The 55,003-nt window shown below is 71.0% G+C and carries 53 protein-coding genes and 4 pseudogenes (1 of these 57 cut by a window edge); 29 read left to right on the forward strand and 28 right to left on the reverse strand.

The features are described 5' to 3' along the window. From ACZ4TV_RS20725 to ACZ4TV_RS20735, 3 genes are all read left to right on the forward strand, one after another. Positions 1-516, forward strand: a 516-nt coding sequence (locus ACZ4TV_RS20725; RefSeq protein WP_468136155.1) for an Hsp70 family protein, incomplete at its 5' end; no start/stop codon positions are given. Further along, positions 513-1,154, forward strand: coding sequence for a nucleotide exchange factor GrpE (gene grpE / locus ACZ4TV_RS20730; RefSeq protein ID WP_468136156.1), 642 nt, complete (start codon positions 513-515; stop codon positions 1,152-1,154). The genes ACZ4TV_RS20725 and grpE, both read left to right, overlap by 4 nt. Positions 1,155-1,380: 226 nt before the next feature. Next, positions 1,381-1,791: a DUF5133 domain-containing protein gene (locus tag ACZ4TV_RS20735; RefSeq protein WP_468136157.1), complete on the forward strand. Its 411-nt coding sequence runs from the start codon at positions 1,381-1,383 to the stop codon at positions 1,789-1,791. 192 nt (positions 1,792-1,983) lie between these two features. On the opposite strand, the gene ACZ4TV_RS20740 is transcribed toward ACZ4TV_RS20735, so the two are convergent. Then, a complete protein-coding gene (locus ACZ4TV_RS20740) occupies positions 1,984-2,259 on the reverse strand; it encodes an isoamylase early set domain-containing protein (RefSeq protein WP_468136158.1) in 276 nt (91 codons plus the stop codon). A 253-nt stretch (positions 2,260-2,512) separates the two neighbouring features. On the opposite strand from ACZ4TV_RS20740, the gene ACZ4TV_RS20745 reads away from it, so the two are divergent. After that, positions 2,513-2,935: a DUF2267 domain-containing protein gene (locus ACZ4TV_RS20745; protein ID WP_468136159.1), complete on the forward strand. Its 423-nt coding sequence runs from the start codon at positions 2,513-2,515 to the stop codon at positions 2,933-2,935. Positions 2,936-3,058: 123 nt separating this feature from the next. Then, on the forward strand, positions 3,059-3,538 hold the full coding sequence (locus ACZ4TV_RS20750; RefSeq protein WP_468136160.1) for an Hsp20/alpha crystallin family protein: 480 nt from the start codon (positions 3,059-3,061) through the stop codon (positions 3,536-3,538). Positions 3,539-3,635: 97 nt separating this feature from the next. Here ACZ4TV_RS20750 and ACZ4TV_RS20755 read toward each other — a convergent pair whose 3' ends face one another. Beyond that, positions 3,636-4,040, reverse strand: a complete 405-nt coding sequence (locus ACZ4TV_RS20755; protein WP_468136161.1) for a DnaJ domain-containing protein — start codon at positions 4,038-4,040, stop codon at positions 3,636-3,638. 136 nt (positions 4,041-4,176) lie between these two features. On the opposite strand from ACZ4TV_RS20755, the gene ACZ4TV_RS20760 reads away from it, so the two are divergent. The 7 genes from ACZ4TV_RS20760 (at position 4,177) to ACZ4TV_RS20790 (ending at position 8,424) form a co-directional block, all read left to right on the forward strand. Further along, positions 4,177-4,527 (forward strand): hypothetical protein, encoded by a 351-nt coding sequence (locus tag ACZ4TV_RS20760; RefSeq protein WP_468136162.1) that lies wholly within the window; start codon positions 4,177-4,179, stop codon positions 4,525-4,527. A gap of 87 nt (positions 4,528-4,614) precedes the next feature. Next, the gene (locus tag ACZ4TV_RS20765; RefSeq protein WP_468136163.1) at positions 4,615-5,604 is read left to right on the forward strand and encodes an SDR family oxidoreductase; all 990 of its coding nucleotides are present in this window, start codon (positions 4,615-4,617) and stop codon (positions 5,602-5,604) included. After that, complete coding sequence (locus ACZ4TV_RS20770; protein WP_468136164.1) at positions 5,583-6,041, forward strand: SRPBCC family protein; 459 nt, start codon at positions 5,583-5,585, stop codon at positions 6,039-6,041. Before ACZ4TV_RS20765 ends, ACZ4TV_RS20770 begins: the two co-directional genes overlap by 22 nt. Positions 6,042-6,088: 47 nt before the next feature. Beyond that, positions 6,089-6,574, forward strand: a complete 486-nt coding sequence (locus tag ACZ4TV_RS20775; RefSeq protein WP_468136165.1) for a DUF6098 family protein — start codon at positions 6,089-6,091, stop codon at positions 6,572-6,574. A 143-nt stretch (positions 6,575-6,717) separates the two neighbouring features. Next, positions 6,718-7,194, forward strand: a complete 477-nt coding sequence (locus tag ACZ4TV_RS20780; RefSeq protein ID WP_468136166.1) for a hemerythrin domain-containing protein — start codon at positions 6,718-6,720, stop codon at positions 7,192-7,194. Between the two features lie 23 nt (positions 7,195-7,217). Continuing rightward, a complete protein-coding gene (locus ACZ4TV_RS20785) occupies positions 7,218-7,628 on the forward strand; it encodes a hypothetical protein (protein ID WP_468136167.1) in 411 nt (136 codons plus the stop codon). 82 nt (positions 7,629-7,710) lie between these two features. Next, positions 7,711-8,424 (forward strand): DUF6766 family protein, encoded by a 714-nt coding sequence (locus ACZ4TV_RS20790; RefSeq protein ID WP_468136168.1) that lies wholly within the window; start codon positions 7,711-7,713, stop codon positions 8,422-8,424. Positions 8,425-8,609: 185 nt separating this feature from the next. Here ACZ4TV_RS20790 and ACZ4TV_RS20795 read toward each other — a convergent pair whose 3' ends face one another. Further along, positions 8,610-8,918: a hypothetical protein gene (locus ACZ4TV_RS20795; RefSeq protein WP_468136169.1), complete on the reverse strand. Its 309-nt coding sequence runs from the start codon at positions 8,916-8,918 to the stop codon at positions 8,610-8,612. Between the two features lie 153 nt (positions 8,919-9,071). Between ACZ4TV_RS20795 and ACZ4TV_RS20800 the strand changes: the two genes are divergently transcribed. Next, on the forward strand, positions 9,072-9,398 hold the full coding sequence (locus tag ACZ4TV_RS20800; protein ID WP_468136170.1) for a plasmid stabilization protein: 327 nt from the start codon (positions 9,072-9,074) through the stop codon (positions 9,396-9,398). 224 nt (positions 9,399-9,622) lie between these two features. Continuing rightward, positions 9,623-11,203: a phytoene desaturase family protein gene (locus tag ACZ4TV_RS20805; protein WP_468136171.1), complete on the forward strand. Its 1,581-nt coding sequence runs from the start codon at positions 9,623-9,625 to the stop codon at positions 11,201-11,203. 61 nt (positions 11,204-11,264) lie between these two features. Here ACZ4TV_RS20805 and ACZ4TV_RS20810 read toward each other — a convergent pair whose 3' ends face one another. From ACZ4TV_RS20810 to ACZ4TV_RS20825, 4 genes are all read right to left on the reverse strand, one after another. Then, the gene (locus ACZ4TV_RS20810; protein WP_468136172.1) at positions 11,265-11,531 is read right to left on the reverse strand and encodes a DUF4235 domain-containing protein; all 267 of its coding nucleotides are present in this window, start codon (positions 11,529-11,531) and stop codon (positions 11,265-11,267) included. Beyond that, positions 11,528-11,992 (reverse strand): DUF3618 domain-containing protein, encoded by a 465-nt coding sequence (locus tag ACZ4TV_RS20815; RefSeq protein WP_468136173.1) that lies wholly within the window; start codon positions 11,990-11,992, stop codon positions 11,528-11,530. Before ACZ4TV_RS20815 ends, ACZ4TV_RS20810 begins: the two co-directional genes overlap by 4 nt. Continuing rightward, positions 11,989-12,402, reverse strand: coding sequence for a phage holin family protein (locus tag ACZ4TV_RS20820; RefSeq protein ID WP_468136174.1), 414 nt, complete (start codon positions 12,400-12,402; stop codon positions 11,989-11,991). The genes ACZ4TV_RS20815 and ACZ4TV_RS20820 overlap by 4 nt, the downstream gene beginning before the upstream one ends. Before the next feature lie 135 nt (positions 12,403-12,537). Further along, a complete protein-coding gene (locus ACZ4TV_RS20825; RefSeq protein ID WP_468136175.1) occupies positions 12,538-13,596 on the reverse strand; it encodes a YihY/virulence factor BrkB family protein in 1,059 nt (352 codons plus the stop codon). 283 nt (positions 13,597-13,879) lie between these two features. Here ACZ4TV_RS20825 and ACZ4TV_RS20830 point away from each other — a divergent pair, with 283 nt between their 5' ends. The 3 genes from ACZ4TV_RS20830 (at position 13,880) to ACZ4TV_RS20840 (ending at position 17,585) form a co-directional block, all read left to right on the forward strand. Then, positions 13,880-15,292, forward strand: coding sequence for a family 2B encapsulin nanocompartment shell protein (locus ACZ4TV_RS20830; RefSeq protein ID WP_468136176.1), 1,413 nt, complete (start codon positions 13,880-13,882; stop codon positions 15,290-15,292). Between the two features lie 110 nt (positions 15,293-15,402). Next, on the forward strand, positions 15,403-16,674 hold the full coding sequence (locus ACZ4TV_RS20835) for a family 2 encapsulin nanocompartment cargo protein terpene cyclase (RefSeq protein ID WP_468136177.1): 1,272 nt from the start codon (positions 15,403-15,405) through the stop codon (positions 16,672-16,674). A gap of 2 nt (positions 16,675-16,676) precedes the next feature. Further along, complete coding sequence (locus ACZ4TV_RS20840; protein ID WP_468136178.1) at positions 16,677-17,585, forward strand: geranyl diphosphate 2-C-methyltransferase; 909 nt, start codon at positions 16,677-16,679, stop codon at positions 17,583-17,585. Positions 17,586-17,661: 76 nt separating this feature from the next. Here ACZ4TV_RS20840 and ACZ4TV_RS20845 read toward each other — a convergent pair whose 3' ends face one another. The 5 genes from ACZ4TV_RS20845 to ACZ4TV_RS20865 all read right to left on the reverse strand — a co-directional run bounded on the left by ACZ4TV_RS20845 (position 17,662) and on the right by ACZ4TV_RS20865 (position 25,473). Then, the gene (locus tag ACZ4TV_RS20845; protein WP_468136179.1) at positions 17,662-18,798 is read right to left on the reverse strand and encodes a substrate-binding domain-containing protein; all 1,137 of its coding nucleotides are present in this window, start codon (positions 18,796-18,798) and stop codon (positions 17,662-17,664) included. A gap of 33 nt (positions 18,799-18,831) precedes the next feature. Continuing rightward, complete coding sequence (locus tag ACZ4TV_RS20850; RefSeq protein WP_468136180.1) at positions 18,832-19,899, reverse strand: ABC transporter permease; 1,068 nt, start codon at positions 19,897-19,899, stop codon at positions 18,832-18,834. Then, positions 19,896-21,452, reverse strand: a complete 1,557-nt coding sequence (locus tag ACZ4TV_RS20855; protein WP_468136181.1) for a sugar ABC transporter ATP-binding protein — start codon at positions 21,450-21,452, stop codon at positions 19,896-19,898. Before ACZ4TV_RS20855 ends, ACZ4TV_RS20850 begins: the two co-directional genes overlap by 4 nt. Before the next feature lie 114 nt (positions 21,453-21,566). Beyond that, on the reverse strand, positions 21,567-24,374 hold the full coding sequence (locus ACZ4TV_RS20860) for a SpoIIE family protein phosphatase (RefSeq protein ID WP_468136182.1): 2,808 nt from the start codon (positions 24,372-24,374) through the stop codon (positions 21,567-21,569). 127 nt (positions 24,375-24,501) lie between these two features. Then, positions 24,502-25,473 carry a cyclase family protein gene (locus tag ACZ4TV_RS20865; RefSeq protein ID WP_468136183.1) on the reverse strand — a complete coding sequence of 324 codons (972 nt, stop codon included), beginning with the start codon at positions 25,471-25,473 and terminating at the stop codon, positions 24,502-24,504. Positions 25,474-25,650: 177 nt separating this feature from the next. On the opposite strand from ACZ4TV_RS20865, the gene ACZ4TV_RS20870 reads away from it, so the two are divergent. Both ACZ4TV_RS20870 and ACZ4TV_RS20875 read left to right on the forward strand, forming a co-directional pair. Next, positions 25,651-26,592: an NAD-dependent epimerase/dehydratase family protein gene (locus ACZ4TV_RS20870; protein WP_468136184.1), complete on the forward strand. Its 942-nt coding sequence runs from the start codon at positions 25,651-25,653 to the stop codon at positions 26,590-26,592. A gap of 26 nt (positions 26,593-26,618) precedes the next feature. Further along, on the forward strand, positions 26,619-30,152 hold the full coding sequence (locus tag ACZ4TV_RS20875) for an aminotransferase class I/II-fold pyridoxal phosphate-dependent enzyme (protein ID WP_468136317.1): 3,534 nt from the start codon (positions 26,619-26,621) through the stop codon (positions 30,150-30,152). A 10-nt stretch (positions 30,153-30,162) separates the two neighbouring features. Here ACZ4TV_RS20875 and ACZ4TV_RS20880 read toward each other — a convergent pair whose 3' ends face one another. The 4 genes from ACZ4TV_RS20880 to ACZ4TV_RS20895 form a co-directional block, all read right to left on the reverse strand. After that, on the reverse strand, positions 30,163-30,741 hold the full coding sequence (locus ACZ4TV_RS20880; protein WP_468136185.1) for a toxin: 579 nt from the start codon (positions 30,739-30,741) through the stop codon (positions 30,163-30,165). Beyond that, positions 30,738-31,199, reverse strand: a complete 462-nt coding sequence (locus tag ACZ4TV_RS20885) for a helix-turn-helix domain-containing protein (RefSeq protein ID WP_468136186.1) — start codon at positions 31,197-31,199, stop codon at positions 30,738-30,740. The genes ACZ4TV_RS20880 and ACZ4TV_RS20885 overlap by 4 nt, the downstream gene beginning before the upstream one ends. A gap of 300 nt (positions 31,200-31,499) precedes the next feature. Next, a complete protein-coding gene (locus tag ACZ4TV_RS20890; RefSeq protein ID WP_468136187.1) occupies positions 31,500-32,654 on the reverse strand; it encodes an MAB_1171c family putative transporter in 1,155 nt (384 codons plus the stop codon). A gap of 40 nt (positions 32,655-32,694) precedes the next feature. Further along, complete coding sequence (locus tag ACZ4TV_RS20895) at positions 32,695-33,423, reverse strand: TetR-like C-terminal domain-containing protein (RefSeq protein ID WP_468136188.1); 729 nt, start codon at positions 33,421-33,423, stop codon at positions 32,695-32,697. Positions 33,424-33,621: 198 nt separating this feature from the next. Here ACZ4TV_RS20895 and ACZ4TV_RS20900 point away from each other — a divergent pair, with 198 nt between their 5' ends. After that, positions 33,622-34,683 (forward strand): aldo/keto reductase, encoded by a 1,062-nt coding sequence (locus ACZ4TV_RS20900; RefSeq protein WP_468136189.1) that lies wholly within the window; start codon positions 33,622-33,624, stop codon positions 34,681-34,683. On the opposite strand, the gene ACZ4TV_RS20905 is transcribed toward ACZ4TV_RS20900, so the two are convergent. The 7 genes and pseudogenes from ACZ4TV_RS20905 to ACZ4TV_RS20935 form a co-directional block, all read right to left on the reverse strand. Then, entirely contained in the window at positions 34,619-35,353 is a 735-nt protein-coding gene (locus tag ACZ4TV_RS20905; protein WP_468136190.1) for a beta-galactosidase small subunit-related protein, read from the reverse strand. The two genes, ACZ4TV_RS20900 and ACZ4TV_RS20905, sit on opposite strands and share 65 nt — an antisense overlap. Continuing rightward, a pseudogene (locus tag ACZ4TV_RS20910) lies at positions 35,269-35,754 on the reverse strand (beta-galactosidase domain 4-containing protein); the annotation flags it as partial. The gene ACZ4TV_RS20905 and the pseudogene ACZ4TV_RS20910, both read right to left, overlap by 85 nt. After that, positions 35,751-36,014, reverse strand: a complete 264-nt coding sequence (locus ACZ4TV_RS20915) for a glycoside hydrolase family 2 TIM barrel-domain containing protein (protein ID WP_468136191.1) — start codon at positions 36,012-36,014, stop codon at positions 35,751-35,753. The pseudogene ACZ4TV_RS20910 and the gene ACZ4TV_RS20915, both read right to left, overlap by 4 nt. Positions 36,015-36,052: 38 nt before the next feature. Then, a pseudogene (locus ACZ4TV_RS20920) lies at positions 36,053-36,097 on the reverse strand (hypothetical protein); the annotation flags it as partial. Positions 36,098-36,246: 149 nt separating this feature from the next. Then, positions 36,247-36,369: pseudogene (locus ACZ4TV_RS20925) on the reverse strand (hypothetical protein); the annotation flags it as partial. 128 nt (positions 36,370-36,497) lie between these two features. After that, on the reverse strand, positions 36,498-37,406 hold the full coding sequence (locus ACZ4TV_RS20930; protein ID WP_468136192.1) for a GlxA family transcriptional regulator: 909 nt from the start codon (positions 37,404-37,406) through the stop codon (positions 36,498-36,500). Positions 37,407-37,416: 10 nt separating this feature from the next. Then, entirely contained in the window at positions 37,417-38,016 is a 600-nt protein-coding gene (locus ACZ4TV_RS20935; protein WP_468136193.1) for an isochorismatase family protein, read from the reverse strand. 702 nt (positions 38,017-38,718) lie between these two features. On the opposite strand from ACZ4TV_RS20935, the gene ACZ4TV_RS20940 reads away from it, so the two are divergent. From ACZ4TV_RS20940 to ACZ4TV_RS20950, 3 genes and pseudogenes are all read left to right on the forward strand, one after another. Further along, a complete protein-coding gene (locus tag ACZ4TV_RS20940; RefSeq protein WP_468136194.1) occupies positions 38,719-39,039 on the forward strand; it encodes a hypothetical protein in 321 nt (106 codons plus the stop codon). 59 nt (positions 39,040-39,098) lie between these two features. Beyond that, a pseudogene (locus tag ACZ4TV_RS20945) lies at positions 39,099-39,296 on the forward strand (transposase); the annotation flags it as partial. Positions 39,297-39,476: 180 nt separating this feature from the next. Further along, the gene (locus ACZ4TV_RS20950) at positions 39,477-40,148 is read left to right on the forward strand and encodes a hypothetical protein (protein WP_468136195.1); all 672 of its coding nucleotides are present in this window, start codon (positions 39,477-39,479) and stop codon (positions 40,146-40,148) included. Positions 40,149-40,465: 317 nt separating this feature from the next. On the opposite strand, the gene ACZ4TV_RS20955 is transcribed toward ACZ4TV_RS20950, so the two are convergent. Both ACZ4TV_RS20955 and ACZ4TV_RS20960 read right to left on the reverse strand, forming a co-directional pair. Beyond that, the gene (locus ACZ4TV_RS20955; protein ID WP_468136196.1) at positions 40,466-40,999 is read right to left on the reverse strand and encodes a hypothetical protein; all 534 of its coding nucleotides are present in this window, start codon (positions 40,997-40,999) and stop codon (positions 40,466-40,468) included. Positions 41,000-41,080: 81 nt separating this feature from the next. Next, positions 41,081-42,226 carry a CapA family protein gene (locus tag ACZ4TV_RS20960; RefSeq protein ID WP_468136197.1) on the reverse strand — a complete coding sequence of 382 codons (1,146 nt, stop codon included), beginning with the start codon at positions 42,224-42,226 and terminating at the stop codon, positions 41,081-41,083. Between the two features lie 84 nt (positions 42,227-42,310). Between ACZ4TV_RS20960 and polX the strand changes: the two genes are divergently transcribed. Both polX and ACZ4TV_RS20970 read left to right on the forward strand, forming a co-directional pair. Beyond that, positions 42,311-44,038 (forward strand): DNA polymerase/3'-5' exonuclease PolX, encoded by a 1,728-nt coding sequence (gene polX, locus ACZ4TV_RS20965; RefSeq protein ID WP_468136198.1) that lies wholly within the window; start codon positions 42,311-42,313, stop codon positions 44,036-44,038. A gap of 220 nt (positions 44,039-44,258) precedes the next feature. Beyond that, positions 44,259-44,504, forward strand: a complete 246-nt coding sequence (locus tag ACZ4TV_RS20970) for a DUF6213 family protein (protein ID WP_468136199.1) — start codon at positions 44,259-44,261, stop codon at positions 44,502-44,504. Between the two features lie 84 nt (positions 44,505-44,588). Here ACZ4TV_RS20970 and ACZ4TV_RS20975 read toward each other — a convergent pair whose 3' ends face one another. Continuing rightward, positions 44,589-47,600: an AAA family ATPase gene (locus ACZ4TV_RS20975; RefSeq protein WP_468136200.1), complete on the reverse strand. Its 3,012-nt coding sequence runs from the start codon at positions 47,598-47,600 to the stop codon at positions 44,589-44,591. Between the two features lies 1 nt (position 47,601). After that, positions 47,602-48,807, reverse strand: a complete 1,206-nt coding sequence (locus ACZ4TV_RS20980) for an exonuclease SbcCD subunit D (RefSeq protein WP_468136201.1) — start codon at positions 48,805-48,807, stop codon at positions 47,602-47,604. A gap of 177 nt (positions 48,808-48,984) precedes the next feature. Here ACZ4TV_RS20980 and ACZ4TV_RS20985 point away from each other — a divergent pair, with 177 nt between their 5' ends. The 4 genes from ACZ4TV_RS20985 (at position 48,985) to ACZ4TV_RS21000 (ending at position 53,664) form a co-directional block, all read left to right on the forward strand. Beyond that, complete coding sequence (locus ACZ4TV_RS20985) at positions 48,985-49,488, forward strand: hypothetical protein (protein WP_468136202.1); 504 nt, start codon at positions 48,985-48,987, stop codon at positions 49,486-49,488. 210 nt (positions 49,489-49,698) lie between these two features. After that, positions 49,699-50,529, forward strand: coding sequence for an ABC transporter ATP-binding protein (locus tag ACZ4TV_RS20990; protein ID WP_468136203.1), 831 nt, complete (start codon positions 49,699-49,701; stop codon positions 50,527-50,529). Positions 50,530-50,593: 64 nt separating this feature from the next. Continuing rightward, positions 50,594-51,604 (forward strand): ABC transporter substrate-binding protein, encoded by a 1,011-nt coding sequence (locus ACZ4TV_RS20995; RefSeq protein WP_468136204.1) that lies wholly within the window; start codon positions 50,594-50,596, stop codon positions 51,602-51,604. Then, positions 51,604-53,664: an iron ABC transporter permease gene (locus ACZ4TV_RS21000; RefSeq protein WP_468136205.1), complete on the forward strand. Its 2,061-nt coding sequence runs from the start codon at positions 51,604-51,606 to the stop codon at positions 53,662-53,664. Before ACZ4TV_RS20995 ends, ACZ4TV_RS21000 begins: the two co-directional genes overlap by 1 nt. A 91-nt stretch (positions 53,665-53,755) precedes the next feature. Here the strand turns inward: ACZ4TV_RS21000 and ACZ4TV_RS21005 are convergent, their stop codons facing one another. Continuing rightward, positions 53,756-55,003, reverse strand: the 3' portion of a protein-coding gene (locus ACZ4TV_RS21005) for an MFS transporter (RefSeq protein WP_468136206.1). The gene runs 210 nt beyond the window's last position; the window shows 1,248 of its 1,458 coding nt (coding positions 211-1,458); its start codon lies off the right edge, out of view; it ends in the stop codon at positions 53,756-53,758.

A 55,003-nucleotide genomic window follows, 5' to 3' on the forward strand; every position in this document is an offset into this window, starting at 1 on the left:
GTCTCCTTCGACATCGACGCGAACGGCATCATGCACGTCACGGCCAAGGACCTCGGCACGGGCAAGGAGCAGAAGATGACCGTCACCGGCGGCTCCAGTCTGCCCCGGCAGGACATCGACCGCATGGTCCGCGAGGCGGAGCAGCACGCGGAGGAAGACCGCCGTCGCAAGGAGGCGGCCGAAACCCGCAACCAGGGCGAGCAGCTCGTCTACCAGACCGAAAGGCTGCTGCGCGACAACGAGGCCAAGATCCCGGCCGACGTCAAGACCGAGACCGAGACCGCGATCGGCGAGCTGAAGGAGACGCTCAAGGGCGAGGACACGACCGCCATCCGCAACGCGACACAGCGCGCGAGCACGGCCGCCCAGAAGATCGGCACCGCCCTCTACGCCGACAGCCAGGCGGCTGCGGGCGGCGGCGGACCGGCACCCGGCACCGAGCCGTCAGGAGAGGACGAGGGAGTCGTCGACGCCGAGATCGTCGACGAGGAGACTCCGAAGGGAGACGCGCGATGAGCCGTCCGACATCCTTCGACGGGCCGCGAAAGCGGACACCGCCCATCGTCGTCCGGGACAAGCGGCGCATCGACCCCGTCACGCTCCAGCTGAGGGCAGCCGAGAGCAGCGCTCCCCCACCGGCCGAGCCACGCGCCGAGGAACCGGGCCCTCCCGGTACACCCGGCGCGGGCGGCCCGGCCGCGGCACTGGAGACACAGCTCGCCGAGCGCACCGCTGACCTTCAGCGTCTGAAGGCGGAATACGACAACTACCGCAAGAGGGTCCAGCGGGACCGTCTCGCGATACGCGAGATCGCCGTAGCCAACGTCCTGGGAGGGCTGCTGCCCGTCCTCGACGCCATCGACCGGGCGCGCGAGCACGGGGAAGAGCACGGTGGACTCGACCCCGGCCTGCTGGCGGTCGCCGACGCGCTGGAAACCCAGCTCGCCACCCTCGGCCTCCAGGAAGTCGGAACCCCGGGAGAACCCTTCGACCCCACCCGCCACGAAGCGATCTCCTACCGGCGGTCCGACGAGGTCGACCGGCCGACCTGCACCACCGTGCTCCGCCCCGGCTACCGCGTCGGAGACCACCTCCTGCGCCCGGCCCAGGTCACGGTCAGCGAACCACCGGAGAGGCGCGCAGCGGATGGCTGAGCGTCCGGCCCGCGCACCGGGTTGGGCTGCGAAGGTGCCTTAGGCAGTAGAGGTGGGCATACCTTCCATACTTCTCGTCATCGCCTGGTTCGCTTTGGGTTGGAGGGATCCCGCAGTGAAGTCTCCTAGTAATCCAAAGTCCGGCCGCCTGCGGACCCAAGCCGGTCGGTCGGGTGGAAAGCCGTTGGTACCGGAGCCGACGGAAGCGTGGGCGATGGGAATGGTGATGGCGGCGACGCCCTGCTCGGCGCGGGAGGCGAAGCAGATCCTGGCGGCTGCCGCCGAGCTGGCTCATGTCGAGGTCGGGGAAATGGCGGCGGCGATGGTCGCGGGCTCGCGCGGCGTACCCGTACCCGCGCAGGTGGAACGGGCCCTGCGCAGAGCTGTGGAGGCCGCGCGCACGCCACGGTCGCCGACGCCCGCGCCGCGGGTCGGCATCGCGCCCAGCCGGCCGAGGACGGAGGAGGTCCTGACGCGGCTGCGCGCCTGCCAGATCCGACTGGCCGCTGCTCCCACGGACCCGGACGCCCTGCGTGAGATGGACGACGTCACCTACACCCTGTGCGTCCTCATGGGTCGGGCGACCGCGGCCGACGCGCTCCAGGCGGCGGAGCACCACCTGGCCCGGTCAGCGTAGAAGAGAAGGGGAGAGTCGGCCCGGCCGGCGACTGCGGCTGGCCGCGTGCCCGCTGTGGCTCACCGCCTGGCCGTCGCGGACGGTTCTCGGAGGGCCGGAGCGGCCCGGTAGGTGCGCCGCTCCGGCGAAGCTCCAACAGCCCTGACGCGGCCGGGGTCATTCTGGGATGTGCGCCCCTCCCCGGGTGTCGGATCAGGTGTGCAGTCGGCTGTTGGTTCCGTCGATCCCGTCGGCGTGGTCCTCGTTGAACCAGTAGTCGCCCGCGGCCAGATACCGGAAGGAGTGGACGCTCTTGTCGGGCAGGGCGACGGTGACGGCTCGCATGCCGTCGCCGCGGGGCTCAAGGGTGTGGGTGCCGGGCTTCCAGTCGTTGAAGTCACCGACGACGCTGACCGGGCCGGGCGGCGTGTCGGCGGGCAGGACGAAGGTGACCCGGGCACGGTCCTTGAGCTGCTGGCGTTCGAGCATTGCGAAGCTCCTGAGGTCAGGGGGTGGTTGTCTCGGCTCATCCTCGTGCCCGGGCCCACGACCGGCACCCGCACGGGGGCCGCTCGGGTGCCGACGTCACCCGAGCGGCACTGCGGGCCGGGAAGGAGGAGTCAGGGGCTCGTGGGGCTGGTTTAGCCCTCGCTCGGACGGACAGTTGCCCCTGAGGAGGCCCGCCGCCTGCGCGATGCGACAGACCGTGCGGCCTCGCTCATCGGAGACCGGCGAAGGAGGCATGATGATCACCCACGAACGACTGGTCGAGGAAGTCGCCGCTCGGGCGCATCTGTCCAGTACGGACGAGGGTGCCCGGGTCGCCCGGGTCACGCTGGCCGCCCTGACGCACCGCCTGACGATGCCGCAGCGCCGACGCCTGCGGGAGGTGCTGCCGGAGCAGGAGCGCGACGCCGCGTACGCCATCGTTCCGCCGGCCGACGGCGGTATCACGGAGCTGTCCCAGGAGATCGCCCGCAATCTGGAGACTCCGCCCGAGCGTGCCCTTGCCCTGGCACAGGATGTGTACTCCTACGTCGCGGAGGCCGAACCGGCCCTGGGACAAGAACTGCAGGACACCCTGCCGGTCGAGTTCTCCGGGCTCTTCTCGATGCCGCAGGCGTTCCAGGAGGGCAAGAACGCGGGCTCGCGCGGGAGTGGTTGAGATCGAGGGAGCCCTGGTTTAGGCCCCGCCGGGCCGGATAGGCGCCTGGCAGGGAGTGGCCCGAATACACAGGGCTTACTCCTCGGGTTTCACTCCCTGTCACAGATGTGGGAGGTGTTGGAGATGGCATTGCCGATCTGGCGTGGAGCGGGCAGTGCTCTGGAGCCCATGCGCTCGGGCTGGGGAGCCTTGGACCCCTTCCGGGACTTCGAGAACATGTGGGATCAGATGGGCCGGCTCCTGGAGCAGGCAGCTGTCCCGACCGGCAGCGGGCCGTGGGCTCCCATGGCCGAAGAAGAGGAGACGGAAGACGCGTACATCGTGCGCATGGAACTGCCGGGAGTGCCCGCCGAGAACGTCGACATCGAGGCCGACGCGAACGAGATCAGCATCAGCGGCGAGGTCACCGAGGAGCACCGCGGCAAGGTCCTGAGCAGGCGGACCGGCAAGTTCTCCTACCGCACCAGCCTGCCCGGTCCCGCCGACACCGAGCACTGCGAGGCCGACCTCAGCGAGGGCCTGCTGACCCTTCGCATTCCGAAGTCGGCCGAGAACAAGCGGCGCAGGATCGCGCTGCGGGGCAAGGAGTCGGCCCCGGGCTGACGCGCTGATGACGCGATGGCGCCGGGACGGAATCGGAGTCGGAGGCGGCTGTTCGATGCCACGGTCATCGCGCCGCATGCTCTGCCTGTTTCCAGGTTCATATCTGGTAAAGCAGCCATGCCATGAGCCTGTCGAGCGGATCCCCGTACGACGGCCATGAGCCGGCCGGCGGTCGCGGGGACGGCCGTGGCGCTGATTCCGCCGTGGATCGCACACGCACCGGTATCCGTACCGAACGGTCCGAACGGCTGCCGGCGGGTGGCTGCCTGCGCGCGCGTTCGGCGTCGTAGGTGGCCCGCCGCAGGGGATCGTGCAGGACCCGGTAGGCGTCGATGACCTTCGCGAGGTCGGCATCGGCTGACGGCCCGCCCGGCCCCAGGCGCACGTCAGGATGCAAGGCTCGAATGAGGCCGCGGTAGGCGCTGGTGATCTGCTCGGGGGAAGCCGCCGCCCGGACTCCGAGATCGGCGTAATAGTCGCGCGACGGGCGAGAGTCGTCCATTGCTCTCACCTCCGGGACATCCGGAACCAGCCGTTTCTGTCACCTGTCATAAAACCTGCGTGCGATGTTGTCAAGGTCACCCCGCGAGGGGTATATCGATTACGTGGCCCACCGGAGTCGAAAGGGGGCGAAGGAGATGATCACCGATCTGGCATTGGAACGCGTGGAATTCACGTGCGGCCGGTGCTGGCACGACTGGAGCGTCGATTACGACGTCCAGCAGTACAGCGACGACGAGGGCGGCATCTGGGAGTACTTCTCCCGCGACGGCGTCCCCGTGCCCTCCCCGTACACCCCCGCCGGCGCCTCGCCGTGCCCGGTGTGCGGTCGGCATTGGGTGGGCCGGCTCCTGGCCCGCAGGCTCATCCCAGCGGCGCCCGGAGCCGCCGGCACGCCGCGCGAGAAGATCACCGACGGGGCCTGGCACCGGCCCGAGCGGCGCAACGCGCCGCTCCTGGGCGCCACCGCGCACACCCAGCCGCAGTGACAGCCCCGCGGGAAAGGCGCACAGGGGCCGTCCATGGCCACGGCGGGCGGTGCGTGTAGCCGTCGGCCGGACGGGCAGACGCCCGCCATGAGGACCGTCGGCCAGCGGCGCCACACGGACGACACGGACGCATCCGGACCCTTGCGGGGCCGTGTCGCCGTGGTCACCGGCTCCGCGCGCGGCCTCGGCGCGAGCTTGGCGTACGCGCTGTCCCGGCGCGGCGCACGGCTCGCCCTGGTCGGTCTGGAGGCGGAGCGGCTCGGTCGGCTGGCCGCGGATCTTCCCGGCCCCGCGGCCCACTGGGCTGCCGACGTGACCGACGCGGACGCACTCGCGGCGGCCGCCGAAGCCGTCCGGCACACCCTGGGAGAGCCCTCCGTGGTCGTGGCCAACGCCGGTGTCGCCCTCGGAGGATCGCTGCTGGAGTGCGACACCTGGACGTGGCGGCGGGTGGTCGACATCAATCTCGTCGGGAGCGCTCTGACGGCGCGCTGCTTCCTGCCCGGCCTGCTGCGCACCCGCGGCTACTTCCTCCAGGTGGCCTCCCTGGCGGCCCTCGCACCCGCGCCGCTGCTCACGGCGTACTGCGCCTCCAAGTCCGGCGTGGAAGCCTTCGCGCACGCGCTGCGGGCCGAGGTCGCACACCGGGGCGTCGGTGTCGGCATCGCCTACCTGAGCTGGGCCGACACCGGCATGATCCGCGAGGCCGACGCGACCGCGGTCTTCCGCGAGCTGCGGGCCCACCTGCCCTGGCCCGCCTCCGTCGTCCACGACCCCGCCCCCTTCGTCCGCGCCATGGTCCGCGGCATCGAACGCCGGTCGGCCCACGTGTACGCACCGCCCTGGCTGCGCGGTCTGCAAGCGGCGCGTGCCTGCCTGCCATCGGTCGTGGCACACCGCTCCCGGCAGGTCCTCGCCGAGCGCCGCGATGGCCCCCTGCCGCCCACCGGACTGCTCGGACCCGGCGGCGCCACCGCCGCCCTCTCCCGGACGGCTGCGCCGGGATCCTCCGGGCAGCCGGACCAGAACCGACACCCCCGCCCCGGGGAGGAACCATGGCCGTACGACACCACCTGATCCACGCCGCGCCGCGCGAGGTGTGGGCCGTGCTCAGCGACGGCACGCGCTACGCCGACTGGGTGGTCGGCACCAGCGACTCGCGCGTCGCCCGCGGCCTGTGGCCCGAGCTCGGCTCCGCCATCGAGTACACCGTCCGGATCGGACCGTGGACCGGTTCGGGCACCACCGTCGTCCGGCGGGTGAAGGCCCCCGACGAACTGGAGCTGGAAGTCGACAGCGGCCCCGTCGGGACGGCCCGGGTAGCGATCGAAATCCGCTCCTGGGGCGAGGAGTCCCTGGTCATCATGGACGAACACCCGCTGCGGGGGATGGGCGGCACCCTCCACAACGCCGCACTCGACGCACTCATCCAGCTGCGCCACCGCGACATGCTCGGACGGCTGGCGAAGGTCGTCGAGGAGTCCGCCGGAGCCGGCGAACGCGAACGGGTCTGAGGACGAGGTGAAGGGACCGGCCGCGCCCGCCCCGGAGGTATGCGCCCATGGTGCACCCCGAGAACCCGCGGAAGAACCACCCGCGCATGCCGGTGATCGGTTCGCTCGACGAGCTGACCGGTCTCATCGCCCGCCGGACGGGCTGGTACGTCCGCTGGTCGATGGGACCGGAAGCCGATCTTCCCGCACTCGCCAGTCGCGATGACCTCACCGGAATTCCGTTGCCCGGGCTGTCGGCGAGCCCCCTCGACGTCGAGCCCTGGTGGGGCGAACGCCCGCTACGGCTCTGGGCCGCCCGGCGCCTGTACGACTACGCCCACCTGCCGCGGGTCAAGGACCGCCGAGTGCGCCCTTGGCTGCTGCTCGGCAAGGAGAACGGGCGCGGCCCCGACAACGAGCCCCTGGTCACCGACGTCGAGCCGATGGGGTGGATCGACCAGGCAGTGATCGAGGAGGCCACGCAGGAGATCAAACGGCAGCGCGGCCCCTGGGGCCCCCTGGACCGGAGCCCTCGGCACGGGCGTCCCCCGTAGGCCCGTGCCCGTGAAGACACCCGCCGGCGCTGGTCCACTCGGGCGGCATCGCTCGCCCTGCGGTGCCGGGACCGCTGCCCTCGGGTAGGGAAACGAGTGGAAAGCACCGTTTTCTCGCAGTCCGCAGTGCTTGGAGGATCTTCATGGACGCGATCGTGCTCCTGCGCGACGACCACAAGACGGTCGAGAAGCTGTTCAAGCAGTTCGAGAAGACCGCGGACGAGGACACGGCCGAACGGCGGCGGATCGCCGACCAGGTCGTCGAGGAGCTGACCGTCCACGCCTGGATCGAGGAGCAGATCTTCTACCCCGCCGCCCGCGAGGCCGCGCCCGACACCACCGACCACATCCTGGAGAGCATCGAGGAGCACCATGCGGTCGTCTGGATGCTGTCGGAGATCAAGGGGATGGACCCCGCCGACGAACGGTTCAAAGCGAAGATGAGCGTCCTGATGGAGAACGTCCGCCACCACGTGGAGGAAGAGGAGAAGGAGTGGTTCCCGGACGTCCGCAAGGCCATGGGACGCAACCGGCTCGTCGAGCTCGGTGAGCGGCTGGAAGCGGAGAAGCCGAAGGCGCCGCGGGATCCGCTGGCCACTCCCAGCGCCGGCAGCCGATGACCTCGGGAGTCCGACCGCGCCGGGTGGCTCTGCGGACGGCCGGTGCCGGGGCCCTCGCAGGCGTGCTCGGGCTGCTCTTGCCGGGCTGCGGGGCGCCCGGGGCGCGCGCGCACGGTGCGCGGGACGCAGGCCGTGCCTTCGAGCAGGCGCTCGCCACCCGCGACTACGCGGCAGCGTGCGACCTGCTGGCTCCTGAGACCCGCGCCCAGCTGGAGGAGGACGAGGAGCAACCGTGCGCGAAGGCGCTGGAGGGCCAGGACCTGCCGGTGTCGGGAGCCGTGAACGGCGCCGAGGTCTACGGGCGCCAGGCCCTGGTCCGCGCCTCCGGGGAGACGCTGTTCCTGTCGCAGTTCACCGGGGGATGGCGTGTCGTCGCGGCAGGGTGCACGCCACAGGGGGACAAGCCCTACCAGTGCCTCGTGAAGGGCGGCTGAGCATGCGGGGTCTCTTCATTGCCTGCCTGGTCGTGATCGTGGGCGGGCTGGCGTACTTCATCGCGATCGGGGCGATGCACCGGTGAGCGGGAGCGGGAGCGGGCAAGGCCAGCGGCAGCGGAACGGCAGCTTCTGGAGGGACAACAGCCTCACCCTGGCCTTCGGCACGGGGTTCCTCCTCGTCCTCGTGGGACAGGCCTGGGCCGGCCACGCCGAGTTCAACCAGCAGCTCGCCGACGACGGGCTCCAGCGGATCAGCCTGGGCGAGTACATGATGTCCTCGGACTTCGCCGTGGACGTCACCGAGAACTGGCAGTCGGAGTTCCTGCAGTTCTTCCTGTTCGTCTTCGGCACCGTGTGGCTGGTCCAGCGGGGTTCACCGGAGTCCAAGCTGCTCCACAAGGCCGGCACCGAGTCCGACCGCGAGCAGCGCGTGGGCGATCACGCGCGAGAGGACTCGCCGCGCTGGGCCCGCACGAAGGACTGGCGTCAACGGGTGTACTCACGCTCGCTGGGCCTGGTCATGGGCGGGCTGTTCGCGCTGTCCTGGCTCGCCCAGTCGATCTCGGGCGTGGCCGCCTACGACGAGCAGCAGCTGCGCCAGCTGCAGGATCCCGTCGGGTGGGGTGCCTACCTGGCCCTGCCCGATTTCTGGAACAGGACCCTGCAGAACTGGCAGTCCGAGCTCCTGGCCGTGGCGGCCATGGTGATCCTGTCCGTCTACCTGCGCCAGCGGGGGTCGCCGGAGTCCAAGCCGGTCGGCTCCGCCCACACCTCCACGGGTGTCGAAGGCTGACGGCCGCAGGCTACCGACCGGGGGCCGCCCGAACACGCCGCCGCTTCCGGTACCGCGAGGGGTGCGGCCCCCGTCGCGGCCGTGGTGGCCAGGCCGCACCCCTCGATTCGAACGTACCCCCGTACCGCGCCCGGGCGCTCGTACGGGTGGCAGGTCTCTACCGGTGACAGGTCTAGGGGACAGCTCTAAAGGGTGTGCCCTTGAGCGGCCAGCCACCTGTGCACCGCTGCCTTGTCGGCGACGCTGATACGGGCCGGACCCGGGGAATCGGGCTTCTTGTCCGCGTTGAAAGCGGTATCGGTGACCCGGGCCGTGACCCAGTCGGCGAGTTCCCGGGCGGCCTCGGATGACAAGCGGCGCTGCTCCCACCCCCGTCTGTGCTCCTCGGCGGTGGGTGAGCCGCTGCGCGCCGCCTCTGCCAGCCACACCGGCACGAGGCGTTCGACGATCTGCGCGTCGGTCGAGGGCGAGGGGTCTCTCTGGGTACCGGTCATGGTGCAAGAGTGACCTGCGGGCCCGATCGCCACGCACGGGTTCGGCCATACGGCCGACAAGGGCGCGTCCCCGTTCGGAGCCGAGGAGATGCGCGCTGATTCGGGTGCCCGCACCATGGGCTTGGCATCACACCGTCGATGAAGGGTTCTGCCATGCCCCGTGGATCCAGCTCCAAGCGCGAGCGCCAGTACGAGCACATCAAGGAGTCCGGCGAGGAGCGCGGTATGTCCGAAGGCCGCGCGAAGGAGATGGCCTCCCGCACCGTGAACAAGGAACGTGCCCGGTCGGGAGAGAGCAAGACGGCCAGCCGCAGCTCCACCCAGGGCAAGTCCGCCTCACAGCGGGGCGGCCAGAGGTCAGGAGGCGGCGGCTCGTCGGAGCGCACCAAGGACGAGCTCTACGAGGAAGCGAAGAAGCGTGGTATCGAGGGCCGCTCGACGATGACCAAGCAGCAGCTCAAGAACGCCCTCGGCCGCTGATCTCACCGCGCTCATCGCCCGGCCCCGAGCGATCCGGCCCGAGTCCGGCCGGCCGGCGAGAGCTCGTGGCCGTCACCGCGCCCCGTCCGCCCTGGCAGAAGGACTTCTCCCATGGCCCGTCCGTCATCCGCGGATTCGGCGCCCCCCGCACGCAGTGTGGGGGGAGCCGGCCCATCCCACCAGGTACGGGCCCGCCATCGGAAGGGCGCACCCGGACATCCGTCATGCCTGATGCGGTAGTGATCGGCGCCGGACCCAACGGGCTGGTCGCCGCGAACCTGCTGGTCGACGCCGGGTGGAGCGTCGAAGTCCTGGAGGCACAGGCGGAGCCCGGCGGCGCGGTCCGCAGCGACCGCGGCGTCCACCCCGACTACGTCTCGGACCTCTTCAGCGCCTTCTACCCCCTGGCCGCCGCCTCCCCGGTCATCGCCCGTCTCGACCTCGCCGCGGAAGGGCTGCGCTGGAGCCACGCCCCGCGCGTGCTGGCCCACCCGCTGAGGGACGGGCGGTGCGCCGTACTGGAGCGCCGCGTGCAGGAGACCGCGGCCGGGCTGGCCCGGTTCGCGGCGGCCGACGCGGACGCCTGGCAGAACATGTACGAGGTGTGGAGCCGTGTCGGCCCGGACCTGGTGCACGCCCTGTTCACGCCCTTCCCGCCGGTCCGCTCCGGGCTCCGCCTGGCCGCGAAGCTCCGCGCGGCCGGCGGCCTTCGGCTGGCCCGGAACCTGACTCTGCCCGTACGCCGCCTGGGCGAGGAGGAATTCGCGGGGGACGGGGGCCGGCTCCTGCTGGCCGGCAACGCCCTGCACGCCGACCTTGCTCCCGAGGCCGCCGGCAGCGGCGGCTTCGGCTGGCTGTTGTCGATGCTCGGCCAGAGCCACGGCTTTCCCGTTCCCGTCGGCGGGGCCGGCGCGCTGACGGCCGGGCTGGTGAGCCGCCTCCGGCGCCGCGGCGGCGTCCTGCGGTGCGGGCAACGCGTCGTGTCGGTCACCGTACGGGGCGGCAGGGCCGTCGGGGTCACCACGGACGGAGGGGAGAGCGTCGGCGCGCGGCGGGCCGTGCTGGCCGACGTGTCGGCGCCGGCCCTGTACCGAGACCTCGTGGGCGAGGAGCACCTTCCCTCCCGCCTCCTGCGGGACCTGGACCGCTTCCAGTGGGACTTCGCGACCTTCAAGGTCGACTGGGCGCTGACGGGCCCCGTGCCGTGGACGGCGCCGCGAGCCGCCGGCGCGGGGACGGTCCACGTGGCCGACGGCCTCGACGGCCTGACCCGCTTCGCGTCCCAGATCGCCATGGGACTCGTACCGGACGAGCCGTTCACCCTGTTCGGCCAGATGACCACGGCGGATCCCAGCCGCTCACCCGCCGGCACGGAATCGGCGTGGGCCTACACCCACCTCCCGCAGCACATCAGGTCCGACGCGGGCCCGGACCGCATCACCGGCACATGGGACGCCCGGGAACAGGCGGCCATGGCCGACCGGATGGAAGCCCAGGTGGAACGCTACGCGCCCGGCTTCCGCGCGCTGATCGGCGCCCGCCGGATCCTCGCCCCCACCACCCTCCAGGCGATGAACGAGAACCTCCACAACGGCGCCATCAACAACGGCACCACCGGCCTCCACCAACAGACGATCTTCCGCCCCGTACCGGGCACCGGCCGCCCCGAGACCCCCGTCAAGGGCCTCTACCTCGCCTCCGCGGCCGCGCACCCCGGAGGAGGCGTCCACGGCGCGCCCGGCGCGAACGCGGCCAGGGCCGCGCTGCGCCCCCACCGGCTGCGCACCCTCCTCCACCGCGCTTGAGCCCAACGCATCTGAGCCCAACGCATCTGAAGGGGGCCGCCCAGGTCGCCGGCCCGGCGGGTCAGCCCGGCCAGGTGCCCGTCAGGCGCCTGGTGGCGACCGCGCCGGACCGGTCGACGGCGGCCTTGACCACGGCGAAGATCGCGCCCTGCAGGGCGGCGGCAATCAGGATCTCGCGCCAGGACCGGTGCTCGTCCGTGGCGTCAGGAGCGTTGTCCTCTCCTTGGATCGCCTTCCACGCCTGCTTGAAGACGGTCCCCGCGATCATGCCGCTGACAGCGCCCAGCGCCAGCCCGACCGGCTTGTACGCGACTTTGGACGCCTTCACTTGTGCCTCCGGTTGCGACGCACCAGCAGGAACACGATCAGGGCGGCGCCGGCCGCGAGCAGCGGGGTGCGGTTCGTACGCGCCACGGTCGCGGCTCGACCGGCCTTCTCGAGCAGCGGGTCGGGGGTCTTCTCCGCCGCCAGGTGGCCGGCGCGGGCCGCGGTCTCGCGGACCTGCGCGGTGGCCTGGGCGGCCCGGTCCAGGACCGGGTCGGGGGTCTTGTCCTTCACGAGGTGCGCGGCCTGTTCCGCCGTCTCGCGGATCTGGTGGGTGACCAGTGCGGCCGTCTGCGCGGCATGCTCCTTGACGGCGGCGGTCTTCTCCTTCGCCTGGGACTTGACGTCGGCCTTGGCCGCAAGGGCTTCGACGGTCTGGCCGAGTTCGTCGCGGGTCTGCTCCACCTGCTCCCGCAGCTCTTCGGGCGTGGGCGAGCCGGTGTCGGAACGGGACTGGTCGGTCATCGGTGTGCCGCCTCCTTGATTTCGGCCACGTCGGCCTTGACGCTGTCGATGGTCTGCTGGGGGGCGGGCGCGCCGGCCTTCGCGAGCTGCTTCTTTCCCGCCAGGGCCGCCCCGGCGGCGGCAACCGCCAGCACCGCGGTGAGGATCAGGGCCGAAGCCCACAGCGGCACCACCAGGGCCAGAGCGGCGATACAGGTGGCGACCAGCGCTTGCGCTGCCAGTACGCCGAGGAGACCTGCTCCGCCGAAGAGGCCGCCGCCGAGTCCGAACCGCTTTCCCTTCTGGGTCATCTCGGACCGGGCCAGCCGCATCTCCTCGCGGACCAGCTCCGAGATCTGCTGAGTGGCGCGCGAGACCAGCACGCCCACCGGTTCCTCTGGGGGCTGGGTCTGGCGCTCAGTCGTGCTCACGATTCCTCACCTTTCCTCACCGTGGCTGTTTCGTACCGGCCGGACCGGGGTCCGGCTGCGGGCGAGGTACACCGCTGTCACACCGCGACTACCCAGGAAGGGCGAGACCACCCACCCGGGAGCCGGCCCGTCCCGTCACGGTGTGTCGTCCCCGCCGATACGGCGGCGTTCCTCCTCACTCCACGCACGCGTGTCGCGGGGCCGGACGTAGGGCTCCTCGTCCTCGGGCAGGCCCCCGGCGATCGCGCGCTGGCGGGCCATCTCCGCGTCGAACTCCAGTCCGAGCAGGATGGCGAGGTTGGTGATCCACAGCCACACCAGGAAGACGATCACGCCGGCGATGGTCCCGTACGTCTTGTTGTACGAGGCGAAGTTCGCGACGTAGAAGGCGAAGCCCGCGGAGGCGATCATCCAGATCAGCAGGGCGAGGAAGCTGCCCGGTGTCACCCAGCGGAACCCACGGCCCTTGGTGTTCGGGGCGGCCCAGTACAGCAGCGCGATCATGATCGTGACGAGCAGGACCAGGACCGGCCACTTCGCGATCGACCACACCGTCAGCGCGGTGTCACCGATCCCCAGGGCCGTGCCGACCTGCCGGGCCAGGCCGCCGGTGAAGACCACGATCAGGGCACTCGCGCAGGCGAGGAGCATCAGCGTGACGGTCAGGGCCAGGCGCAGCGGCAGGACCCTCCACACCGGGCGGCCCTCGGGCATGTCGTAGACGGCGTTCGAGGTGCGGATGAACGCGGCGATGTAGCCGGAGGCGGACCAGAGCGCGAGGAGCACACCGACGACCGCCAGCAGCGATCCGGCGCCGCCGCGGCCCTGGAGCTGCTGCACGGCGTCGCTGATCACGTCCCGGGCCGAGCCGGGAGTCAGCTTCTGCAGGTTGTCCAGCACCTGCGTGGTCGCCGACTCACCGGCGATGTCCAGCACGGACAGGAGCACCAGGAGGGCGGGAAAGACAGCCAGCACCCCGTAGTAGGTCAGGGCCGCCGCACGGTCGGCCAGCTCGTCGTCCTTGAACTCCTTCACCGTGCCCCGCAGCACCGCCCGCCAGGAACGTCCCGGCAGTTCGGAGAGCTGGTCCGGGGCCCGTTCCTCGACCTGCTCATCCGGTCCCGCACCGGCATCGCGGCCGGTGTCCCCACGCTCGTGTTCGCCGTCTTGTCCTGGCTTCGGTGTGTGCGTCATACCCTGCGGCTTTCCACCCCGGCGGCACTCATGTCAGCGGAGCGCCAGGAAATGAAGTCCCCCGGTCGGATCCCGATACCGCCGGTCGCCCGCGCAAACTTCGTTCGGGGCAAGATCACTGCATCGAGGTAATGACGGCGTTTTCACAAGGTCAATTGGGCGCACGGACCGTTACTGTTCCCGGGGATCTGGACGGATTCCCGGATGTTCGCCCTCATTTCTCCTCTTTCACACTGATATGCACGGACGCCGATCGCCGCCTTACGAAGGAGAGCTCACCCCGATGACCGTTGACACCAGCCCGGAAGCGCAGTTGGAGCCGCCCCGGCAGTCCAGTCTGGGCACGTCGGCCGCCCGCAACCTTGCCACCACGACCAAGTCCGCCCCGCAGATGCAGGAGATCACCTCCCGCTGGCTGCTGCGGATGCTCCCCTGGGTGGAGACCAAGGGCGGCACGTACCGGGTGAACCGCCGACTGACCTACACCGTCGGCGACGGGCGCATCGAGTTCGTCCAGGACGGTGCCCACGTCCAGGTGATCCCGCGCGAGCTCGGTGAACTGGCCCTGCTGCGCGGCTTCGAGGACGAGGAGGTGCTGACCGCGATCGCCGGCCGGTGCGTCCAGCGCGACTTCCGTGCCGGTGAGGTGCTGGTCGAGCGCGGTACGCAGGCCGAGCAGATCCACCTCATCGCCCACGGCCGGATCAGCCAGACCTCCGTCGGCAAGTACGGCGACGACATCGCCGTCGCCGTGCTCGCCGACGGCGACCGGTTCGGCGAGAACGCCCTGCTGGACGCCGACGCCACGTGGGACTACACCGCCACCGCCGATACCGCCGGCACCCTGCTGACCCTCTCCCGCGCCGACTTCGCCGCCATCCAGGCCACGGCGCCGCACCTCCAGGCCCACATCCAGCAGTTCAGCTCGCTTCCCCATCAGCGGCAGAACCGTCACGGCGAGGCCGAGATCGCGATGTCGGCCGGCCACACCGGCGAGGCCGAGCTGCCCGGTGCCTTCGTCGACTACGAGCTCAAGCCCCGCGAATACGAACTCTCCATCGCGCAGACCGTGCTGCGGATCCACACCAGGGTCGCGGACCTCTACAACGGGCCGATGAACCAGACCGAGGAGCAGCTCAGGCTCACGATCGAGGCGCTGCGCGAGCGCCAGGAGCACGAGCTGGTCAACAACCGGGAGTTCGGCCTGCTCCACAACGCCGCCTTCAAGCAGCGGATCCAGACCCACTCCGGCCCGCCCACCCCGGACGACCTCGACGAGCTGCTCTGCCGCCGCCGTGGCACCCGGCTCTTCCTCGCCCACCCCCGGACGATCGCGGCGATCGGGCGTGAGTTCAACGCCCGCGGGCTCTACCCGGACCACGTCGACGTCGGCGGACAGCAGGTCCCGGCCTGGCGCGGGGTCCCGATCCTGCCCTGCAACAAGATCCCCATCAGCAAGGAGAACACCAGCTCGATCCTCGCCATGCGAACCGGCGAGGACAACCAGGGCGTCATCGGTCTGCGCCAGACCGGTCTGCCGGAGGAGTACGAGCCGGGCCTGTCGGTGCGGTTCATGGGCATCGACGAGAGGTCGATCATCTCCTACCTGGTCACGACCTACTATTCCGCCGCCATCCTGGTGCCCGACGCCCTCGGCGTGCTGGAGAACGTACAGATCGCCCGCAGGCGCGACTAGGGGTGTTCCCCTAGCCCCTGTCCGACGGCCACGAGAGCCCGGAGCTTCCCGGGCCGGCCGAGTGTGCCCGGGATCCGGGACAGCCCACCCCACTCTCCAAGGAGCAACGGATGCCCGATCCTGGGCCTTCCTCTCTGCAGTCGAGCCTGCCCGCCGCCGCGGCCCACTTCGGGGCCCCCGTCCTCGCCCACGCCGTCGCCCACGCCTCCGGCGTCGAAGCCGCCGTCGGCGACGACGGTGCGGGTGGCGACCTGCTCGTCCAGCCCCTCCCGGAGGGCGCTGCCGCGGTGAAGCAGCTGAGTCCCGCCCTCGAACGGATCCTGCGCGGTCCCAGTGGTCTGGGCACGGCGAGCCTGCACCTGGCCCCGCGCGAGGAGCCGCCGGCGCCCGAGCCGCCGGTGGCGGGCCATCCGATCCCGGGCCTCTATTACCACCCCGTGCCGGAGCCCGATCCGGCACGGGTGGAGGAGGTCAGCCGCCGGATCAAGGCCTGGGCGCTGGACGAGGTCGACCTCTACCCCGAGGACTGGGAGGACCAGTTCGACGGATTCTTCGTCGGGCGCTACATGGTCGCCTGCCACCCGGACGCCCCCACCGTCGAGCACCTGATGCTCGCCACGCGGCTGATGGTCGCCGAGAACGCGGTCGACGACTGCTACTGCGAGGACCACGGCGGCTCGCCCATCGGCCTCGGCGGACGCCTGCTGATGGCACACACCGCCCTCGACCCCCTCCACACGACGAAGGAGTACCAGCCGGAGTGGGCGCAGTCGCTCCATTCGGACGCGCCCCGGCGCGCCTACCGCTCCGCCATGGAGTACTTCCTCCAGGAGGCCAGCGCCTCCCAGGCCGACCGGTTCCGGCACGACATGGCCCGTCTGCACATGGGGTACCTCGCCGAGGCGGCCTGGGCGCAGACGGAGTACGTCCCCGAGGTGTGGGAGTACCTGGCGATGCGGCAGTTCAACAACTTCCGCCCCTGCCCCACCATCACCGACACCGTCGGCGGCTACGAACTGCCCGCGGACCTCCATGCACAGCCCGCCATGCAGCGGGTCATCGCACTGGCCGGGAACGCCACCACCATCGTCAACGACCTCTACTCCTACACCAAGGAACTCGCCAGCCCCGGCCGGCACCTGAACCTGCCCGTGGTGATCGCCGAACGTGAGGGCATCTCCGACCAGGAGGCCTACCTGAAGGCCGTCGAGGTCCACAACGACCTCATGCACGACTTCGAAGCCGAAGCCGCCGCCCTGGCCGCCGCCTGCCCCGTCCCGAGCGTGCTGCGCTTCCTGCGGGGAGTGGCCGCGTGGGTGGACGGCAACCACTACTGGCACCAGACCAACACCTATCGCTACAGCCTGCCCGACTTCTGGTAAGGATGGACTTATTCGTGACCAGCACCGATCTCACCACCTCCGCCGACACTGCCCCCGACACCTCCATGTTCATCCCCTCGCCGGTGACGCCCTACCAGGGGGACATCGCCCGTTACTGGGACCACGAGGCACGGCCCGTGAACCTCCGCCTCGGCGACGTCGACGGCCTTTACCACCACCACTACGGCATCGGCGACGTCGACCACGCCGCCCTCGGCGACGCCGAGGACAGCGCCTACGAGAAGAAGCTGATCGCCGAGCTCCACCGCCTGGAGTCGGCGCAGGCCGAACTCCTCCTGGACCACCTCGGGTCCATCGAGCGCGACGACACGCTCGTGGACGCCGGCTGCGGCCGCGGCGGCTCGATGGTCATGGCCCACCAGCGCTTCGGGTGCAAGGTCGAGGGCGTCACCCTGTCCGCCAAGCAGGCCGACTTCGCCAACCACCGCGCCCGCGAACTCGGAATCGACGACCACGTTCACGCCCGCGTCTGCAACATGCTCAGCACGCCCTTCGAGACCGGCCAGGCCGCGGCCTCGTGGAACAACGAGTCGAGCATGTACGTCGACCTGCACGACCTCTTCGCCGAGCACTCCCGCGTCCTCGCGGTCGGCGGCCGCTACGTGACCATCACCGGCTGCTGGAACCCGCGTTACGGCCAGCCCTCGAAGTGGGTCTCCCAGATCAACGCGCACTTCGAGTGCAACATCCACTCCCGCCGGGAGTACCTGCGCGCCATGGCCGACAACCGTCTCGTACCCCAGGCCATCATCGACCTGACTCCGGCGACCCTGCCCTACTGGGAGCTGCGGGCCACGTCTTCCCTGGTCACCGGTATCGAAGAGGCGTTCATCAACTCGTACAAGGACGGCTCCTTCCAGTACGTCCTGATCGCAGCCGACCGCATCTGACCGGCCGCAGGCCGGCCGGCCGCCGGCCGAAAGGGCCGGGCCCGTCACCCGACGGACCCGGCCCGCGTGCTGTCGTTCACTTGCGCCAGATCTTCCGGTACGCCTCGCGGTAACCGGACGGATCCCATGAGGTGGCGCCGCCGCTGTTGTCGGCCGTCGTGATGTGGACGGGGGCCACGTAGCCACTGGCGGGCCGGCCGGCGAAGGCGCGGTTGAACTCGTCGACGATCTGCCAGCCCTGCTGGGACAGCGGCTCGGGGACGGTGGCGGCCTGGAACTGCCCGCTGTTGATCCGTTGGAAGGCGGAGGGGTCCCCGTCGCCCGCGCCGATGTTGAAGGGCGGTCCGGAGCCCGGTTTGCCGGCCGCGCGGAGGGCCGGGGCCGCGTCGGCGAAGTACAGGTCGTTGATGGCGACGGAGTAGGTCCACCTGTTCTGGAAGCGTGAGAGGAGGGAGGACACCGCCTGGGGGGTGCGGCTGCTCGCGTCCGGGATGGGGATGTTCTCGTACGTCAGGAGTTTCACGCCGGGACAGGTGGCGAGCTCCCGCTTGATCAGATCGGCCTTGTTCTTGGCGAACGGGATCGAGTCGTCGGTGAACAGGACCACCCCCGCGGTGCCGTTGGACCGGGCGATGATCCAGTCCGCGCTGATCCTCGCCACGTCCTCCACCTTGGTGGTGATGTTGGTGAAGAGTCCCGAGCTCTCGCTCGGGCCGGGCGAGTCCACCGCGTGCCAGCCGATGACGGGGATGTCCGCCGCTCGGGCCGCCGCCACTTGTCGTGAGGTCAGAAGGGGGTCGAAGCCGCCGATGACGATGCCCGAGGGCTTGAGGGTGATCGCCTGGCTGAGCGCCGCCTGGATGCCGGCGGGGGTGCCGTCTCCGTCGATCACCCGGACCTTCCACCCGATGGTCCTCGCGGCTTCCTGGACGCCCTTCGCGACGCCCGCGACTCCGGGGTTGGTCATGGTCTGCGCGACGTAGACGATGTTCCTGCCGGACACCGCGGCGGGGCCGCTGGTGGGACCGTTCCACGAGACGTCGCTGTTCTCGGCCTGCTGGACGGCCGTCCTGGCCTTCGTGAGGGCCGCGGGGCACTCCGCGTTCGGCGGCCCGGTACCGCTCGACGGGCCGCGCGCGCAGCCGGTGAGCAGGGCGGCGGCCGCCGTCAGCAGGGCGGTGGCTGTGCGGGTGGTCCTGCGGTTCGAGTACACGGTGCTCCTGACGCGGTGCGCGTACGAGGTGTTCTACGGACGGCCGTTCTCCGCCGGTGCGGCCGAGGGCTCCGCGAGCGACCGGCGGGTCGCGGTGGCGCCGGTGCGCAGCCGGCGGCGCGCGGAGTAGCCGGCCAGGCCGACGGCGATGAGCAGGGTGCCGCCGTTGAACAGCGGCGTGGCCCAGAACTGCGCGCCGAGCTGGCCGATCCCGGCGAGGCCGATGGCGAGGACGGCGACGGCCACGAGCGTGCCGAGGGCGTTGGCGCGGCCGGGCCTGATCGTGGTGGACCCGAGCAGGGCGCCGACGAAGGCGGGCAGCAGATAGTCCAGCCCGACGCTGGGGTTGCCGGTCTGCTGCTGGGCGGCGAGCAGGACCCCGGCGAAGCCGACGACCAGGCCCGATCCGGCGAAGGCGTACACGGAGTACCTGCGCGTGGGGATGCCGATGATGGCGGCGGCGCGCGGGTTGGAGCCGATGACGTACAGGTAGCGGCCGAGCGGTAGCCGCTCCAGCACCAGCCAGAGGGCGGCGGCCACGGCCAGGACGTAGAACGCGGTGACCGGCAGGCCGAGGAACCGGGAGTCGTAGACGCCGGTGAAGGAGGCGGGCAGGCCGTCCGGGCCGGGCACGATCCGGGAGCCCCCGGTGACCCATCCGGTGACGGCGTACATCATGCTGCCCGTGCCGAGCGTGGCGATGAAGGAGTCGATCTGCCCGAATTCGACGATGACGCCGTTGAGGGCGCCGACCACCGCCCCGGCGCAGACCACCACGAGGCAGGCGAGGGGCCAGGGCCAGCCTCCGTTGACGATGAGCTGCAGCACCATCACGTGCGCCAGACCGAGACCGTAGCCGATGGACAGGTCGAACTTGCCGGTGGCGATGGGGATCGTCGCGCCGAGCGCCAGGATGGCGGGGATCGACTGGTTGGACAGGATGGAGGAGATGTTGTCCCGTGTGGGAAAGGTGTCCGGCAGGGTGAGGGAGAAGACCAGGAACAGCAGGGCGGCGAGGGCCAGCAGGCCGTAGGTGCCGATCGGGTAGCCACGCAGGCGGCCCAGCGGGGACCGGGGCGAGCGGGAGGGGGAGGCGGTCATCGGCTCGTCGCAGCTCCGGTGATGGCGGGCATGGCCGAGGCGGTGCGGGTGAGTTCGGTGACGGTGAGGGCTGCGCCGGTGAGCTCGGCGCCCACGGTTCCGCGGACGAACACCAGGGCGCGGTGGCACACGTGGGCGACCTCTTCGAAATCGGTGGAGATGAGCAGGACCGCCAGGCCGGAGGCCAGGGCGTCGTCGAGCAGCCGGTGGATCGTGGCCTTGGCGCCGACGTCCACGCTCGCGGTCGGCTCTTCGAGGATGAGCAGGCGCAGCTTCCCCCGGAGCCACCGGCCGACCATGACCTTCTGCTGGTTGCCGCCGGACAGGGTGGCGATCGGGACCTCGCTGTCGCGGGGACGCACCGAGAACCGGTCGATCAGGGCGGTGGCCTCCACGCGCTCGCGCCGGGGGGCGATCCAGTGCAGCGCCGGCGCACCGGCCGCCCGGGGATTGGCCAGGAAGTTCTCCCGTACGGTCAGTTCGGCGGCGCAGCCCTCCTCCTGACGGTTGCCCGCCACGAAGCCGACGCCGGAGTCGAGGGCGGCGGCGACCGTACGGGGGTGGTACGGCCGGCCGTCGAGCAGCGCCCGTCCGGCGAGGATCGGCCGGGCGCCGGCGAGGGCGCGGCCCAGGTCCCGGTGGCCGGCGCCGGTCAGCCCGACCATGCCGAGGATCTCGCCGGCCCGCAGGGCCAGACTGACCGGGCCGGTGGACGCGGTCCGCACCGCGTCGAGGCTCAGGAGGGGCGGGCCGCCCGCGGCGGGGGGTGCGGCCGGCGCGTAGCCGGCCGGTTCGCGGCCCACGATGGCCCGCACGAGGCGGGCCGGGCTGTGTCCGGCGAGCTGACCCCGGTCGACGAGACGGCCGTCGCGCAGGACGGCGAAGGTGCCGGCCACCTTGTAGACCTCGTCGAGCCGGTGGCTGACGTAGAGGATGCCGTGCCCCCGGTCGCGCAGGGCGTGCAGTACGTCGAACAGCCGGGCGCAGTCCGCGGCGGGGAGGGTGGCGGTCGGCTCGTCGAGCACGATGAGCTCGGCCCGTGTCGCCAGGGCGCGGGCGATGGCGACCAGCGAGCGCTCGGCGGGGGCGAGGTCGGCGATCGGGGCGTCGGCGTCCAGGTGCCCGGCGACGATCCGCAGGGCCTCCTCGCAGCGTGTTCGGGTCTGCCGCCAGGAGATCAGTCCGCGGCGGCGCGGATAGCCGGTGCCCAGGGCGATGTTCTCGGCCACCGTCATCCACTCGACGAGGCCGAGATCCTGGTGGATGAAGGACATGGTCCGGGTGGCGGCGTGGGAGCCGAGCGGATGCCCGGCCACCGTCACCTCGCCCCCGTCGGCGTGGTGGACCCCGGCGAGGATCTTGATGAGGGTGGACTTCCCGGCACCGTTGGGGCCGAGCAGGGCGAGGATGCCGCCCCGGTGGATGTCGAGGTCGACCGCGGCCAGCGCGAGGGTGCCGCCGAACCGCTTGCCGAGACCGCGCACGCGGAGGAGGGGTTCTGCGCCGCCGGAGTGCGGGGGCGGGCCCATCGAGGTGCCGGGAGCGTCGTGCACGGGCTTCTCCGGGGGTCGGCCTCCGAGTTCCTTCCCGACTGCATCGTGATTCTATGCCGACTTGTTGCTATCTGTCCGGTATTTGGCTTGCCCGGATGCGCCGGTCACGGGTCGTCAAGCCGCATCCAGGGCGAACTCGGCCCAGATGACCTTGCCGTCGGTGGTGTAGCGGGTGCCCCAGGCCTGGGCGAGCTGTGCGACGAGGAACAGGCCGCGGCCGCCCTCGTCGGTCGTGGCCGCGTGGCGCATGCGGGGGGCGGTGCTACTGGTGTCGTACACCTCGCAGATCAGGGTGCGGTCGTGGATGAGGCGTACCCGGATGGGCCCGGCGCCGTAGCGGACGGCGTTCGTGACCAGTTCGCTGAGCAGCAGTTCCGTGGCGAACGCGGACTCGTCCAGCCCCCACCGGCTCAACTGGCCCACGGCGGCGGCGCGGACGTCGCAGACGCGGGCCGGGTCGGCGGGCAGGTCCCACGTGGCGATCCGGTCGGGGGGCAGGGCGTGGGCGCGGGCGACGAGGAGTGCGATGTCGTCGCCGGGGTGGTCGGGTGCCACGGCGTCGAGGACCGCCTGGCAGGTGTCCTCGGGCGCGCGGTCCGGGTGGGCCAGGACACGGCTCAGGCCGTCGAGGGCCACGTCGAGGTCGCGGTGGCGGTCCTCGATGAGTCCGTCGGTGTAGAGGACCAGCTGGCTGCCTTCGGGGAGGTCGATCTCGACTGATTCGAAGGGCAGGCCGCCGAGGCCGAGAGGGGGGCCGGCGGGCAGGTCGAGGAGTGTCACGGTGCCGTCGGGGCGTACCAGCGCGGGCGGAGGGTGGCCGGCGCGGGCCAGGGTGCACCGCTGGGAGGTGGGGTCGTAGATGGCGTACAGACAGCTGGCGCCGACGATGCCGGTGCTGCCGACGGCGGGATGGTCCCCGCCCTCCTCCCGGTCCAGGCGCACCATGAGGTTGTCCAGGTGGGTGAGGAGCTCGTCCGGGGCGAGTTCCAGCTCGGCGAAGTTGCGGGCGGCCGTGCGCAGTCGGCCCATGGTGGCGGCGGCGTGCAGTCCGTGCCCGACGACGTCGCCGACGAGGAGGGCGACGCGGGTGCCGGACAGGGGGATGACGTCGAACCAGTCGCCGGCGACTCCGGACTCGGCGGGCAGATAGCGGTGGGCGACCTCGACGGCGCTCTGTTCGGGGAGGCCGCGCGGGAGCAGGCTGCGTTGCAGGGACAGCGCCAGGGTGTGTTCGCGGGTGTAGCGGCGGGCGTTGTCCATGCAGAGGGCGGCGCGGGCGGCGAGCTCCTGGGCCAGCGCGCGGTCGTCGTCCCCGTAGGGAGCGGGGTCCTGCGAACGGTAGAAGCTCGCGATGCCCAGAAGGACGCCGCGGGCGAGCAGGGGGACGGCGATGAGGGAGTGGATGCGGTGCGCGAGGAGCAGCTCGGCGTGCTCGGGGTCTTGAGCGATCCAGCCGAAGGCGGCCCTCAGGTCGGGTTCCAGTACGGGCTGCCCGGTGGTCAGACAGCGCATGTGGGGCGTGGTCGGGCTGAGGCTGACCTGCCGGCCCACCGGATAGAAGGGGCAGTCATCGCGGATGCCGTGGACCACCGTACGGTGCATTTCGGTGGCGGGGTGGGCGGACTCCTCGCCGCGCAGCACGGCCTCGGGCAGGTCGATGGTGACGAAGTCGGCCAGCCGCGGTACCGCTGTCTCGGCGAGTTCCCACGCGGTGCGGCCCACGTCCAAGGTGGTGCCGATGCGGTTGCTGGCCTCGGCCAGCAACTCCAGGCGGCGCCGGGCGGCGACGGCGTACTTCCCCACCTCGGGCTCGCCCACCAGCACCAGCCCCCTGACCGTGCCCGGAGCGTCGTCGCCGGTGCCGGGCGCACCGGGAGCGCGGGCCGCCGTCGGGACCGGGCCGGGGGGTGCGGCGGCCCGGGGACGGCGCCTGGGGGGCGGGCCGGCCGGGGCCGGGGCCGGGGCAGGGGCGGGGGCGGGGGCGGGGGAGGGGGCCGGGGCGTGCCGTGTGTCCTCGTCGGGGAGGAGTGCCTCGACGACCACACCCTCCACCCCGGAGGGGCTCGTCACGGGACGGCTCACCAGGGTGACCGACCGGCCACGGGACAGGGACACCTCGGCGGCAGCCCGCCGGGCCGAGGACATCAGCTCCGTGGCCTTCTCCTTGAGGGTCGTCTGATCGCTCTGCTCCAGCTCGCTCTGGAGCAGGTCGTCCATGGAGACCGGCTGCCCCTCGCGGGCATCGTCGCCGTGCACGACCCGGTTCTCGGCGTCGAGGTACGCCTGGAGCAGGCCGCGCTCCCGCGCCGAACTCTGTTCCATCAGCCGTCGTTCGATGGCTTCGGCGGCCCTGCGTACCAGGGGGACCAGCGCCGGGCTCGCGTCGGTGTAGGGATAGCCGAGGCACAGGACGCCCTCGATGTGGCCACTGAGCTGGTCACGAACGGGAATTGCGGTACAGGCGCTCGACTGGGACCGCTCGGCGAAGTGCTCGGCGCCGTAGACCTGGCAGAGCCGCCTTTCGGCGAGCGTGAGACCGATCCCGTTCGTCCCCGCGACATGCTCGGCGAACACGAAACCGGGAACGGTCTGGATCGCGGCGAGCCGCCTGACCATGGACTTCTCTCCGAAGCGGCGTTCGAGCACCGTGCCGAGTCCATCGGCGAGGCAGATGTTCATCCGGCTGCCCGCGAAGAGGGCCTGCAGCCGGTCCAGCACGGGCCCGGCGGCGCGGACGAGCCGGCCGTCCGGGTCGAAGTCCTGCGTGAAGGGAAGATCGGTCTGGTCCGGTGACAGCCCCAGCAGCCGACTGCGCTGCCACGAGCTCAGGATGGGACTTCTCACGCTCCCCTCGACCGACTCGCCGTGCAGGAACCGGTCACGGGAACGCACGGGGCCGATGCGGTCTCCGATGGCCCCCATCTGCACCACTTCCCTCACCGGAACGCTCTCGATCGCCCGGTTTGAGTATATTCCTCACATTTTGGTAGAGGGTGTGAGAGCGGGGCTCGCGGCGGCCCCCGCGGGTCCACGGACCCCGTCCTCGGCATCACAAGATCGCGACCGGGTTGACGGGCGAGCCCGTTCCGCCGGGGACGTTCAGCGGTGCCACGACGATCATGAACTCGTAGCGCCCCGCCTCGGCGCAGGCGGCGGAGAGTGTTTCGAGGTCCAGGTTGTCCAGCAGCGGTACCCCCATGGCCGAGATCGCCAGCGCGTGTACCGGGGAGTGCAGGCCCTCGACCGGAGACGGCCGTACGTCGCTGTCCCCGTCGCCGCCGAGCAGGGCAACGGCCCGCTCGGCCAGCAGCGGCACGGCGTCCACGTGCCAGCCCGCGCTCGCCGCGTCGGGGTTCCAGGGGCCGGTGTCCCGGCGCCGGCGGCAGTGGCCGGAGCGCAGCAGCACCGCGTCGCCGTCCGCGATCGTCACGTCGAGTGCCTTCTCCGCGAGGAGGAGGTCCCGGGCGTGCACCGCACGCCCGGGTTCCAGCCAATCGACGCCGAGAACGGCGGGCAGGTCGAGGAGTACGCCCCTGGTCACGAGGGGGCCGAGCGCCGCCACCGCGCCGAAGCGGGCGCCCGCGGCGTCGATGACCTCGTGCGCCGCCCGGCCGTCGAAGAGTTGCCCTCGGTAGGCGATGTGTGACAGCGCGTCGAGGTGGCTCACGCCCTTGCCGTGATAGTCCACGGCAAGGAAGTCCTTGTAGGTGGACGGTTCCGGGGCCTCCACGTCGCCGAGGTCGGACATGTAGTGCAGCGCGGGCCTTGCGTTGTCCGGGCCGGGTCTGGTGTCCCAGGGCCGCCCCATCGGGACGACCGTGCCGGAGCGGACGAGGGCGGCGGCCCTGCGCACGTGGTCCGCCGTCACCCTGTTCCAGGCGCCGCGGTCGGCCGCGGGCCAGCGGCCCCACGTACGGACCGCCTCGAAGAGTGCGTCGAACTCCTGGCGGGAGACGGCGGGCCCGTTGCCGGGAACGGCCGGCGGCGGGGGGCCGGGGACATCGGCGGGGTCACTGCTCATGTGTCATCAGCGCTCCAAGGTTCGTAGGGCTGTGCCCTCCCCGCACAGTGAACGATTCGGCCCACCAAGTGGCCGTGGCCTCGCCGGAAGAGGGTGCCGGCGTATGTCCGGCGCACGGCGCTCACGTTGTCCTGATGCCAACCCCGCGGTGTGCGCCGCTCGCGCTAGTGTGCGCACGTGAACTTTCATGTCGTCATAGGTTTTGGACCCGCCGGGGCCGCCACTGCTCGGTTGCTGGCCGAACAAGGCCGTTCCGTACGCGTCGTCACCCGTTCGGGCCGAAGCCCGGAACCCGGAATCGAGCATGTCGCGTTCGACGCGACGGACAGCGAGCGGCTGACCGAAGCCGCGCGCGGCGCGGCCGCGATCTACAACTGCGCAGCCCCGCCCTACCACCGCTGGGTGAGTGAATGGCCGCCGCTGGCCTCGTCGGCCTGCGCCGCGGCCGAGGCGACCGGGGCCGTCCTGGTCATGCTGGGCAACCTCTACGGATACGGACCGGTCGGCGGTCCGATGACCGAGGACCTGCCGCTCGCGGCGACCGGCCCCAAGGGCCAGGTGCGCGCCGCTGGATGGGAGCAGGCGCGGACACTGCACGAACAGGGTCGTATCAAGGCGGTGGAGGTACGGGCCTCGGACTTCTTCGGACCCGGCGTGACCGAGGGCGGCCACCTCGCCGCGCGGGTCGTGCCACCGCTGCTGCGCGGCAAGCCGGTCACCACCCTCGGGAACCCGGACGTCCCGCACAGCTGGACCTATCTCCCCGACGTGGCCAGGACCTTGGCCGAGGTCGCGACGGAGGAGCGGGCCTGGGGGCGGCCCTGGCACGTCCCGACGGAGGGCGCGCTGTCCGTACGGGAGATGGTCGAACGCCTTGCCGCCCAGTCGGGAACGGGGCCGGTCGCGGTGCGCAGGCTCCCGTCCGCCGTGGTGGGTGTGGCCTCCCTCTTCTCCCCGCTGATCCGGGAACTGAAGGAGATCCGTTACCAGTTCGACCGTCCGTTCGTCGTCGATTCGAGTGCTTACGAGGCGGCGTTCGCGGCACGAGCCACGCCCGTCGACGAGCAGGTCAAGGCGACCGTGGACTGGTGGCGCGAGCGACTGGCAAGCACCGGGTGACGTCCGTGACAGCGATTGATTCCATAGTGGACCCAAGGGAAGCGCGGCGGGACGACATCGCCATCGTGGGGATGGCGTGCAGATTCCCGGGAGCGCGCGATGTGAACCAGTACTGGCGGCTCCTGACGGCTCCGCAGGCACAGTTCTCCAGCATTCCGGACTCGCGGTGGCGCACCGCCACCTTCCTCAGCGACAACTTCCGTGACACCTCGTCCGCCTACACGGACACCATGGCGCTGCTGCCGGACGTGGACCACTTCGACGCGGCGCACTACGGCATCCCGCCCCGGCGGGCCAGGGCGATGGATCCTCAGCACCGGCTGCTGATCGACCTCGCCCGGGAGGCGATCCAGGACGCGGGGTGGGAAGCCGACGGCTTCGACCGCGAGGAGACCTCGGTGATCACGGCACTCACCGAGAGCGGCTACCGCGAACTCAGCACCCTGCAGATCCGGATGCGTCAGCTGGCCGGTGGCGAGTTCGGGGCGCGGCCGAGCGATCCGCGGTGGCTGGAGACGGTCCGCGCCGTCGACGGGCTGAACGGCACGTCCGTGGCCGGGCTCCTGCTCAACATGGGGCCGAACACGATCAGTTCGGTCTTCGATCTGCACGGCGAGAGCTATGCGCTGGACGCGGCGTGTTCCGGTGGACTCATGGCCGTGGCCAACGCCGTGTACGCACTGCGCGCCGGCCGGTCCCGCATCGCACTCGCGGGGGGCGCCCAGCTGGTACTCGCTCCCGATCTGCTGGTGGGGCTGTGCCGGATCGGCGCCATCTCGCGCAGCGGCCGGTGCATGCCGTTCGGCGCGCAGGCCGACGGCTTCGTACTGGGCGAGGGCGCCGGTGTCCTGGTGTTGCGGCCCCTGGCCGACGCGCTCGCGGCCGGCGATCGCGTCTACGCGGTCATCCGGGGCGTGGGAACGGCCAACGACGGGACCGTCCAGGGCGGTATGCACCCCCAGGCGGCCGGTCAGCTCCGAGCCCTGCGCCGGGCCTACCGGGACGCGGGGCTGCCCCCCGACGCGGTGGGCTACCTGGAGGCACACGGCACCGGGACCACGGTCGGCGATCCCGTCGAGCTCGCCGTCCTGCGCGAACTGCGCGGTGAGCGGGCCGCACCCGCCTACCTCGGCGCGGTCAAGGCGGTGGTCGGGCACTCGCTCAACTCGGCGGGGATGGCCGGGCTCATCAAGTCGGTCCTGGCCGTGCAGCGGGGGGTGATACCGCCGCAGCCGGAATTCGACCTCGCCGACCGCTCCGTACTGGACGCCGCGCGGCTGACCGTCCCGACGAAGCCGAGCCGATGGCCGCAGAACGCCTCGCCGCGCCGGGCGGGCGTGAGCGCGTTCGGCTTCGGCGGTACCGGCGTCCACATGGTGGTGGAGGAGTGCACCACAGCACCCGCACCGGACCACCCGGCATCCGCCGGGGAACCGCACCTCCTGGTCCTCAGCGCCCGCGACCGGGACGGGCTGGCACGCTACGCCCGCGAACTGGCGCACACCATAGCCGAGGACCAGCCGTCGCTGGCCGGCGTGGCGGACACCCTGGGCCGCCGGGCTCCCTTCACGGAGCGCCTCGCCCTGGTGGCGGAGGACGCCGCCGACGCCGCCGCGAAGCTCACGGCGGCGGCCGCGGCCGTGGCGGCGGGCCGTACGGGGGAGCTCGGGCCGGGACAGGTGGTCGGTACGGTGTCCGCCGGCGAGCTGTCCGAGGTCGCCGTACCGGCGCCGGGCTCGATGTCCCGGGAGGAACGCAGGGCGGCCTTGGCCTGGCTCGCGGAGGGCGCCGCCACCGGCCCGGGGCTCCGTCCCGTGACGGAACGCGTGCCCCCGTGCACCCTGCCGCCGAGTCCGCTCGCCCCGCGTCGTCACTGGGTCGTGGACGAGTCGTTGCGCGAGGTGGCGGATCCGGCCGGAGCGGTGGACCCGCCCGAGGCGGCGCCGGCGGCGGCCCCCGCGATGGCACGCGCGGTGGCACCCGCTGTGGCCCGGTTCGGCGGCGCGTCCGCCAGGTCCGTCGTGCTCGAAGAGGTGTCGCGGACCGGCGTCTTCCCGCTCTCCGACGTGAACGAACGGATGACGCTGGTGACCGATCTCGGCTTCGACTCCCTGATGTTGCAGGAGCTGGAAGTCAACATCGGCAAGCGGGTACCGGGCTTCCGGACCGAGGAGTTGTTCTCGCCCGGACTCACCGTCGGTCGGCTGATCACGCTGGTCGATCCGGACGGCGCCGTGCCGAGGGACCCCGTACCGACGGCCGCCGTGCCCAAGGCCGCCGTGCCGACGGCCGCCGTGCCCAAGGCCGACGCCGAGCCATCGCCCCGTACGACGCCGCCGGAGTGGAGTGCCGAGACGGCGAGCGTCGACGACTTCCCGGAGGTCGGCCAGTTCGAGCGGCGCCTGAGCTCGATCGTCGGCAGCGGGGCGGACTTCCCGTACTTCCGCGTCCACGAGGGCAACATCCGCGACACCACGGTGATCGGGGGACGTGCGTACCTCTCCTTCGGAAGCTACAACTACCTCGGGATCTCCGGGCATCCGGCGGTCAACGAGGCCGTGCACCAGGCGGTGGACCGGTACGGAACCTCCGTCTCGGCGAGCCGCGTGCTCTCGGGTGAACGGGACCTGACCGTGCGGCTGGAGCGGGCGCTGACCGACTTCCTCGGTGTCGGGGACTGTCTGACGCTGGTGAGTGGCCATGCCACCAACGTCACCGCGATAGGGCACCTCGTCGGCGCGGGGGACCTCGTGCTGCACGATGCGCTCGCGCACGACAGCATCCTGCAGGGCTGCGCCCTGTCCGGGGCGGCGCGACGCCCGTTCGCCCACAACGACATCGGTCAGCTGGAGCACATGCTGCGGCTCAACCGGTCCCGGTTCCGGCGGGTGCTGATCGCCGTCGAGGGCGCCTACAGCATGGACGGCGACCTCGTCGACCTGCCCGCCGTGATCGAACTGAAGAAGCGTTACGGTGCGCTGCTGATGGTCGACGAGGCCCACAGCATCGGCACCGTGGGCGAAGGCGGCCGGGGGGTCGGCGAGTTCTTCGGCGTCGACCGGTCCGACGTGGATCTGTGGATGGGAACCCTCTCCAAGGCCTTTGCCAGCTGCGGCGGTTACCTCGGCGGCTCGGCCCGGATGGTGCGCTGGCTGCGTCACACGCTTCCGGGCTTCGTCTACAGCGTCGGTCTGACTCCGGCCAACGCGGCCGCGGCGCTGGCCGCGACCGAGCTGATCACCGCGGAACCGCATCGGGTCCGCGCCCTCGGTCGGAACTCCGAGCTCTTCCTCGGCCTGGCCGCCTCGGCCGGTCTGGCGACGGGCTCCAGCGCGGACACTCCGATCGTGCCGTGCATCCTCGGCGACTCGGCGCGGACCCTGCGCGTCGCGGACGGGCTGTTCCGCCGGGGTGTCATCGCCGATCCGATCTTCCACCCCGCCGTGGACGAGGGGCAGTCGAGGCTGCGCTTCTTCGTCACCAGCGAGCACCGCGAGGACGACATCCGACGGGCGGTCTCGATCCTGGCCGAGGAGGTGGCGGCGTCCGCCGGGCAGTAAGCGGCTCATCTCAGATCAGGGTGCGTTCTATCCGGCTGAGCGTGGCGCTCTTTCCGGGATCGCCGCCCTCTCCTGCCTCCGTGGCCGGGGGCGCACCGTGCCGCTGCTCGGCGTTGCCCATGCGCTGGGACAGCAGATAGGCGATGATCTCCGCCTCCTGTTCCTGGACGTCGTCGTAGGTCGCGCGCAGGAGCATGTCACGTACGAGTTGGGGGTCGAGGTTGGGGAAGAGGAGGCGGGCGGCCGCCTCGTCCAGCCCACCTGCCCCGCGATGGCAGCAGATGATGTGGCCCAGCTCGTGCAAGATGATGTGCTCCTGATGCGCGCTGGTGGTGTTGGCGTCGTAGAAGATGAGGTCCTCGTCGCGTGCGGCCACCCACATGCCGCACGGATGCGAGGAGGGCATCTGCATCGGGACCAGCGTGATCGGACGGTCGCGCACCTCACCGAGGTGGCGGCACAGTTCGGCCACGTCGGTCACCTTGGGGAGGTCGAGTCCGGCGATCCGCCGGGCGCCGGCCTTCCGGAGCTTCTTGAGCTGGCTGCGCCGGTCCTGATCGGCCGACCGCTCCTTCCAGGCGCCCCTCATGCGGGCTCGGAGGAGTCGGCGGAGTCGGAAACGGGCGGCAGGCCCTGCAGCTGGCGGTACTGGTCCATGATGGCCGTGATGGCCTGGAGGTTCTCCTTCTTCATCCCGGCCGCGCGCATCGCCACCGCGCGGACACCGGACTGCCGCAGCGCCTCGATGGCGGCGATCTCGCTGAGCACCGACTCGGCGACCTTGTCGTCGAAGAAGTAGGCGACCGAAACTCCGAAGAAGCGAGCCAGGGCTGCCAGGAGGTCAGGCGAGGGATTGGAGCGCTTCCCCGTCCGCAACTGCGACAAGTACACACCCCCGACCTTGAGTTCGGGGTTGGCCCGCTTCAGCTCCTCCGCCACCTCGGCATTGGTCCAGTGCCTGCCCTTGGGGCGAACCGTCTTGAAGAGGTCGTCGAGGCGCACTGCGAGCAGGGGCCGGTCATCGGTCTCGGTCTCAGTCTCGGTCATGGTGAATCTTCCTCCCGTCACCTCCTCGGTATAGCCCTTAGCTATACGTCAGTTTCACAGATTAGCGGTCAGTTGACAATTGGCCTGGACTCCGCCAACGTTGGGCCTGCCGATAGCTGCCAGCTAACTCGACACTCACGGGGGATGCCGAGTTGGCCGGCGGTGAAATCGGACTGGCCCGGCCCTCGGGGGATGGGCCGGGCCAGTCCGGGCGGGAGCCACCCGTCCGGCCCACAGAAAAGCGGGGGAACGGGGGATGCCCGCCCGGTTTGACGGGGGATGCAAACCGGGCGGGAGCTCTCAACTCGCGGTGCCGAGTTTACTGTAGGCGGCCGCGACTTGGGTGAGCCAGGCCACTTCCGCGGTGAAGTTGTCCGTGTCCCGGTCGTCGAAGTCCCCGGCGTCCTTGTTGTCTTGGGGGACGGTTCCGTTCCGCTTGGCGAGCAGGGCCTGCTTGATCTGCGCCGCTTCCGTGAACGCCTGCCGCGACTCCTCGCTCGCCTCCTTGCCCGGTCCGCCGGCGCCGTGGGTGGTGCGGTCGATGTACGGGCGCAGATCCCGCCATCCGTCACGTATTTCGACGACCCGCCGGTGGAGGCGGTAGTCGAGGTCCGAGACCGAGGCGCCGGGCGGCTCCAGGGCGATGTCCGGGGAGGACTCGTACAGGTCCCGCCAGAGCGGGTAGAGCGCCCGGTACGAGCGGTACGTGCGGGCCCACTCCAGGAGCCGGGCGGCCGACGGGGCCCAGGCGGACATGGTCAGGCCAAGCGAGAGGATCACGATGCCCGTCGCGCTGAAGACGTTGGAGGCGAGCTTCCAGACGCCGATGTCGACCCCGGCCGCCGCGGTCAGGATGTTGACCGTCCTCGCCAGGCAGTAGAGGAAGAGGACCACCGCCGCGACGGACAGCATCCGCAGTGCTTGCCGAAGCGAGGCGTTGTCGGTCATCCGGGCGTAGGGACCGCACTGGCGGAAGATCGTGACGCACGGAACCGCCTGGGACACGATGAAGGCCAGGAGGTACGTGAGCACCAGCGGCTGGCCGCTGCCGGTGTCGAAGTCCGAAGCGGGCCGGCCGGGGCCGTCGGCGAGGAGGAACAGGGCCGTCAGGAGCACGTCGAGGGTGATGCCGATGATCAGCCAGTAACGCGTCTTGCGGACCGCTTCCTCGTCGGCCGCCGCCCACCGCAGCAGGATGATCTGCGCGCTCACGCAGAAGGCGACCGCCGACAGGTGCATGACGAGGATGGCGAGGTTGCCGACGCCCAGGAAGCGCTCGCTCCCCATGGCGACGGCACCCATGGTGAAGGTGAGGCACTGGAGCAGCAGAGTGGTGATCAGCGCGCGATAGGCGCTGTCCTTCCAACTGCGCCGTGCCTGGCACAGCCGGTACACGAGCGCCGCGTACGAAGAGAGCGCTGCTATGACGAAGCAGAGGGTTCTGGTGGTGTTCACATCCTGATTTTCTGCAGGTGCCGCGTGGGCGGCGGACGGTTCAGTCGGTGTTCTCGCCCGAGGGGACCACGAGGCCGATGCTCTCGGCCGCCACGGCGATGGCGTAGTCGAAGAATGCGGCCTCGTCCCGGACGCTGTCGTGGGTACGGCTGAAGACCTGGAACACCAGGAGGCCGATCAGGTTGCTCCACAGGACGATGCCGCGCTCGATGATGTCCGAGAACGGAGCCTCGGGCACGCCGCCGAAGGCCTCGATGGCGGCGGGCAGGAGCAGCGGCGGACCGGGCACCGCCCGCCGGGGCGGGGTGAGCTCACCGGCCTGAAGCGCCGAGCCCACGATGCCGGCGAGCACCGCGGGTGTGCGCGAGGCGGGCGGGACCGTGTCCTGCGGGGCGTGGTAGCCCGGAACGGGAGAGCCGTAGATCAGCGTGAACTCGGCGGGGTTGTCGAAGGACCACTGCCGCAGCGCGCGCGTGACGGCGAGGAGCCGTGCGCCCGCCGTCGCGTGGGCGGTCGTGGCCGCCTGATCGGCCTGCTCCATCGCGGCGCCGGACGCGTTGTAGGCGTCGATGACCAGTGCGGTCAGCAAGTCGTCCCGGTGCGGGAAGACGGCTTCCACCTCAGCGACGCCCAGACCGCTGTCGCGCGCCACGGCATCCAGGGACAGCCCTCCGGCACCCAGCTTCACCAGTTGTTGCCGCGCGGTGTCCTTGATCACCGCCGAGAGCGTGGTGTGGTCGGCGGTCGAACTCGTTTCGGAAACGTCCATGCCGGAACCGTACCCGCAGCCAACAGCAGCCGTGAGGCCGGCTTTCCGCGGCACCCCGGCCATGCGATCCGATCCGGCCACCTCGTGCTCGCGCCTTGAGCGGTCCGACGGGAGCTCCAAGTGCCCTTGCCGTCAAGTGCACTCCAAGTCCTAGACTGACGCCTCCAACTCCCCCCCGCCCTGCGACGGAGCACCGGTATGCGCTATCGAATCCTCGGCCGGACCGGCATCGAGGTCAGCACCCACTGCCTCGGCACGATGATGTTCGGTGCCATCGGCAACCCCGACCACGAGGACAGCGCACGCATCATCCACGCCGCGCTCGACGCCGGCATCAACTTCGTGGACACCGCCGACATGTACTCGGCCGGCGAAAGCGAGGAGATCGTCGGTAAGGCGCTCAAGGGCAGACGCGACGACGTCGTGCTCGCCACGAAGGTGCACTTTCCGCTGGGGGAGGGACGCAACCGCAGCGGCAACTCCCGCCGCTGGATCCTCAAGGCCGTCGAGGACAGTCTGCGGCGCCTGGACACGGACTGGATCGACCTCTACCAGGTGCACCGTCCCGACCACACCACCGACATCGAGGAGACCCTGTCCGTCCTCAGCGACCTGGTGAGGGCGGGCAAGATACGGACGTTCGGCTGCTCCACGTTCCCCGCCGAGGACCTCGTCGAGGCTCACCACGTGGCGGAGCGGCGCGGACTGATGCGGCTGCGCACGGAGCAGCCGCCGTACTCGATCCTCGCGCGCGGCATCGAACGGTCCGTGCTGCCCGCCGCGCAGCGCCTCGGCATGGGAGTGCTGACCTGGTCACCCCTCGCCTCGGGATTCCTGTCCGGCGCCTACCGCGAGGGCCGGCCCGTCGACTTCACCACCGGCCGCGCCAAGCACACCCCGCACCGCTTCGACCCCGCCGTCCCGGGCAACGCCGCGAAGCTCGCGGCCGTCGAACAACTCGTCGCTCTCGCCGAAGAGATGGGCTGCACCCTGCCGGAACTGGCCGTCGCCTTTCCGTTGGTGCACCCGGCCGTCACATCGGTGATCATCGGTCCGCGCACCATGGACCAGCTCTCCTCGCTGCTCAAGGGAGCCGACCTGCTGCTCGACGACGCGGTGCTCGACCGTATCGACGAAATCGTGGCGCCTGGCACCGATCTCTACCGGGCCGACGGTGTCTGGCAGCCGCCGTCCCTCACCGAGCGCGCGCGGCGCAGGCGCCCGGCGGGGGAGTCCGACGGCGCCATCGATCGTCGGTAGACGCGGTTGCACGGGAGTCAGGATGAACGTGAACTCCGCCGACGCGAGTTCGAGCCGGTACGGAGGAAGGACCCCGGGTCCCACAGCGGCGCTGCCGAGGCGCCCTGTGGTGCCGTGCGGCGTCGAGCTGTTGGTCCGTCCAGCGGCGCGCGGCGAAATGGAACGGCTCTTCGCCCGCGACGTGCAGGCCTCTCCCGGAGCCGTCGGTGAAGGTGGCCCAGCGGATGTCCGCACGGTTGCCGTTCTCCTGGGGGCGCACGCCCGGCGTCTGCAGCTCGTCCACGGTCGCGCGGAAACGTCCGACGCGAACCGCCTGACGCGAGTCGGGATAGGCCTCGCCCGGGCCCGTGCCGAACCACTCCACCCGGGACCGGTCGGCGGGAATCTCCCAGTCGAGTGTCGTGGAAGTCGACGCCTCGCTCCGGCCAGTGGCCGACGGGTTCGGCACGCACCCGCAGGCGCAGGCTGCCACCGTTGCTGTCCCAGCGGTAGGTGGTGAGGGTAGCCGGAGCTGCCCGCGGCGGCGGCGCTGCGGACGACGACGGCCATGCCCTGTGCGTCCGGGGTGACGCAGACGGTGCGGGACCGCAGTCGGTCCAGGCCGCGGTCCTTCCAGTAGGCGGCGTCGCGCTGGGACCAGCCGCGGTCGTTGTCGGTAGGGGCGCGCCACAGGTTCAGCCGTGGTCCGCGGAGGGGAAGTTCGCCGATGCCGAGCAGAGCTCCGGTGGTCCGGTCGAAGCGGCCGGGGCCGAGCAGAATGTGCTCGCCCTCGCGGTGGGCCGGGCGCGGCAGGCCGATCGGTCGGCGGCGGCCCCTCGCGGAGAGCTGGAGCTGTCCCCGGGCGACCACGTGACCTTCGGGAGCCCACTCCGCGGGCTTGCCCAGCTCCGCTTGGACGGTGAGCCAGAGCTCGCCCCCGCCGTCCTGCGCGCCCTGGGGGCACCTCCCAGCGGCAGCTGGGGGAGGGGGTCCAGCCGAGGCAGTGGCAGCCGGCCCTGCTCCTCGGCCGCGAGCTCCCGTGTGGGCAGCACGCCGTGGGCCAGCGCGACCCGTGCGCGGGCCAGCGATCAGGTGAACCGCAGATGGGACAGGCCCAGCACCTCATAGCGGTTCTCCACTACGAGGGTGTCTGCCTCCTGGTGGGGGCCGATGCCGACGGGGGCGATCACCTTCGCGTACTCCAGGAGGCCGGGGGAGGGGGCGCGGTCGGGGAAGACCAGGCCGTCGCAGATGAAGTTGCCGTCGTGCAGGTCCTCGCCGAAGTCGCCGCCGTAGCCGAAGTACTCGCGCCCCTGGGCGTCGCGGGTGTGCGCAGTCCCTGGTCCATCCACTCCCAGACGTAGCCACCCTGGACCCGCGGGTACGCGTCGCACAGCTCCAGGTATTCGGCGAGCCCGCCGGGCCCGTTGCCCATGGCGTGGGTGAACTCGGTGAGCAGGAAGGGCTTGCGGTTGCGCGCGTCGTCCGCCGGGTCGCCGCAGCCGGCGCGGGCCGGGTAGGAGACCTCGCCCGGCAGCAGCTGTCCCCGGCCTCGTTGCCGAGCGACCACAGGATGACGCTCGGGTGGTTCTTGTCCCGTTCCACGGTCCGCTCGATGCGGTCCAGGTAGGCGTCGTGCGGGCTCACCGGCTTCGCACTCCACCTGCTCCGGGACCGCGACGCCGTGCGATTCCCAGAACGGTGCATCGGTCTGCATGACCAGCACCATCACCGTCCACAACCGACAGTGCCAGAACCCGCTCCTGGCCAACAAAGCCAAGGTGGGGCACGGGAGTCAGGTGCACTACCCAGGGGCGTTCGGTTACCTGACGCGGTCAAGCCGTGCGGGCGCGGAGGCGGCGCAGCATGCGCGGGTCCTCGAAACCGACCGAGCGGGCGGCGGCGTCGATCGTCGCGCCGTGGCTGATGAAGTGTTGGGCGCGTTCGAGGCGGAGGGTCTGCTGGTAGCGCAGTGGGGTGAGCCCGGTTGCGCGGCTGAAGAGGCGGGTGAGGGTGCGTTCGCTCACGCCGACGGCCGAGGCCAGGGTGGGGAGGGGGAGTGGTTGGTCGAAGCGCGCGTCGATGAGGTCCTGGGCGCGGTGCACGGTGTCGTCGAGGTGGGACCGGTGCCGGAGCATCGCGCTGGACTGCGGTTCGTGGCCGTTGCGGCGAGCGTAGACGACCATGTCCCGGGCCACTTGGGCGGCGACGGCCGGGCCGTGCCGGGTCGCGACCAGGTGCAGGGCCAGATCGATGCCGCTGGCGATGCCGGCCGAGGTGATCACCCGGTCGGCGGCGGTGAACAGGACGTCGCGGACGACCACCGCCCTGGGGTGGCGCAGGGCCAGCTCGTCCTGCAGGTCGTGGTGGGTGGTGCAGTGGCGGCCGTCGAGCAGGCCGGCCTGGCCGAGCGCCTCGGCTCCGGCGCAGACGCTGGCCACCGTCCCGCCCCTGGCGTGGTGGTCCCGGAGGACCTGGAGGGAGGCGGCGCCGATGGCGGGGCCGTCGGCCAGGGTGCGTGTCCGCCAGCCGGGCACCACGATCAGATCCTCTGGCCCGAGCTCGGGCCAGTCGAGCCCGGCCACCAGCGGCAGCCCCTGGGCGGTGGAGACCTGTGGCTGCTCTGCGATGTAGGCGAGCGTGTAGGGGTGCCCGAAGTCGGCGGCCGTGGAGAAGACCTGCGCGGGTCCGGCCAGGTCCAGCAAGTGGACTCCGGGCACCAGGAAGAAGACGATGTGGCTCACGATTCGGTCATCATGCCGGAAGTCCTGCTGCGGCCTCCAGCTGGTCGACCGTCGCGATGGTGGCGAAGCGTCCGGCGAGGGCGTATTCGGTGCGCCTGATGACCTCTTCGGCAGGCAGTGTGCGGGGGTCGGCCAGCAGTTCGGCGACACTCTGGTCGGCGGGCGCGTCGCGGTGGGGGATGGGGTTGGTCGCGGTCGCGTCGATGACGAAGGTGACCTGATAGCCGAGGTCGCTGGCGACGCGGGTGGTGGTCTCCACGCACTGCTCGGTGCGGATGCCGCAGACGGTGAGTTCACGGATACCGCGCGCGGTGAGGAGTTGCTGCAGGTTGGTGGTGGTGAAGGCGTTGTGTGAGGTCTTGTGGATCAGCGGCTCCCCATCCGCTCGCTCCAGCTCCTCCATCAGCCGGACATGGCCGAGGGCCGGGTCGAAGACATCGCCGGTGCCGGGCTCGGAGTGCAGTACCCACACCACCAGGTCCCCGGCCTGACGGGAGAGACGGACCAGGCGGTTCACCTGGTCGGCGATCTTCGGATCGGAGGTGGTTGCCCACAGGGGACGGGCGCGGAAGGACTCCTGGACATCGATGACAATCAGTGCTCGGGTCATATTCCCAAGCCTGAGCCGCGCGGGCGGGGCGGCGACAGGCCGCATCGGGTCCGGCAGCGGACCGATCCGGTCAGCAGTAGGCGCCTATGCCGTCCCGCTTCGCACGCGCAGTTGATCAAGCAAAGCTTTGCGCCTCTGGATGATGCACATCAGGGCGTCCGCGGCCGCTGGCGGGCCGAAGGCGACGCGGGTCTGGCAGACCGCCCCAGCAAACCCGGCAGGACCCCGCACCGCACCCCGGCGGACATCGAAGAAGCAGGGATGCGGCGGGCGCCACGGCAGCGACCCGCCCGGTCGACCGGCCCCTTGCCGCAGCGATGACCGCGGGCCCCGCCGTAGAAGCGGGGGCTGCGGACGTGGTGCCGGTTCATGAGAGGCACCCAGCCATGGGTATCCGCTGCCACGCCGGAGGCGGCCTCAAGCAAGGCGAACAAGAGGTATAGCGCGGTAGAGCTTCATGGTCTCTCTCCTGAGCAGCTTGGACCGCGTCGGCGCCAGCGCGATCACGGCACCCCTCGCGCCGTGTGTCCATGCGCTCCGGCGAGCCCGGGTCGACGGAGACAGCGCTCGGGAAGTTGCGATCTTCCTAGGCCGAGAGGCATCCACGATGGGATCGGCCGTGTGCTGTAGCCCCATGCCCAGTGGCCATGATGGGTTGGCTACGCTGCGGTCGAGGAGGCGATGGTGGGGATTGAGCTCGAAGTGCATTCCGCTCGACCGAAGCGGTTCGACTGGGACATGTCCAGGGCGACACTCCTGCGTGGCTCGTACGAGCACGGCGAGGAATTGGCGTACGTCCTGGCCCGGCTCAAGCCGAATCGCGCCGGCAAGCTCTGGTCGGTGGATCCATACGGCAACACGCTGTTCGACGATCGGGAGGCGCAAGCCGCTCTCCGGGAGGTCGGGGGCCTGCTGCAGTTGTGCGTCCACCAGTCGCAGACAGTTGCCGTGAACGACCTTGCGGAGCTGTTGAAGTCCTGTGCGGCAACGCCAGGGAGCTATCTGTGGTTCATAGGAGATTAGCGACCCAACCCAACGGTCTTGTGGCGCTGGGGCTGATCTGACGGATGCGCCACGGGGGGACCCTCAGGGGCAAGTTCGGGTCGAAGATCCACTTGATCACCGAGCGGACCGGTCTGCCCCTGTCCGTCAAAATCTCCCGGGCGAACCTCCACGAAAGCCAGGCCCTCCAGCCTCTCGTCCGCGGCATCCCGCCGATCCGATCCCGCCGCGGACCCCGTCGCCGCCGCCCCGGTAAGCGCCGAGGCGATGATGGCTGGCGGGGATTTCATCGGGAACACCGAGGCCTCCCGCCGTGATGCCGCGACTTCCCAGCTGAATGAGAAGCCGGCGGGCGTCATGCCCCCGACGGTCTCGACGGCCTCTTCTACGAGGACCGTGACGACCGGACGTGGGTTAATGGCACCTGCGCGAAGAGCTGCTGAGATGAGGAAGCTGCCATGAGTACGGGAAGATGGCTGTGGGCCTGCCTACAGCGCTACGTCATGACCGCCGCTCTCGGCTGGGTGACCGCGGCCCTGGTGCTGCCCGTTCTGGGCGACGATCCTTTCTGGGCGTCGTTCGGCGCGGGGCTGGGAGTGGGGCTGATCGTGGTGCCGCTCCTGACGGTCGTGACCACGTTCGTACTCGTCCTGCTGGCCGGTCGGCGGTTCGAGCCGCCGACCGGCGGTCCCTCGCGGATCCGGGGCGGCTGGCTGATCGTGCTGCCCCTGGTCCTGCTGCTGCCCGTGGCCCTGCTCGTGCCACTGCAATACCTGATCGTGCTCGGCGCGCAGCTCGTGTACCTGGTGTGCGTGCTGCCCTGCCAGGACGCCCGCGACACGGCGGACGTGCTGCGCTCGCTCGCCGACCCGGCCGTCCCCGCGGAGCATCGGGCCGGGATGGCACGGGCGGTCGCGGGACTGCAGGGCAGGCCGGTCGTCGAAGTCCTGGTGCAACTGGTGCAGACCTCGGCCGACGCGGAGCCGGAGGTCGCCGAAGCGGGTCTGGAGACCCTCTGCACCATCTGGCGGCGCGACGGAGTCGTCGGCGAGGACCTGCTGCTGAAGCTCGGCCCGCAGGCCCAGGACCGCCTCCGGGCCCTCGGCGTCAGGGTGCGGAGCCCTTGGTGAGAACGGCGGCGATCAGCCGCGCATGACACGCGCCCGGCCCTCCAGAGACCACTCGGGAGCGCCGGGCCCCTTTTCTCTTCCCGGGGTCGAGGACACTGTCGGCCGGAAGTCCCGCGCCAACGTGGAGGACCCCGGGGGTCACCGCCCGCGCAGCTGCGTCGCTTTACGGACTTCGTCGCCGAGATGGTCGACGCAGACCGTGCGTTCAGGCAGTGATACTCCGACCAGGAGGATGACCCGCACCGTACCCGGTGCGGAGGAAGACCAGCAGGCGCACCATACCCGGCAGGCCGGACCGTTAGCCGCACCGTGCGCGCTCAGTCGACGGTGTCAATGATGTCGAAGACGGACACCGCAGTGTCTTCAGGATTGACGGGTCCGGTCCATTCACGTTGTGGCAGAGGCGTTGAGATCTTCATGTCCGCTTCCCACGCCTTCTTCTTCATGGTCTGGAGGTCGTCCGCTTTCGAGGCGCGCAAGCCTGATTCGATGACGAAATGCCGTGCCCAGTCGTAGTCGTCGGAGGTCGTCTCCTCGCGGGCTTTCCCAACGACGTATCGCTTGCTGCCGTTTCCGTAGGTGTGCACCTGTGGGGTCAGGATGTGAAAGCGGGCAATGCTCGGGTAGTCGATGCCGAGGCTAATGGCCCCGAGTGCTTCCTGGGCGACTTCCATGAAGTTGCCGATCTTCGCCAGGCGACTGGTGAAGTCCGTGGGACGCACGCGAGGCTCATCGAAGTACGACAGCTTCTCGCCGAAGTTGAAGGGCGACCATCTGGCTGACCCCTCGCCGCGGCGGTAGTGGGTGAGCAGTGCCTCACGGGGGATGGACAGGGTGGGCGGTATGCCCACCGCTCCACTGGAGGGCTTCAAGTGCTGTCCGCCCGGCCCGTCCAAGCCTTCTGCGGACCGTCTGACGCCGGAGGCCACCAGCTACGCGGCCCGGCCGGGCCCTTGCGGTGCGCGGACGGTGAAGGAGCCCTGCGGGTCGAGGGTGAAGTGGGTGCCGAAATCGCGGCTGGTGCGGGCGAGGACCTCGTGCAGCCAGTCGGCGTCCTCCCGCCCGACGTGCCGCAGGCGCATCCGGTGGGCTTGCAGGGGGACGAGGCGGGCGTGGTCCAGCCGGCCGGTGTCCGGCTCCAGTGACACGAAGTACAGCAGCCGCAGATCGTCCCGGTACCGCTCGTGGCCGCTGATGCCCTCGTAGTCGTCGATCAGGTCGCCGCAGCCGTAGAGGACCGGGCGCCCCCGGTACACCTCGAACGGGCGCGGATGGTGCGAGGAGTGGCCGTGGACGACGTCCGCGCCGCCGTCGACGAGCGCGTGGGCGAAGCGGATCTGGTCGCGGGGGACCGTGTAGCCCCAGTTGGAGCCCCAGTGGATCGAGACCACCACGAGGTCACCGAATCGTTTCGCCCTCTGGATCCGGCCGGTCACCGCGGCCGCGGCCGCATCCGAGGGCTCGGCGACGAAGTCGATCCCGCTCCGATCGGCGGTGGCCGCCCAGGTGTGGGGGATACCGCTCGACGCCATCCCGAGGGAGAAGACCAGCAGGCGCCGGCCCCCGGAGGGGGACCCGGCGAGGGGCAGCACGGCGGGCTGCTGCGCCTCGTCGAGGTTCCGTCCCGCTCCCGCCGTCCGCAGCCCCGCGGCGGCGAGCGCGTCGAGGGTTTCGGCCAGCCCGCGGCGGCCGTAGTCCAGCACGTGGTTGTTGGCGAGGACGCAGACGTCAGGGCGGGCGGCGGCCAGGCAGGGCAGGTTGGCGGGGTGCATCCGATAGTGGACCCCCTTGCCGGGGGCGAAGTCGTCGCTCTGGGTGACGGACGTCTCCAGGTTCAGGATCCGGGCGTCGGGCGCGGCCGAGTCGAGGACGGGCAGGGCCTCCCCCCAGGGCCAGGAAAAGTCCGCACGCCGCGGAATCTCGCCGTTCGCGGCCTCCGCCAGCTCGACGTACGTGCGTGCGTCGGTGACGTACGCCTCCGACAGGGCGGGATCACCGGGGTGCGGAAGGATCTGGTCGACGCCGCGGCCGAGCATCACGTCGCCTGCGAGGAACAGCGTCACGAGCTCACTGCCCATCTCTCCAGGCTACCCAGGACCGCGGGCGCCCGGGCCCGCCTGCCCCGGCGGGCACGCCGGAGGCGCACGGGGCACCCTGGAGGCATGGCCCGAGCCAACGACCAGGTCGAGGCGCTGCTCCAGGAGTACGCCGACCTCATCGCGATCCGGGGCGGGGAGGCCTTCAAGGCGCGCGCCTACGAGAAGGCCGCCCGTGCCGTCGGAGGCCACCCGGAGGACGTCTCCACGCTCGACGCCAAGGCCCTGCGCGAGATCCCCAACGTCGGCAAGTCGGTCGCCGACAAGATCGTCGAATACCTGCGGACCGGCCGCATGTCCGTCGTGGACGAGGCCAGGGCCTCGGTGCCCGCCGGGGTGCGCGAGCTGGTGGCGATTCCGGGGCTCGGGCCCCGCAAGGCCATGGTGCTGTACGAGGAGCTGGGCATCACCTCCGTCGACCAACTGCTCGAGGCCATCCGCCAGGAACGGCTGCGGGACCTGAAGGGCTTCGGCGAACGGACCGAGGAGAACATCCTGCACGGCATCTCGGTGCTCCAGAAGGCCGGTGAGGGCCGGATCCTCGTCGGAGCGGCCATGGACATCGCCGAGCAGCTCGTCGCCGAGCTGTCGGACATCCGCGGTTGCGTACGGTGCACGTACGCGGGGTCCCTGCGCCGGATGAGGGAGACCATCGGCGACGTCGACATCCTGGTGGCGGCCCGCCGGTCGGCTCCGTTCATGGACGCCCTCACCGCCCTCCCGCACACGGCCGAGGTCATCGCGCAGGGAGAGAAGAAGACCTCCATACGGACGGTCACGGGCTTCCAGGTGGATCTGCGTGTCCTTCCTCCCGACTCCTGGGGTGCGGGGCTCCAGTACTTCACCGGCTCCAAGGCACACAACATCCGCACCCGCGAACTCGCGGTGCGCCAAGGCCTCAAGCTCTCCGAGTACGGGCTCTTCGACGTTGAGAGCGGCGAGAGCATCACCTCCGAGACGGAGGAAGCGATCTACGCCAGGCTCGGACTGCCCTGGATACCCCCGACGCTGCGCGAGGACCGCGGCGAGATCGCGGCCGGGCTGCGCGGCGAACTCCCGGACCTGGTGACCGAGAAGGACATCCGCGGCGACCTGCACACCCATACCGATCTCACCGACGGGCTGGCTCCGCTGGAGGACATGATCACCGCTGCCGCCGACCGTGGGTACGCGTACTACGCGGTGACCGACCACGCCCCGAACCTTTACATGCAGCGCATGACGAGCGAGAAGATCCTCGCCCAGCGCGAGCGGGTGCGCGCGCTGGACGGCGCGCACCACAAGATGCGGCTGCTGCACGGCACGGAACTCAACATCGGCCCGGACGGCTCCCTGGACTGGCCCGACGAGTTCCTCGCGGACTTCGACATCTGCGTGGCCTCGGTCCACTCCCATTTCAACCAGAGCAGGCAGGAACTCACCCGCCGCCTCATCCGCGCCTGTGAGAACCCGCACGTCGCCGTCATCGGCCATCCCACGACCCGCCGGATCGGCAAACGCCCGGGCATCGACGCCGACTTCGACGCGGTCTTCGAGGCCTGCGCGCGGGCGGGCACCGCTCTGGAGATCAATGCGCATCCCGAGCGGCTCGACCTGTGTGACGAGGACATCCTGCGCGCGAAACGGTACGGCGTGAAGTTCGCCGTGAACTCCGACGCGCATGCCACCACGCATCTGCCGTACATGCGCTACGGGGTGGGCACGGCGCAGCGCGGCTGGCTGACCAAGGACGACGTCATCAACGCCTGGCCGCTGACGAGACTGCGACGGTTCCTGAGCAAGAAGGGCGCCTGACACGCGGCGGACGGCGTACGGCCGCGTCTCGCCCCCGGTCGGCAACGCAGGGTGCGCACTTGGCCACAAACCGTCACTCTCGGATTGCGTGACGCGCGTAGCCCCTGCCACCACGGCACCGCGCCGAGGTCGCGGAGATCGGTGGACGGGTATGGCCTGGGTACCCGGGTGTACGGTCGGTGTAGGTACCGGCTTCCGGTGCGGGCGGAGGTGGTTCACGATGCACGTGTCGATACCCCTGGTCCTGGACGGCCACCTGCTGATACCCGCAGACGAGGTGACGGGCCTGCTGCGGCGCATCGCGGCCGGGTGGCTGCGCTCGACGGACGCCGACGCGACGGACCTCGATCCCGGGACCGTGCAGGTCCTGGCCGGCCTGCTGGCTGACCTTGCCGATCAGATCGACGTCGAGTGCATCGGGTTCATCCCGCTGGGGACCGAGGAAGACGGCTCGCCGCCGCGCTGAGGCAGCGCGGCGGCCGCATGACCGTGCCCCGTACGCGCGGCAGCGCCTCGTTGACGTCCCCCGCCGGTCAGCCCGTGGTCGGTGTCACTGTGCTGCTTCGTTCAGCTGGACGAGAGTTGAGCCGGTGCTGGTTTTGCGGACGTGGAGGCGGTGGGTGATGCGTCGGCGCAGTTCGGGCACGTGGCTGATGACGCCCACGGTGCGGTCGTGGGCGCGCAGGGAGTCCAGGACGTCGAGGACCTTGTGGAGGGTGTCCTCGTCGAGGGTGCCGAATCCTTCGTCGATGAAGAGGGTGTCGAGGGCTTGGCCTCCCGATTCGGCCGTGACGACGTCGGCCAGGCCGAGGGCGAGGGAGAGGGAGGCGAAGAAGGATTCGCCTCCGGAGAGGGTGTCGGTGTCACGGTCCTTCCCGGTCCACGCGTCAGTGATCTTCAGGCCGAGGCCGGAGCGGGCGCCGTGCGAGGCCCGGTCGTCCGAGTGGACGAGGGTGTAGCGGTGCTCCGACATGCGGGTGAGGCGGGTGTTGGCGGCGGCGACGACTTCTTCCAGGCGGGCGGCCAGGACGTAGGCCTCCAGGTGCATCCGGAGCTGGTTGCTGGGCGAGGTGCCGTTGATCAGGCCGTGGAGGTGGTCAACGGTGCGGTGCGAGTCTTCGAGGGGTTCGAGACGCTTGACGTGGGTCGTGAGCTGGGCGAGGAGTCCGGCGAGGGCGCGGGTGCGTTCGGTGGTGTGGGCCGCTTGGGTGGCGGCGCGGGTGTGGTGGATCGTGGCGGCGTCGAGCTGTGCCGTGGCTTCCTCGAGGTCGGCGGGCGGACTACTGGCGGCTGCGACGAGGTCAGGTTCGGCCAGGCGGGCGGTGGCTGCCGCGCACTGTTCGCGCCACTGGTTGATCTCGTCTTCCAGGGCGTGGATCTCGTCATCGGACAGCAGGGCTTGTGATGCGCTGTCGAGGGAGTCGAATCCGGCCGCGCGGGCCGACTCTTCTGCCTGTCCGGTCGCCCGCTGATGTTCCGTGGCGGTACGGGCCGTGGTGCCGGCGTGTGCGGCTGCGCGGGTGAGGCGGTCGGCCGTCTGCGTGAGCTGCGTGATGCGAGAGGTGAGGGTGGGGGCATCGCCGCGGGCTGCGGCGAGCCTGTGGTCGAGGTCCTGGATGCGGGTGGCGAGGCCGTCGTAGCCGGCGTCGGCGGCGGCGAGACGGGTGGCCGCGGCGGTCCGGGTGCTGTCGGTCCGGGCCTGCTCCCGCTCCAGGGCGTCGAGTTCCTCGGTTGCCGGGCCGGTGTCGGCGGCCGCATCGAGGGCGGCTGCAAGGTGGCGGCGAAGTGTGGTGTCGTCGGCGGTGAGATCAGCCAGCGGGGTGTCTCCCCCTGCTTCGCCCCGGGCAGCGGCCGCCTGTTCGAGGAGTTGTCGCAGTGCGTCCTGGAGGGATTGTTGTGTGTCCCGGGCCCGCGAGTGGCGGACTTCCGCGTCCTTTTCGTCGGCGGCTGTGGGTTGGTCGGGGTGAGGGGCCGCGGGGTGGGGATGGGTGGGTGAGCCGCAGACCGCGCAGGGCTGGCCATCGGTGAGCTGGAGGGCGAGTTCGGCGGCCATGCCGTCCGTGCGCCTGCGCCGGATGTCGATGTGTTCCCGGGCTGTCTCGCTCGTCGCGGTCTGCGCTGCGAGGAGTTCCCGCTCGACCTCGCTGATCCGCTCGACGTAGGAGTCACGGCGTTTCGCGGCGTTGATGCGGCCGGTGAGCAGTGTCAGTGCGGAGGCGTGTTCGCGGCCGGCTTCCTCAGCGGTGCGGGCGGCTTCGAGGCGGGCACGAAGCTCTGTCCGGCGCTGGGGTGCGTCGTCGAGCCAGGCTTCGGCGTCGCGCAGTTCCTGGGCGAGTTCCTGGCGTTCGTCATCCAGTTTCCGCAGATCCGTCTTGTGCTGATGAAGGGTGGCCTCGTCGGGCAGGAGCGCGCGCAGCGCGCCGATGTCGGCATGCAGTTGCTGTCCGGCGCCCGTGAGCTCGGCACAACCGAGTGCGGCGTGTTCGGGGCTCAGGAGTGCGCGGGCGTCGCGTTCTTCTCGCTGCGCGCGGACGTACTGGGCCGCGGCGGTGGTTGCCGCCTTCAGGAGCGGGGCGACCTTCTGTCCTTGCAGGGCGCCGTGCCGTCGCCGGCTGAGGTCGGCCTGCCGGTCTGCCTGTTCCTCCAAGGTTTCGAGCTGGAGGCGTACTGCCCGGTACGCCTCCTGGTGCGCGGCCAGGTCGCGTACGGCGCGTTCGCTGTCCCGGAGGGTCGCCAGCTCCTTCTCCGCGAGGCCGGCGGCGGAGGCTGCGGCCTGCTCCTCTGTGACTGCCTTGGTCTGCAGGGCGGTTGCCCACACCAGGGCGGGACCGGTGAGGCCGGCGGGGTCGGCGGCGAGAGGGGCGCCCTCTTCGGGTTCGAGTTCCTCGCCGGCTTCCTGCTGGATGCGTTCGGCCAGGCGCAGGACGTCCGCACGTGCCTGATCACGCTGTCGGGCGAGGGCGTTCTTCCGCCCCGCCAGCCAGTCCTCGACGGATCCGAACCGGTGGGTGTGAAAGAGCTTGCCGAGGAGCTCTTTGCGGTCGGAGGCGCTGGCGCGCAGGAACTTGGTGAACTCGTTCTGTGGCAGGAGGACGATCTGGCAGAACTGCTGCCGGCTCATGCCCAGCAGTTCCTTGATCTCGTCCGCGGCTTCCCGGTGGGACTTGCTGAGCGCTTCCCAGCGGCCCTGTCCGAGGGGGCCCGGGGCCCATTGGCTGAGATGGGTCTCGGCCTTCTGCGGGGTGGTGCCCTCCCCGCGGACTCTCGGCTTCTGCTGGGCGGGTACACGCCGGATCCGCAGGCGTTTTCCGGCGAGGGTGACCTCGAGCGTCACCTCGGTCAGCAGGTCGGGGGGCGCGTGGTCGCTGCGCAGCTGCAGGTTTCGATCGGTGGGGGGTTCTCCGTAGAGAGCGACGCAGATCGCTGCGAAGAGGGTGCTCTTTCCGGCGCCGGTGTCGCCGTGCAGCAGGAAGAGGCCGTCGCCGGACAGAGCGTCGAAATCGACGGTGTGGGCGCCGGCGAAGGGGCCGAAAGCCTGCAGGTGCAGGGTGTGCAGGCGCATGTCAGACGGATTCCTTCTCCTGGGTGCTGACGCGGGAGTTGTCGATCGCTTCCTGGAGGAGGGCGCGTTCTTCGCCGGTGGGCTCGGTGCCTCGCACCGTGGTGATGAAGTCCTGGGTGATGTCGAGGTCGCCCCGGCCGCGCAGCCGCTCGCTGTAGGTGGGGCTGGTGGTGGCCTGGGCGGGGATGACGGCGGGGATGTGGTCGAGTTGCAGGGTGTGGGGGAAGCGCTGTTTGAGGCGGGCCATGGGTTCGTACGGGCGGGCGGTGTCGGTGAGCGTGACATGGAGCCAGGACTCGGTCAGGGTCTCGTGAGCCGGGTCGGTCAGCAGGTCCTCCAGGCGGCCCGTCAGGCGCGCCAGGGGAAGCCGCAGGTGCGGGGGCAGTGGCGTGCGGGTGACGGTGGGTGCGCCGCCCGCAGGCAGGTCGATCAGGGTCAAGGACTTGTCGTGCTTGGTTTCGGAGAAGGAGTAGGCCAGCGGGGAGCCGCTGTAATGGATCCGGTCGGTGACCCGCTGGGGGCCGTGGAGGTGGCCCAGGGCGACGTAGTCGATCCCGTCGAAGACATCGGCGCCCACGTGGGCGACGCCGCCGACGCTGATGTCGCGCTCGCTGGTGGACTGGACCAGCTCGTCACGTTCCTCGGACCGGCCTGTGCCGGGAGTGACGAAGGCGTGGGCCAGCACCACGGACCGTGTGCCGGGCGGCTGGTGGTGGGCGAGGTCGGAGCGGATGCGGTCCAGGGCGGCCGTCAGTACGGCACGGTGGGACGCGGCTTCGGCATCGAGGTGGATGCGGACCATCGACGGCTCGAGGTAGGGCACCGCGTAGACGGCCACGGGAGCGTCGGAACTCCCCAGCAGGACGGGGGCGGCGACGTCGGCCGGGTCGGTCCGCAGATGCACCCCGGCCCGGGCCAGAAGACCGGAGCCGACACCCAGGCGGTGGGCCGAGTCGTGGTTCCCGCTGATCATGATGGTCGGTATGCCCAGGTCCGCCAGCTGGTGCAGAGCGTGGCTGAACAGACGCACCGCGTCCAGGCCGGGGATGGCCCGGTCATAGACATCACCCGCGACCAGCAGAGCGTCCACCTGTTCGATGTGGGCGGTATCGCAGATGTGGTCGAGGAACTGGCGTTGAGCGTCGATCAGGTCTTCACCGTGGAACCGGCGGCCCAGATGCCAGTCCGAAGTATGCAGGAACCTCATGAGCACAGACCGTAACCGCACCCATGAGGGTTACGGATGGTTTTCTCGATAGGCGGCACCGGATATGAGGAGCGCCCGGTGCGGAGGGCGAGCGGCCGGCTCACCGCTTACGCTGAGGGCAGCAGCCGGCGTCAACCATCCGCCCCATCACCGAAGTGACCCGTACCCGTGAACGACATGCACCGAGCACCCATCGAGGACACGCGCTTCGGTGGGATCACCGTCCGGCAGGACGGCCAGGATCGTCTTGAGGTCGAAGGCGAGACGATCCCCCACGTGATCCTGGAGCGTGATCCGGCCTCGCAAGCGGACCCGCACATCGCCATCGGCACGCGGGACGCCGCCCACCTCACCATGCGGATCGACGGGCTGGAAGTCGAGTTGAGGCCGGCCAAGGGCAGGCTGAGCAGGCGTTCGTACCGGGTGGACGTGAAGTACGGCGGGGCGGGCTACCGCCTGGTCCCGGACTCCGTCCCCAGCAGCCGGCTGACCCGCGACCGCGTGCACCTGGGTGATTTCTCCTCCGAGGGCGACGAGATGGTCATCGCCGAATGGCAGGAGGGTCCCGAGATCCAGCCGGTGGACGCCGCGATCGGATACGCCCTGGCCTCGGCATTCGGCACGGGCGGCCAGCCCATGTGGATGATGATCGTAGACGGCGTGAGCGAAGCCCTCCCGTAGGGCTCGTGTGGCTGTCGTACCGGTCCTGGTGGTCTCGTCATCATCGAGACGGGCGCCCTCGCAAGGGGGAGTGAAGGTGAACAGGGGGCGTGCGGTAGTGCGGGAGATCTCGACCTGATCACAAGGCCGACGAGGCGTGCCATTTCTTTTAGGTGTGCCTTACCTAAGTTGTATGGTGGCGCGATCGGTTCGGTGGTGGGGAGGCATGTGGTGTCCTTAGGCGACGTCCGTCTGGTGGCGGACGCTCTCGATGTCGGGCACGCGGGACGCCCGGTTCTGAAACAGGTCGACGTGTCGCTGAAGGCCGGCGCGATCACCGTGCTGGTCGGTCCCAACGGCTGTGGCAAGTCCACCCTGTTGCGCACCGTTGCCGGCCTGCTCCCGCCGATTGCGGGCGAGGTGCGCATCGACGGCGTACCGCTTCGTCAGCTCGCCCGCCGCACGCTCTCCCAGCGGCTGGCGTTCCTTCCCCAGACCTCGCACGCCCCGGCCGGCGTGACGGTACGTGAGCTCGTACGCCACGGCCGGTACGCCCATCGCGGCGCGCTCGCCCGGCACACCGGCGAGGACGCCGAATCGATCGAATGGGCCCTCGAAGTCACCGACGCGGCTCCCCTGATGGACCGTCGACTCGACGAACTCTCCGGCGGCGAACGCCAACGGGCCTGGCTGGCCATGGTGTTGGCGCAGCGTGCGGGAGTGCTGCTGCTGGACGAGCCCACCACGTACCTCGACATGCGCCACCAGTTCGAGGTCCTCGACGTCGTGCGGCGGCTGGCCCGTGAGCACGGCATCGCCTGCGGCGTGGTGCTGCACGACCTGATGCAGGCAGCGGCCTACGCCGACGAGGTCGTGGTCGTCGCCGACGGCGGGATCGCGGCGTCCGGGACACCGGACGACGTGCTGATCCCGGATGTGATCGAGCACGCCTTCGGCCTGCGGGTCAATGTCGTCCGCGACCCGCGGACCGGATACCTGGCCTGCTTCCCCCAACGCTCCGAGCCGGCCGCCGAGTCGGCCGGGGCCACCGCCACCTCCTGAGCCCACGGCCCCACCTCCACCCCGAGGTCCGCCCGTCCCACCCGCACACAAGGAGAGTTCGACCATGCAGAAAATCCTGCGCGCCCTCGCCACGGGTTCCACCGCCGCGGCGCTCGCGCTGACGGCCGTCGGCTGCGGCGACGGGACGGCCGGCGACGCGGCGGGCGGCAAACCCGCCGCGGACAAGCCCGCCGGCGGCAAGGCGGCGCCCGGCAAGATCACCGTCGAGACCGCGCAGGGCCAGGTCACCCTGGACAAGGCGGCGACGAAGGTGGTGACGCTCGAGTGGACGTACACCGAGGAACTCGTCGCCCTCGGCGTCAGTCCGGTGGGCAACGCCGACAACAAGGGCTACGCGACCTGGATCACCGCCAAGGGAGCGGGTCTCGCGGCAGGCGTCACCGACGTGGGCACGCGCAACGAGCCCAGCCTGGAGAAGATCAGGGCGCTGCAGCCGGACCTCATCGTGATCGACAACGACCGGTCGAAGGCGAACCTCAAGGCGCTGCAGGACATCGCCCCGGTCGTGTCCTTCACCTACACCACCAAGCCCCAACTCCAGACGATGAAGAAGAACTTCACCGAACTGGCCAAGGCGGTGGGGAAGGAGGACAAGGCGGCCGAGGTGAACAAGCAGATCGACAGCAAGGCCGCCGATCTCAAGGGGCGGCTGGACAAGGCGGGCAAGGGCGGTCTGAAGTACGCCGTCGCGCAGGGCTTCACCGCCAACGGAACCGCGTCGATCCGGATGCTCACCGATGACGCCATCGCGCCGCAGGTACTGAACCTCGCGGGCCTGAAGAACGGTTGGAAGGGCGAGCCCGACGCCTGGGGCATGACCACGGTCGGCGTCGAGGGCCTGACCAAGGTGGAGCAGGACGCCACCTTCCTGTACGTCGCCGCCGAGAAGGACAACCCCTTCACCGGGGACCTCGCGGGCAACCCGGTCTGGAAGGGCATGGAGTTCGTCAAGAACGACAAGGCCCTCCCGCTCGACCCCGGCACCTGGCTCTTCGGCGGCCCGCTGTCGGCGATGCACATCCTCGACGAGACCGGCAAGGCCCTGAAGGTCTGATGACGCTCCTTGCCCGCTCGCTCGGACGCCGCCCACGAGCCGTGCTCGTGGGCGGCGCCCTGGCCCTCGTACTGTGCCTCGTCGCCGTGGTCCACCTCGGCCTCGGGGCCTCCGGTGTGGGGATCGGCGACATCGTGGACCTGTTCCTGGGCCACGGCGATCCGCGCACGCAGGACGTCCTGGTGGGCAGCCGCCTGCCGCGCACGCTGACCGGACTGGTCGTCGGCGTCGCCCTCGGAATCTCCGGAGTCCTCGTCCAGGGGGCGACCCGCAATCCGCTGGCGGCTCCCGACACCCTCGGGGTCAACGCCGGCGCCTACTTCGCCGTGGTGCTCGTGGCGTTCACCGGGGTGAGCCTGGGCCCGCTGCCCGCCGGAGGCGCGGCCTTCATCGGCGGCCTCCTCGCCATGGCCGTGGTCTACCTCCTCAGCCGTGGCGGCGTACTCACGCCCGGAAGGGTCCTGCTCGCCGGAGCGACCGTCGCACTGGCCGGCACCGCCGCGGCCGAGTTCCTGCAGATGCTGGACGTACAGGCCACCCGCGGTCTGTTCTTCTGGGGCAACGGCACCCTGATGCAGTCCGGCCTGGAACGCCCTCTCACGCTCGGTGCGGTCGTGGCCGTCGGCGCCCTGCTGGCCCCGCTGCTGGCCCGCCCCCTGGACCTGCTGGCGCTGGGCGACGAGACGGCCGAGGCCATGGGCGTACGGGTGGAACGCATCCGCCCCGCCGCCTTCCTCCTCGCGGTGCTGCTGTCCGCCTCGGCGGTGTCCCTCGCCGGGCCCATCGGCTTCGTCGGGCTGATCGCTCCCGTCATGGTCCGCCAGGCGGGGATCCGCAAGCACGCCCTGCTCATGCCGATGTCGGCGGTGCTGGCAGCCACCGTGCTGCTGGCCGCGGACGCGACCGCGCAACTGGCCGTGCCGCCGTCCGCCGTCTACACCTCGGAGATTCCCGTCGGCGTGGTGACCGCGCTCATCGGCGGCCCGGTCTTCATGCTGCTCGCCCGCCGGGTGAGCACCGGAGACGCCGACACCGGAGCGGCGGTCACGGTCTCCGGCCGGCGCAGGGCTCCGGCGTACGCGGTGGCGCTGGGGGGCGGACTGATCGCCCTCGTTCTCGCGATGGTGGTGTCGCTGCGCGTGGGTGACGTGCACATCGGCTGGAGCCAGCTCTGGTCTGCCCTGTTCGGCTCCGCCGGGCAGATCACCGACGCCGTGGTGTCGTACCGGCTGCCGCGCATCCTGGTGGCCGCCCTGGCCGGCGCCTGCCTGGCCGTGGCCGGCGCCGCCGTGCAGGCGGTCGTACGCAATCCCCTCGCCGAGCCGGGGCTCGTGGGCGTGACGGGCGGGGCGTCCCTCGGCGCCATCCTCGTGATCCTCGTCGTCCCCTCGGCTCCGGCGGCCGCGCTGCCGGCCGCGGCCGGCATCGGGGGTGTGCTGATGCTCGGCCTGGTGGTCCTCGTGGCCCGGGGGAGCAGAGAGGGCGGGCGCACCGGTCTGGACCCGACCAGGGTGGTCCTCGTCGGCCTCGGCGCCGCCGCCACGTCGATGGCCCTGGTCAACATCATGGTGGTCGGCGCCCAGATGAACATCTCGGCCGCACTGAGCTGGCTCGCCGGGAGCACGTACGCCCGGGACTTCACCGCGCTCGGCTGGCTCGCCGTGCCGGCCCTGGTCGCGATGCTGCTGGTGATCGCGGCGCGGCCGGTGAACCTGCTGGCCCTCGGCGAGGAACTGCCGCGCGCGCTCGGCCTGGAACTGGGCCGGGCCCGGCTGCTGGTCCTCGGTGCGGGCGCGGTACTGGCGGCCGGTACGGCAGCGGCAGTCGGCGCGGTGGGCTTCGTGGGACTGGTCGCCCCCCACCTGGCCCGGCGCATCGTCGGCAACAGCACGGCACGGATGGTGCCCATGGCGGCGGTGCTGGGAGCGGTGCTGGTCGTCTCCTCGGACGCGCTCGGCCGCTGGCTGCTCGCCCCGACGGAGATCCCGGTGGGCATCGTCACCGCCCTGGTCGGGGCGCCGTACCTGGTGTGGCTGCTGCGCCGGACCCAGGAGGTCTGAGCGAGCGCCGGACCCAGGAGGTCTGAGCGAGCGCCGGACTCAGGACGTCTGAGCGGCCGCCCGACTCCTGGCGTCTGGGCGAGCGCCGGACTCAGGACGTCTGGGCGACCGGGGAGGAGGGGCGCTCGCGCGCGCCCGCACCGCGTGCCTGCGCCTCGCTCCTGAGCGTGCGTGCGGCGAACACGCCGAGCAGGCAGACGAGCGCGGAGGCCAGGCAGACGGCGGTGAAGGCACCCGAGAAGGCCGACCGGGCGAGCGGCCGCAGGGCAGGTTCGAGCAGCTCGAACCGCCCGGTCTCCAGCGCGGTCCGGGCCGGCGCGCCGGCCGGCGGACCGGAAGCCAGTCCCGCCTCCAGGCGTGCGGAGAAGAGCGCGCCGAAGACGGCGACGCCGGTGGCGGTGCCGAGCGGGTAGCAGGCATTGGTCAGCCCGGAGGCCATTCCGGCCCGCTCGGCGGGCACGGCGCTCACCGCCACGCCCATCAACGGCGGGAAGATGACGGCCCCGCCGACGCCGAGCAGCACCAGCCCGCCGACCCTCGCGGCGTGCCCGGCGTCCGCCCCGGCGGCGGCCAGTGCGAGGAGCCCCAGCCCCTGCAGGGCGAAGCCACCGGCGACCAGCGCCTGCGGGGAGAAGGTCTTCTGCAACCGTGCGACGAACAGCCCCGCGAGCAGCAGACTGCCCGTCAGCGGCAGGAGCTGCAGGCCGACTTCGAGCGCCGAGTACGCATGGGCGCTCTGCAGCCAGAGCGTGGTGAAGGCGAGTACGCCGAGGCTGGACATCCGGGCGAGGAACCCCAGTACCGCGGCTCCCGAGAAGGCGGGAATCCGCAGGAGCGCCATGTCGATCAGCCCGCCACCCCGCCGCTGACTGACCACCAGACCTCCGGCGAGCACGAGGGCGAGGGCCGCCGAGGCGAGCACCTGCGGCGCCGTCCAGCCGGCTTCCGGGCCGGTCACCAGCGGGTAGTGCAGGGCGAGGAGGGTGCCGACGCCGAGCACCGCGCCCAGCGGGTCCAGCCGCCGGCGGCCCTCGCGCGGCGCGGCGGATTCCGGCATGCGGGCCAGTGCGCCCACCACGACGAGGATCCCGATCGGGACGTTGACCAGGAAGATCCACCGCCATCCGAGCGCCTCGACGAACAGGCCGCCGACCACCGGCCCCAGCGCGCCGGCCGCGGAGGCTATGGCCGCGAAGGCCGCTATGGCGGCCTGGCGGCGGGTGCCTTCGTACGCGGCGGCCAGCAGGGCGAGCGTGGGCGCGAACGCCATGGCGCCGCCCAGACCCTGGGCGGCGCGGGCGGCGATGAGCGTGGCGGTGTCGGGCGCCAGTCCGCATCC

The organism is Streptomyces sp. NPDC028910 (assembly GCF_055564955.1).

What these genes read in the sequence shown, in the direction of transcription:
- ACZ4TV_RS20935 (WP_468136193.1), bottom strand. Translation starts at nt 38,016, where the DNA reads ATGACCCGAGCACTGATTGTCATCGATGTCCAGGAGTCCTTCCGCGCC.
- grpE (WP_468136156.1), top strand. Translation starts at nt 513, where the DNA reads ATGAGCCGTCCGACATCCTTCGACGGGCCGCGAAAGCGGACACCGCCC.
- ACZ4TV_RS20980 (WP_468136201.1), bottom strand. Translation starts at nt 48,807, where the DNA reads ATGAGGTTCCTGCATACTTCGGACTGGCATCTGGGCCGCCGGTTCCAC.
- ACZ4TV_RS20835 (WP_468136177.1), top strand. Translation starts at nt 15,403, where the DNA reads ATGCCCGATCCTGGGCCTTCCTCTCTGCAGTCGAGCCTGCCCGCCGCC.
- ACZ4TV_RS20865 (WP_468136183.1), bottom strand. Translation starts at nt 25,473, where the DNA reads ATGAGCAGTGACCCCGCCGATGTCCCCGGCCCCCCGCCGCCGGCCGTT.
- ACZ4TV_RS20805 (WP_468136171.1), top strand. Translation starts at nt 9,623, where the DNA reads ATGCCTGATGCGGTAGTGATCGGCGCCGGACCCAACGGGCTGGTCGCC.
- ACZ4TV_RS20900 (WP_468136189.1), top strand. Translation starts at nt 33,622, where the DNA reads ATGCGCTATCGAATCCTCGGCCGGACCGGCATCGAGGTCAGCACCCAC.
- ACZ4TV_RS20745 (WP_468136159.1), top strand. Translation starts at nt 2,513, where the DNA reads ATGATGATCACCCACGAACGACTGGTCGAGGAAGTCGCCGCTCGGGCG.
- ACZ4TV_RS20760 (WP_468136162.1), top strand. Translation starts at nt 4,177, where the DNA reads ATGATCACCGATCTGGCATTGGAACGCGTGGAATTCACGTGCGGCCGG.
- polX (WP_468136198.1), top strand. Translation starts at nt 42,311, where the DNA reads ATGGCCCGAGCCAACGACCAGGTCGAGGCGCTGCTCCAGGAGTACGCC.
- ACZ4TV_RS20770 (WP_468136164.1), top strand. Translation starts at nt 5,583, where the DNA reads ATGGCCGTACGACACCACCTGATCCACGCCGCGCCGCGCGAGGTGTGG.
- ACZ4TV_RS20795 (WP_468136169.1), bottom strand. Translation starts at nt 8,918, where the DNA reads ATGACCGGTACCCAGAGAGACCCCTCGCCCTCGACCGACGCGCAGATC.
- ACZ4TV_RS20740 (WP_468136158.1), bottom strand. Translation starts at nt 2,259, where the DNA reads ATGCTCGAACGCCAGCAGCTCAAGGACCGTGCCCGGGTCACCTTCGTC.
- ACZ4TV_RS20735 (WP_468136157.1), top strand. Translation starts at nt 1,381, where the DNA reads ATGGCGGCGACGCCCTGCTCGGCGCGGGAGGCGAAGCAGATCCTGGCG.
- ACZ4TV_RS20815 (WP_468136173.1), bottom strand. Translation starts at nt 11,992, where the DNA reads ATGACCGACCAGTCCCGTTCCGACACCGGCTCGCCCACGCCCGAAGAG.
- ACZ4TV_RS20755 (WP_468136161.1), bottom strand. Translation starts at nt 4,040, where the DNA reads ATGGACGACTCTCGCCCGTCGCGCGACTATTACGCCGATCTCGGAGTC.
- ACZ4TV_RS20960 (WP_468136197.1), bottom strand. Translation starts at nt 42,226, where the DNA reads ATGGGCAGTGAGCTCGTGACGCTGTTCCTCGCAGGCGACGTGATGCTC.
- ACZ4TV_RS20895 (WP_468136188.1), bottom strand. Translation starts at nt 33,423, where the DNA reads ATGGACGTTTCCGAAACGAGTTCGACCGCCGACCACACCACGCTCTCG.
- ACZ4TV_RS20975 (WP_468136200.1), bottom strand. Translation starts at nt 47,600, where the DNA reads ATGCGCCTGCACACCCTGCACCTGCAGGCTTTCGGCCCCTTCGCCGGC.
- ACZ4TV_RS20860 (WP_468136182.1), bottom strand. Translation starts at nt 24,374, where the DNA reads ATGGGGGCCATCGGAGACCGCATCGGCCCCGTGCGTTCCCGTGACCGG.
- ACZ4TV_RS20800 (WP_468136170.1), top strand. Translation starts at nt 9,072, where the DNA reads ATGCCCCGTGGATCCAGCTCCAAGCGCGAGCGCCAGTACGAGCACATC.
- ACZ4TV_RS20840 (WP_468136178.1), top strand. Translation starts at nt 16,677, where the DNA reads ATGGACTTATTCGTGACCAGCACCGATCTCACCACCTCCGCCGACACT.
- ACZ4TV_RS20765 (WP_468136163.1), top strand. Translation starts at nt 4,615, where the DNA reads ATGAGGACCGTCGGCCAGCGGCGCCACACGGACGACACGGACGCATCC.
- ACZ4TV_RS21000 (WP_468136205.1), top strand. Translation starts at nt 51,604, where the DNA reads ATGACGCTCCTTGCCCGCTCGCTCGGACGCCGCCCACGAGCCGTGCTC.
- ACZ4TV_RS20750 (WP_468136160.1), top strand. Translation starts at nt 3,059, where the DNA reads ATGGCATTGCCGATCTGGCGTGGAGCGGGCAGTGCTCTGGAGCCCATG.
- ACZ4TV_RS20985 (WP_468136202.1), top strand. Translation starts at nt 48,985, where the DNA reads ATGCACCGAGCACCCATCGAGGACACGCGCTTCGGTGGGATCACCGTC.
- ACZ4TV_RS20775 (WP_468136165.1), top strand. Translation starts at nt 6,089, where the DNA reads ATGGTGCACCCCGAGAACCCGCGGAAGAACCACCCGCGCATGCCGGTG.
- ACZ4TV_RS20970 (WP_468136199.1), top strand. Translation starts at nt 44,259, where the DNA reads ATGCACGTGTCGATACCCCTGGTCCTGGACGGCCACCTGCTGATACCC.
- ACZ4TV_RS20950 (WP_468136195.1), top strand. Translation starts at nt 39,477, where the DNA reads ATGAGTACGGGAAGATGGCTGTGGGCCTGCCTACAGCGCTACGTCATG.
- ACZ4TV_RS20850 (WP_468136180.1), bottom strand. Translation starts at nt 19,899, where the DNA reads ATGACCGCCTCCCCCTCCCGCTCGCCCCGGTCCCCGCTGGGCCGCCTG.
- ACZ4TV_RS20885 (WP_468136186.1), bottom strand. Translation starts at nt 31,199, where the DNA reads ATGACCGAGACTGAGACCGAGACCGATGACCGGCCCCTGCTCGCAGTG.
- ACZ4TV_RS20880 (WP_468136185.1), bottom strand. Translation starts at nt 30,741, where the DNA reads ATGAGGGGCGCCTGGAAGGAGCGGTCGGCCGATCAGGACCGGCGCAGC.
- ACZ4TV_RS20825 (WP_468136175.1), bottom strand. Translation starts at nt 13,596, where the DNA reads ATGACGCACACACCGAAGCCAGGACAAGACGGCGAACACGAGCGTGGG.
- ACZ4TV_RS20995 (WP_468136204.1), top strand. Translation starts at nt 50,594, where the DNA reads ATGCAGAAAATCCTGCGCGCCCTCGCCACGGGTTCCACCGCCGCGGCG.
- ACZ4TV_RS20780 (WP_468136166.1), top strand. Translation starts at nt 6,718, where the DNA reads ATGGACGCGATCGTGCTCCTGCGCGACGACCACAAGACGGTCGAGAAG.
- ACZ4TV_RS20830 (WP_468136176.1), top strand. Translation starts at nt 13,880, where the DNA reads ATGACCGTTGACACCAGCCCGGAAGCGCAGTTGGAGCCGCCCCGGCAG.